The sequence below is a fragment of the Bradyrhizobium sp. Pha-3 genome (assembly GCF_042258325.1).
Lineage (GTDB): Bacteria > Pseudomonadota > Alphaproteobacteria > Rhizobiales > Xanthobacteraceae > Bradyrhizobium > Bradyrhizobium elkanii.
Genome location: NZ_CP170151.1, coordinates 5,432,942 through 5,488,169 on the forward strand (window position 1 = coordinate 5,432,942; position 55,228 = coordinate 5,488,169).

The following is a 55,228-nucleotide window of genomic DNA, read 5'->3' on the forward strand; positions in this document are numbered from 1 at the left end:
CATGGCGAATTCCACAAGGTGAAGGGCGGCGGGCTTGCCGGCGCGATCATGGTGTCGGGCATCTATGATCTGACGGCTTCGCCGGCCGGCGACGCCGAGCTCGCCTATTACGGCTCCGACCCCTCGCGCTATGCCGAACGCTCCTCGCTGCAAGGCCTGCTCGCGAGCCCGATCCCGTTCCTGATCACCGCGGCCGAGCTCGATCCGCCGCGCTTCGTCGAGCAGTTCGAGCTCATGAAGCAGGCCAGCTGCAAGCGGCCGAGCGGCTGCGCCCGCAGCTTCATGCTGCCGCAGCACAGCCATATGTCGGAGGTCTATGCGATCGACACGCCGGACACGCGGCTGACCAACGAGGTCCTGGAGTTCGTGAAAAGCGTCAAGTGACGCGCTAGAGCACTATGAAGTTATGGGCCGTCGCAGCGGGCGCTGCCAAAATATCGAAAACAACCCCATGCAAAGTAGCCGGCGCCGGCCGGCGTTCGATCAAGCAACTTGACACGTCGGGCAACTCAGAGATACATTTCTAATATTCCGAAGTTGCACAAGCGTCCCTCGCCCAAGGCCGTGCACATTTGCGGGCTTCTGCAGCTGACGCTCCCACGCTAGCGGGCGGGAAACGGGAACGCGCGTTATTCGCGGCCGCAGCCTCTCGTCGAGGACGCGGACTCATTAAACGCTGCCACAACCGGATTGACGCGAGTTGAGCAAATGCAAGGTAGTTGGCGGCGAGCCTGTCAATGGCTTGGCTGTCAGGCTCAACTGGTCGCAATTCACCGAAAGCGGACCTATTATGCTTACCTTGAGTTTTGTCGTTCATGACCCGAAGCGAACTTTTCGTCAACTCCAGCCTCGCTTGGTCAGAAGCGGACCGATCTCCGCCGCAAGCCAAATCACCACGATCACTATAACCAGAAGGAGGAAGCCACATCCGGCTCCAAATGACCGCTCGGGAGGCGGGGGCGGTACATAGTCCATGCTGGCATCTCCGTTGCAATTGCCAACGCGCGGCTTTCCAACGACGATGACGAGCGCATCAGAGTTCGTGCACGCTCAAGTAGCGCTCGCTTTGTTAATAGATCGCTACTGATGAACCCTATTTGCCTTCCGCTTTTTGGCCCTAAGCAGACCTAAGGCCGGCGCCGATTGAAGTCAGTTTTGACCCGAAGCGGGCCCTTATGGTTGCCAATCACCTAACTGCGTCCGACAGTTTCCAGCCCAAAAGAAACATTGGGTTGGTACGACGCCAATAAGCTCACATCATGCGCCTTAAACCCGGAAACCTCGTGACACATAAGAGCGGTTGCCCAATCATGTTGATTGATCGGGTATGGCCAGAGCACTTGTGGCTGATGAACCGTAGCGACTATCCGTGTGACTGCACATGGGTTGAGGACCGCGTTCCGAGAGCCGCGACTTTTCTAGCTACGCAACTGCGACCTGTGTATGCCGACGGTTCCCCGCGAAGCTACGATGAGGAAGGTCATGACTGACAGCGAGCAGAAGCTCCTGATCGCACTCGTCAAGATGGTAAGTCGGCATCTTACCAGGTATGGCGACCAGGTTGACAGCATGTCCGAAAGTGCGGGCGAGCGTGCTCTCGAAGTCCTCGCTGACTTCGGATTAATGGAGACTGTGAATGCTCGGTTTGACCGTTGGACCGACGAAGGACTACGGTTTCGGCGGGAGATGGCCGGAGTTCCCGATCAGGAAGCAGTGAGCCACGGCAACCGCTTGCAGCTGCGTGGCGTAGTTACGAGGAGCTTGGAAGAACTCGCTCCGCTTGCTGCGGAGGTTGCAACCAACACCGATCTATTAAAGCGATTTGAGGATGTCGCATTTGGGGACGATAGTCGCCGCACCCACGAGGTCGGAGAAGAGATTACCGCCTACGTTCGAACATTTTATCCGTCTTTGACAGACCATGAAGGCGTCTAGGTGCAACTGGTCCTCGCCGATATGATCGGCCGTCGCAAAGGAAAGTTCTAGAGCAAGGGCAGCTTCTGGCCCTTCTCGGAGGTCCGACAACGTCCGCTTTCGCGCCTTTCTTGGGGGACAAGCGGAGATCGATTCACGCGGTTAGTTTATAGGTACGCGGCCTAGCACTACTTTGGCAGATTGTTGGATTTCGGCTTTTTATTAGGATTCCCGAATCAATTTTTCAATGATTCATGGGTGGTCGGCTCTTGGAGGGCTGACCATGGCGGAATGGGAAGACGAACTCGAACGCTGGCTGATGCCGTTCTTGGACCGGTTGGGTCATAAGACGCGGCAGCGGATGTGTCCCCTGTACGTTGCGGGATTGATCGGTCCTGGCGATCGCAAGAGCATTCAGCCGATGGCAGAACGCCTCGCAACCGGCAACTACGATCAGCTGCACCATTTCATTGCCGATGGTGTCTGGGACGCGTCAGCGCTGGAATCTGAGTTGCTCAACCAGGCCGACCGGCTTGTCGGCGGCAACGATGCGGTGCTGGTTATTGATGACACCGCGATCCCGAAGAAGGGTGAACGTTCGGTTGGTGTTGCAGCTCAATATGCATCGGCTCTCGGCAAAACGGCAAATTGCCAAACGCTGGTGTCTTTGACGCTTGCGCGAGGTGAAGTGCCGGTGATGGTCGCGTTGCGTCTTTTTCTACCCGACAGTTGGACGAGCGACCTGTCTCGTCTAAAGCGCGCTCGCGTGCCGGTCGAACACCGAACGGCACGGTCCAAGCCGGAAATTGCTTTGGCCGAGATTGACCGCGCGATGGCAGCCAACGTGCGCTTTGGATGTGTGCTGGCGGATGCAGGATACGGGCTCAGCGCGCCGTTTCGACAAGGGCTAACGGCACGCGGGCTGGCCTGGGCCGTCGGCATCCCTCGGCATCTCAAGGTGTATCCGGTCAATGTGAAGCTCATTTGGCCGATTACCAAAGTCCGCGGGAAACCACGAAAGCACCACGTACCAGATATCTTATCGATTGCGGCAGAACACATGCTGGCCAGCGCCAAATGGAAAACCGTGAGTTGGCGCAGCGGGACGAAAGGTCGGCTGAAAGCCCGATTTGCTGCTCTCCGTGTCCGCACCGCCGACGGCCCTCCGCAGCGGATTTGGGACAAGGGTCAGCAGCATCTCCCAGGCGACGAGGCCTGGCTCATTGGCGAGCAACGAGCCTCGGGGGAGAAGAAATACTATCTCGCCAATCTCCCTGCGGCGACGGATCTGCGCACACTGGCCGCCACTATCAAGGCAAGATGGGTTTGTGAGCAGGCGCATCAGCAGTTGAAGGAGGAGCTTGGACTTGATCACTTCGAAGGGCGATCATGGCAGGGTCTTCATCGCCACGCCCTGATGACAATGATTGCCTACGCCTTCCTGCAACATCGCCGCCTCGCATACGCGGGGCGGAAAAAAAAGAATCAACGGGCCTCCGCCTCAGCCAACCATGCCCGCCGTGCGTCACGCCATCGTCGATCTCATCCTTCGGCCACCGTCTCAACGGTGTCCATACTGCCGAAAACAAATCCTTGAAAAACACCGGCGCAAACAGATTCTGCCAAAGTAGTGCTAGCTCCCGCCGCGCTCCTTGCGCAGCCGCGCCCAATAGTCCAGGCGCTTGCGGATCTCGCGCTCGAAGCCGCGATCGGGCGGATCGTAGAAGGTCTGGCGGCCCAGCGCTTCCGGGAAATAGTCCTGGCCGGAGAATGCGTCCGGCGTGTCGTGATCGTACTGATAGCCGGAGCCGTAGCCCTCCGACTTCATCAGCTTGGTCGGAGAATTCAGGATGTGTTTTGGCGGCAGCAGCGAGCCGCCCTGCTTTGCGGTCTGCATCGCGGCGCCAAACGCGGTGTAGACCGCGTTCGATTTCGGTGCGGTGGCGAGATAGACCACGGCCTGCGCGATCGCGAGCTCACCCTCCGGCGAGCCGAGGAAGTCGTAGGCATCCTTGGCGGCGTTGCAGACCGCCAGCGCCTGCGGATCGGCAAGGCCGATGTCCTCGACCGCCATGCGCACCACGCGCCGCGCCAGGAACAGCGGGTCCTCGCCGGCATCGAGCATACGTGCGAGATAATACAGTGCCGCATCCGGATCGGAGCCGCGCACCGACTTGTGCAGCGCCGAGATCAGATTGTAGTGACCGTCGGCCGACTTGTCGTAGATCGGGGCACGGCGTTGCAGGATGGCCTGCAACTGCTCGGCGTTGAACACCTCGCCCTTGCGGGCGGCGCGCCAGACCTCTTCGGCCAATGTCAGCGAGGCGCGGCCGTCACCATCGGCCATCCGCACCAGCACGGCGCGGGCTTCCGCATCGAGCGGCAGCTGCTTGCCCTCGATCTTCTCGGCATTGGCAAACAGCTTCTCGATCGCCGCCGTATCGAGCGAGTGAAACACCAGCACGCGGGCGCGCGACAAAAGCGCCGCATTGAGCTCGAAGGACGGATTCTCCGTGGTGGCGCCGACCAGAACCACCGTGCCGTCCTCCATCACGGGCAGGAAGGAATCCTGCTGCGCACGGTTGAAGCGATGCACCTCGTCGACGAACAGCAGCGTGCCCTTGCCGGTCTCGCGGCGGGCACGTGCGGCATCGAACACCTTCTTGAGATCGGCGACGCCGGAGAACACCGCGGAGATCTGCTCGAAATGCAGCTCGGTGGCATCGGCCAGAAGCCGCGCCACGGTGGTCTTGCCGGTGCCGGGCGGTCCCCAGAACACCAGCGAGCCCAGCGTGCGCGTCTCCAGCATCCGCGTCAGCGCGCCGTCGGGGCCGAGGATGTGATCCTGGCCGACGACATCGGCCAGCGTGCGCGGCCGCAGCCGATCCGGCAGCGGGTGCGGCGCGTCCTGCTCCATCCCCGCCGCAGCGAACAGGTTGCTGGCCCCCCGCGGTTGCTTAGCGCTCATCCTTGGAGCTCATCCCTGGGGCCTCATCCGCCGAGCGTCACGTTGATCTGCTGGCCGCCGCGCACCAGCGTGATGCGCCAGACCCGCGACCCGGTCTTCGAGGCCTTCTCGAGGTCGCTGGTCCGCGCAATCTTCTCGTTGTTGACCGCGAGGATGATGTCGCCCTTCTGGAAGCCGACATTGGCAGCGGTGCCGTCATCGGCGAGCTCGGTGACCACGACGCCTTCGGCGCCGGCGTCGAGATGCAGCTCATCGGCCAGCGCCGGCGAGATATTGGCGACCCTGGCGCCCTGGAACGGCGAGCGCGCGGTCAGCACGATCTCGTCGCGGTTGGTATCGGGCGCGGTCTCCAGCGGCACGGTGAGCTTCACCGGCTTGCCGGCGCGCTGCACCTCGATCTCCGCGTTGCCGCCGAGCGGACGGGTCGCGAAGCGGTAGTCGAACGCGTTGGGATCGTCGATCGGCGTGCCGTCGATCCCCACGATCAGGTCGGAGAGCTTGAGCCCGGCCTTCGCCGCCGGGCTGTTTGGCGCGACATTGGCGACCAGCGCGCCAGACGGCAGCTTCAGTCCCAGCGTCTCCGCGATCTCAGGCGTGACCGCCTGCAGCCGCGCGCCGAGCCATGGCCGCTTCACCGCCTTGCCGCCGCTCTTGGCGGAGGCCACTACCACCCGCACCATGTTGGCGGGAATCGCAAAGCCGATGCCCTGCGAGCCGCCGGAGCGGGAGAAGATCGCGGTGTTGATGCCGGCGAGCCGGCCGGTCATGTCGACCAGCGCGCCGCCCGAATTGCCGGGATTGATCGCCGCGTCGGTTTGAATGAAGAATTGATAATCCGTGATCCCGACTTGAGTGCGTGCCAGAGCCGAGATGATGCCGTGCGTCACGGTCTGGCCGACGCCGAACGGATTGCCGATCGCCAGCACGACGTCACCGACCAGCAGCTGGTCGGAATTGGCAAAGTCGAGCGTTGCGAATTTTTCCTTGTTGGTGTTCTTCAGCCGCAGCACCGCAAGGTCGGTGCGGCTGTCCTTCAGCACGATCTCCGCCTCGTATTCGCGCTTGTCGGCGAGCGAGACCTTCACCTGGTCGGCGCCCTCGATCACGTGATTGTTTGTGACCACAAGCCCGGAGCCGTCGACCATCACGCCGGAGCCGAGCGAGCGCTGCATCTGCTCGGGCTGCTGTCCCGGCACGCCGAAGAACCGGCGAAAAATCGGATCGTCCAGGAATGGATTGCGGTTCTGCACGGTCTTGGCGGCGTAGACATTGACCACCGCCGGCTGCACCCGCTGCACGATCGGCGCATAGGACAATTGCAGCTCGGCCTGCGAGGACGGCACGCGGCGCTCCTGGGCCGCGGCAGCGGAAAGATTCCCCATGAAGGCCAACGTGCAGAGAGCGGATACGGCAGCAAAACGGACGGGTCGGAGCATTCTCACCTCTCGTGGAAACGCCGGAATATAGGCGTGTTCGCCGGGCAATTGAAGGGCGCCGGGCCGGATAACTGGCCCCCCGCCGGACCGGTGCACAACCCGTGGCCACCGCGTTGAAGCGCGCCGCCAAGCTTCTATGATGGCTGTCATCTCACTGCGCCGCTCCGCTTGTTGCCTGCGGATCACAAGCGGAACTGCGATGCCCGGAAGCAGTGTCGTGCGTCAGTCACGATACGCTCCTAGGACCGTTCAGTGAGTGGGGACTTCAAACACAACAGGGGTGCACAATGGGTGCGACAAAAGTTGGTGCAATCGCCATCGGCCTGGCAGGGGCGCTCGCCGCCTCGCCGGCCTATTCACAATCGGCCGGAGGCGGCAGCGATGCGGAGATCGCGCTGCTGAAGCAGCAGCTGAAGATGCTCGAGCAGAAGCTCGACAGACTGCAGAAGCAGACCAACGCCAATACCGCAACCGCGGCCAGCGCAAACGCCAATGCGAAGGCGGCGGACGCCAGGGCCGCGCGGGTGGCGAGCGCCAACGCCGCGATCCCGGTGAAGGGCCCGGTCGCGCCGTCCGGCGTCGTGGTGACGATGCCGAACAACCGGCCGACGATCTGCACCGCGGACGAACAGAACTGCGTTGCGATCACGAGCCGCGTGCACTGGGATGTCGGCGGCTACGACTATCGTCCGAACACCGCAGGCACCTCGCCGCAGAAGCTCGACAGCGGTGAGAACGTCCGCCGCGCGCGCATCGGCATCGTCGGCAAATTCTTCGGCGACTGGAATTACTCGCTGATCTACGATTTCGGCGGCTCGTCCGACGGCTTCGGCGGCGCGGCGCCGGGATCGCTGCCCGGCGGCGGAACCTCGGGCATCGAGAACGCGTATCTGAGCTACACCGGCTTCAAGCCGTTCGGCGGCAAGATGGCGATCGAAGGCGGCATCATGGACGTGCCGTGGACACTCGACGAAGCGACCAGCTCCAACGACATCCTGTTCATGGAGCGCGCCTCGGTCGGCATCATCGCACAGAACATCGCCGCCGGTGACTTCCGTTCGGCCGCCGGCACCCGCTGGTGGAACGACCAGTTCTGGATCGGCGGCTATGTCACCGGACCGACGTCGGGCGCCATCCACTCCGCGTCCTCGGCCTCGCCGGCCGGCACATCCGAGCAGTATGGCGGGGTCATTCGCGTCGCCGGCAATCCGATCAGCGGCAAGAACTATTCGGTGCATATCGGCGCCGATGCGGAATGGCTGGTGCAGCCGCCGCGCAACCAGCTCACGCAGGCGCAGACGCTCACGCTCAGCGACCGGCCCGAGCTGCGCATCGATCCGACGACGCTGATCTCGACCGGTGCGATCGCCAACGTCTCCGGCGCGCAGGTCTACGGCGTCGAGGCGGCAGCGACCTATGGCCCGTTCATCGCGCAGGGCGAATATTACTGGTTCAATGTCGATCGCTCCGCGAACACCGGACTGCCGCCGTTCGGCGCGCCGAGCCTGAAGTTCGACGGCGGTTACGCGCAGGTCGGCTACGTGCTGACCGGCGAGAACCACGCCTACAATCCGGCGACGGCCTCCTACGGCGGTATCAAGCCGCATGATCCGTTCTCGCTCGCCGGCGGCGGCTGGGGCGCCTGGGAAATCGCCGGCCGCGTCAGCACAATGGACCTCAACGATCAGATCGCGCAGGCGGTCGGCATCGCGGGCGGACGGCAGACCGTCTACACCGCCGCGCTGAACTGGTACGTCAACAACAACGTCCGCTTCATGCTGAACTACCTGCACGGCGATATCGCCAAGCAGGCCTCGGCGACTTCGACTGCGGACGTCGGTTCGAAGTTCGACGCGGTCGCGCTGCGTACGCAGGTTGCGTTCTGAGCCGATCTGATCTGGCGTCGACAAGCAAACGGCCGGGGCATTGCTCCGGCCGTTTTTGTTGCTCTGGAATGCGTGAAATGATCGAGCCGTAGCGGCATCGAAACTGCGTTCCCTCTCCTGCTTGCGGGGGAGGGCTATCGCATTTCGTGGCGGTGTCCTCGTGGCCATCCTTCGAGACGCCCGCCTTCGGCGGGCTCCTCAGGATGAGGTCTTGTTTTGCGGCACAATAGTAGACCCTCATGGTGAGGAGCGCCGCTTGCGGCGCGTCTCGAACAACGAGGCCAAGCACTGCGCGGTCGCCAAGGGGCATATGCGATAGCCCTGCGCTTGCGGGGGAAAGGTTGGAGTGGCGGCTCTCTCCACGAGTCACATTGTGGAAAGAGCCCCCACCCGCATCGCATAAGATGCGATGCGACCTAAGAGCAAGCTCCGCTTGTCTCGACCCCGCAAGCGGGAGAGGTGCAGCGGAGTTTGCCGCACGACCAGTTCAACTGCACCTCAGCCCTAGGCCGCGCGCTTCGCCTTCTTCACAACGACCTCCGGCGCCGGCGCGCAGGACAGCCGCTCCTGATGGCCCTCGCCCCAGGCCTTCAAAATATCGATCACCGGGCGCAGGCTCTCGCCGAGTTCGGAAAGCGTGTATTCGACCCGCGGCGGCACTTCGGCATAGACCTTGCGGATCACGAGGCCATCGTCCTCGAGCGCGCGCAGCTGCTTGGTCAGCATGCGCTGGGTGATACCGGGCATCCGCTTCCGCAGCTCGCCGAACCGCTGGGTGCCGGCCTGCAAGTGGTACAGGATCACGCCCTTCCATTTGCCGTCGATCAGGTCCAGCGCCGCCTCGACCGCGCAGCCCGGCCGGCGCGCAAAATTCTGCCGTTTCATCGGATATTTCCCAACAGTATACAAACAGGGACTAGTTCCCTGTTTTTACAGTACTTGCCAAAAGGACGCCAGCGCGACAGGTAAGACGGCAGGCAATCGCCCACCACGGAGACCAGGCATGAAGGCCGTCGGATACCAAAAATCGCTGCCGATCGAGGCGGCGGATTCGCTCGTCGATTTCGAGATCGCCAAGCCCGAGCCGAAGGGGCGCGACGTCCGCGTCGCGGTGAAGGCCATCTCGGCCAATCCGGTCGACTACAAGGTGCGCAAGCGCGCGGCGCCGACCGACGGCGGCTACAAGATCCTCGGCTTCGACGCGGCCGGCGTGGTCGACGCGGTCGGGCCCGACGTCTCGCTCTTCAAGCCCGGCGACGATGTGTTCTACGCGGGCTCGATCCTGCGCCAGGGCACCAATTCGGAATTTCACCTGGTCGACGAGCGCATCGTCGGCAACAAGCCGGCGTCGCTGTCCTTCGCGCAGGCCGCCGCCCTGCCCCTGACCTCAATCACCGCGTGGGAACTGCTGTTCGACCGGCTCGGTGCGGTGCCGGGCAAGAGCCTCGATCCGCGCACGCTGCTGATCACCGGCGGCGCCGGCGGTGTCGGCTCGATCCTGATCCAGCTTGCGCGCCGACTCACCGGGCTGACCGTGGTCGCGACCGCAACGCGGCCGGAGTCGCAAAAGTGGTGCCGCGATCTCGGCGCCCATGCGGTGATCGACCATTCGCAGCCGATGAAGGAGCAGATCGAGAAGCTCAAGCTGCCGCCGGTCGGCCTCGTCGCCAGCCTCACCTTCACCGACCAGCACTACAAGTCGATCGCCGACTTCATCGCGCCGCAGGGCAAGTTCGGCCTGATCGACGATCCGCCGGAGTTCAACGTCGCCGCGTTCAAGGGCAAGGCGGTGTCGGTGCACTGGGAATCGATGTTCACGCGTTCCTCGTTCCAGACGCCTGACATGATCGCGCAGCATCATCTGCTCAACGATGTCGCCGACCTGATCGACAAGGGCGTGCTGCGCACCACGCTCGACCAGACCTTTGGTACCATCAACGCCGCGAACCTCAAGCGCGCCCACGCTTTGCTGGAAAGCGGCAAGTCGCGCGGCAAGATCGTGCTGGAAGGCTGGTAAGTCTCCTAACGTCTGCTTCCTCATGCCCGGGGGGCAATATCCCGGGCATGATATCCCCACAGGCCCGCCGCGGCTTTTGCCAAAGCCACGGCATCGCCTGTATGATTTCCGCAACGATCACCCCGTCCTCAATCTAACCGCGCAAGACGGCTGGAGCGGTGGTGACGCCCACGGGGATGGGAGGAAACCGATGAATTTGCTCACGGCCGATCCGTCGCGGATCGATCCGGAGTGGATGACGCGGGCGCTGCGCGAAGCCGGTGTGATCGACCAGGTCAGGGTCGTCGATCTCGCGTGCAAGCCGGTCGGCAATGGCCTCGTCGGCGACAGTTATCGATTTCACCTGACCTATGACGGCGATGAGCCAAACACGCCCGCGAGCGTGGTCGGCAAATTCCCGGCAGCGGATCCCGACAGCCGCCACTCCGGTTCCGCGCACACGCTTTACGTCCGCGAGGTCGCGTTCTATCGCGAGCTGGCGGCGACCGTCGCCATTCACACCCCGCGGCCGATTCTCGCCGAAATCGATCCGGCGACCGACGACTTCACCCTGATCCTGGAGGACCTGGCGCCGGCGCGCGCGGGTGATCAGCTCGCCGGATGCGTGATCGCGGACTGCCTGACGGCGATGCGTGAGGCCGCCGCGCTGCATGCACCACGCTGGAACGACCCGAGCCTCGATGCGGTGCAATGCTTCGCGGTGGCCGCAAGCCGGCGCAGAGACCTTCGCGCGGTGCTGCCCGGCATCATCGGTCACTACAAGGAGCGATATCGCGGCGTGATCGAGCCGGAATTCCTTGATCTGATCGACCGGCTTCCGGACGCGCTATTGTGCTACCAGTCCGATCGATCGGCGCCGCGAACCCTGCAGCACGCGGATTTCCGGCTCGACAACATGCTGTTCGACGTCCGCGGCAATACCCATCCGATGGCGACGCTGGACTGGCAGACGCTGACAGTGGGCCCAGGAATCGTCGACGTCGCTTATTTCCTCTCGGCCGGCATCGACCCGATCGAACGGCGGCTTCATGAAGCCGACCTTGTGCGGTTCTATCATTCGGAACTGATCCGGCGCGGCGTGCGGGACTATGACTGGGATCGTTGCTGGCGGGATTACCGGCGCTACACGCTGCATGGCATCATGATGGGCGTGGTCTCCGCCCTCAGCGTGCAGCGCTCCGAGCGCGGCGACGCGCTGTTCCTGAAAATGACCCGCGGCGCCTGCGCGCAAGCGCTGGACCACGACAGTTTTTCATACTGGCAGGACTAGGGCGTTTTCGAGCGAACCGTATAGCGGTTCGCGTGCGGAAAGCGCGTCAGGACAGCGAAAGGGATCGGCGTGCTCAACAAACTGGACGACTTCCCCATCCACCAGACGCCGGAGCCGATCGCGGTTCCTTCGACCAGCGACCGCAATGTCTATGACCGGACCTGGTTCAATGGCTACGCCGCCGACGGCGCGTATTATTTCGGCATCGGCATCGCGATCTACCCGCACCGCAAGATCCTCGATTGTGCCTTCAGCGTCGTGGAACGCGGCGGGCGGCAGCACTGCTTTTACGGTTCGCGGCGGGCCCCGCTCGAGCGCACCGAGATGCAGGTCGGTCCATTCAGGCTCGAGGTCATCGAGCCGATGCTGCGGACCCGCGTCGTGCTCGACGACAATGCGACGGGCCTCGCCTGCGACTTGACCTTCTCCGCGCGCACCGCCGCGATCCAGGAAGCGCGCCAGACGCTTTGGTCGGGCGGCCGCCGCGCGATGGATTCGACCCGGTTCGACCAGTTCGGCCGCTGGAGCGGCGTCATCAGCCACCCCGACGGCGGGATCAAGGTCGACGATCGCACCTGCTACGGCACCAAGGATCGCTCCTGGGGCGTGCGCAATGTCGGCGAACGCGACGTCGGAGGCGCGCCGATGCCGCCGCCGAGCGTGTTCTTCCTCTGGGCGCCGCTGGTCTGGGACGACCACATCTCGCACGCGATCTTCTTCGACGGGACGCAGGGCGAGGCGCTGGTCCGCGAGGGCATCACCGCGCCGCTCTACCGAAGCGAGGCCGAGATCCCCGGCGTGGTCGACGGTCTCGATCGCCGCATGGCGACCGCGCGGCATCGCGTCAAATACGTGCCGAACACCCGGCTCGCGCAGTCGGCCGAAATCGACCTCGTCGATATCGACGGCCACACCACGACCATCGCGCTCGACCCGATCCTCAAATTCCAGATGAAGGGCCTCGGCTACGGCCATCCGCAATGGGGCCAGGGCATGTGGAGGGGCGAGTTCGAGATCGGCGGCGAATCGTTCGATCCTGCCACGCTCGACCCGCTGGCCCGCGAAAATGTGCACGTGCAGCAGGTGGTCCGCGCCCGCCAGGGCGGCCAGACCGGAATTGGCGTGCTGGAGCAGATTTGCTTCGGCCCCTACCGTCCCGCAGGCTTCAGCGAATTCCTGGACGGCGCGAAGGGATAGCTAGAGCGTTTTCGAGCGAAGTGGATACCGGTTCGCGTGAAGAAAACGCGTCAAAACAAGAATCTAGAGCCCCGTTCCGATTCCATCGGAACGGGAAAAGCTCTAGATCGGCGGCACGCCCTCGACGAACAGAAGGCGTCGCTCCAGCGCGGTTGCGCGAAGCTTCAACGCTTCGGCGTATTCCGGTGACGCGTACCATTCACGCAGGCGCGCCATGGTCGGAAATTCGACGATGACGATCGCGTTCGGTGGTGGACCGCCCTCCACCACTTCAGCCGCGCCGCCGCGCACGACGTAGCGCCCGCCATATTGTGCGATGGTGTTCGCCGCAAGCGTCCGATAGGCCTCGAATGCCGCGGCGTCGCGCATCTCGACCTCGGAAATCACATAGGCCGGCATACGGCCTCATGCGATGGTGTTGACGATGCCGCCCTCGGCGCGCAGCGCGGCGCCGTTGGTCGCGGATGCCTGCTTGGAGCAGACATAGACCACGAGATTGGCGATCTCCTCGGTGCTGGCAAAGCGCTGCAGCAGCGAGGTCGGGCGGTGCTGCTTGACGAAGTTGGATGCCGCCTCCTCGACCGACTGGCCGTTCTGCTTGGCGAGATCCTTGACGAAGGTCTCGACGCCTTCGGACATCGTCGGTCCGGGCAGCACCGAGTTGACGGTGACGGCGGTGCCCTTGGTCAGCTCGGCGAGCCCGCGCGCGATCGCAAGCTGCGCGGTCTTGGTCATGCCGTAATGGATCATCTCCGTGGGGATGTTGAGGCCGGATTCCGAGGAGATGAAGACGATGCGACCCCAGTTGCGCTTCAGCATGCCCTGCATGTAGCCGCGCGACAACCGGACGCCCGACATCACGTTGACCTCGAAGAAGCGGCTCCAGTCCTCGTCGGGAATGTCGAAGAACGGCTTCGGCTCGAAGATGCCGGCGTTGTTGACGAGGATGTCGACCTCGGGCAGCGCCGCGAGCAGCGCCTTGCAGCCCGCCGCGGTCGAGACATCTGCGGCAATGCCGCGGACCTTTGCGCCGGGTACGGCCTTCCCGATCGCGGCAACCGCGGCATCGACCTTGCCCTGGCCGCGGCCATTGACCACGACCTCGGCGCCGGTTTCGGCCAGGCCCTTGGCGATGGCGTTGCCGATGCCCGCCGTGGAGCCGGTTACCAGCGCAGTCTTTCCGGAAAGGTCGATTTTCATCTGTCATCTCCATTGATGTCGATGAGATATCGGGCGCGGCACGATGCACCGCAATTGTGTCTCACCGATGCGTGACGAAATAGAACACACCTCGTCGTCCTGGCGAAAGCCAGGACCCATTACCACCGCAGGTGATTATGAGAAGGATTTGAGCCCCAGCGTCGCGCAACAATTTAGAGTTGGGGTAATGGGTCCTGGCTTTCGCCAGGACGACGGGGATGGAGCGCGGCCGTCAAATAAAAACGGCGCCCGAAGGCGCCGTCCTCAAAAATCTGGCTCGGTAAGCGAGGCTTACGCCGCCTCGGCTTCCTTGTCCTGCGTCGGACCGGAGTCCTGGCCCTTGGCGTCGACGTCGCGGTCGACGAACTCGATCACGGCCATCGCCGCGTTGTCGCCGTAGCGGAAGCCGGCCTTGATGATGCGGGTGTAGCCGCCCTGGCGGTCCTTGTAGCGGGTCGCCAGCGTGTCGAACAGCTTCTTGACCTGGTCGACGTCGCGCAGCTCCGAAATCGCCTGGCGGCGCAGGGCGAGGCCGCCCTTCTTGCCGAGGGTGACGAGCTTCTCGGCGATCGGCCGCAGCTCCTTGGCCTTCGGCAGCGTGGTGACGATCTGCTCGTGCTTGATCAGCGCGGCCGCCATGTTGGCGAACATCGCACGCCGGTGCTCGGCGGTGCGGTTGAGCTTCCGATGAACCTTGCCGTGACGCATTGACTTCTTCCTTCTTCAATTCTGCCGCGGTGGTTCAGCGACAAGTTTTGCAGGTGGGCATCCTGCGTTCGCCCGCAAAAGCGCAACGTCGCGCTTTTGCTACTTGGTTTGGGCATGATCCTCGCCGGAAAACCGCTGCGCACTTTTCCGGGATCGCGCCTCAAAAAATCGTGGCCGGAAGTTTTCCGGCCACGACGGTGAAAACGGATCAGTAGTGATCCTCGAAGCGCTTGGCGAGCTCGTCGATGTTCTCCGGCGGCCAGCCCGGCACTTCCATGCCGAGGTGCAGACCCATCTGGGCCAGCACTTCCTTGATCTCGTTCAGCGACTTGCGGCCGAAGTTCGGGGTGCGGAGCATTTCCGCTTCCGACTTCTGCACGAGGTCGCCGATGTAGACGATGTTGTCGTTCTTCAGGCAGTTTGCCGAACGCACCGACAGCTCGAGCTCGTCGACCTTCTTGAGGAACGCCGGGTTGAACGCGAGATCGGGGATGATCTCCTGCGTGACTTCCTTGCGCGGCTCTTCGAAGTTGACGAACACGTTGAGCTGATCCTGCAGGATGCGCGCGGCATAGGCCACCGCGTCCTCCGGCGTGATCGCGCCGTTGGTCTCGATCGTCATGGTCAGCTTGTCGTAGTCGAGGATCTGGCCCTCACGGGTGTTCTCGACCTTGTAGGAGACCTTGCGGACCGGCGAGAACAGGCTGTCGACCGGGATCAGGCCGATCGGAGCATCCTCGGGACGGTTGCGCTCGGCGGCGACATAGCCCTTGCCGGTCGTGACCGTGAACTCCATGCGGATCTCGGCGCCGTCGTCCAGCGTGCAGAGCTGCAGGTCGGGGTTGAGCACGGTGACATCGCCGACGGTCTGGATGTCGCCGGCGGTGACGGCGCCCGGGCCCTGCTTCTTCACGACCATGCGCTTCGGGCCTTCGCCCTGCATCTTGATCGAGATGTCCTTGATGTTGAGGACGATGTCGGTGACGTCTTCACGGACACCGGCGATCGAGGAGAACTCGTGCAGCACGCCGTCGATATGCACCGACTGCACCGCCGCGCCCTGCAGCGAGGACAACAGGATGCGGCGCAGCGCGTTACCGAGCGTCTGGCCGAAGCCACGCTCGAGCGGCTCGGCGACCACGGTGGCGAACCGGCTCGCGTCCGAGCCCGGCGTCACCTGCAGCTTGTTCGGTCGAATGAGTTCTTGCCAATTTTTCTGGATCGTCACTGTTTCACCCATTTGCCGGTCACAGGGCCAAATCGAATGGCCGAACCCGGCGTTGGAGATCGCGGATCAGTCCGCGCGGTCAATTCCAAAAACCATCGCAAGGCGGCCAGAGGCCGCCCGCGACTTACAGATCAAACACGCCGACGCTTGCGCGGACGGCAGCCATTGTGCGGGATGGTGGTCACGTCGCGGATCGAGGTGACGGTGAAGCCCGCAGCCTGCAGCGCGCGGAGCGCCGACTCACGGCCCGAACCCGGGCCGGCCACTTCAACCTCGAGCGTGCGCATGCCGTGTTCCTGCGCCTTCTTGGAGACGTCTTCGGCCGCGACCTGCGCGGCGTAGGGGGTCGACTTGCGCGAGCCCTTGAAGCCCATGGTGCCGGCCGACGACCAGGCGATGGTGTTGCCCTGCGCGTCGGTGATGGTGATGGTCGTGTTGTTGAACGACGAATTCACGTGCGCGATGCCGGAGGCGATGTTCTTGCGTTCGCGGCGGCGTACGCGGGTGGCTTCCTTGCCCATTTCAAACCTTTCCTGTGATCTCGACGCCGCCGTAGTGCCAGCGGCTACACCTCAAAACGCAAATGGCGAGTAGCGAATTTCAATTCGCTACTCCCCACCTGCAATTCGCAAAACTTACTTCTTCTTGCCGGCGATCGCCTTGGCCGGCCCCTTGCGCGTGCGCGCATTGGTGTGAGTGCGCTGGCCGCGCACCGGCAGACCGCGGCGATGACGCAGACCGCGGTAGCAGCCGAGGTCCATCAGCCGCTTGATGTTGATGCCGACCTCACGACGGAGGTCGCCCTCGACCAGATAGTCGCGGTCGATGACTTCGCGGATCTGCAGGACCTCCTGGTCGGTCAACTGGTTGACGCGACGGTCCAGCGGGATCTTGACCTTCTCCACGATGTCGGCCGCGTGCTTCTGGCCGATGCCATGGATGTACTGAAGCGCGATCAGGACACGCTTGTTGGTAGGAATGTTGACGCCGGCAATACGGGCCACGGACTTCTCTCCTGTCGCCGATCCATCACGGATACGGGCTTCTCGAGTTCTTGCTCTCTCGGGCTTGTGTCCACAAACGCGAACACGACGCCCTCCCCTCATGTCCTTCGGGGCCCGGCATCGTCATAAAACTATCCAACTTGGATGCGGGGCTTATTAAAGGATTCATGTCGGTTTCGTCAACCGCTCCTAGCGTTTAGCTCGCTTTTTCGTGAGCTTTTTTGCCGCCTTTTTGGCGGTCTTTGCTCCCTTGCGGGCTGTCGCGGCGTGGGCGGCCGTCTTTACCGCCTTCTTCGCGGCTTTCTTCACGGTTTTCTTGGCCGCTTTGGCCTTGGAGGGCGCCTTGGCATCCTTCCGGGCCGATTTGGCGGCCTTTTTGGCTGGTTTAGCTGCCTTCCTGGCCGGCTTCTTGCTGGCCTTCATGGCGGCCTTGGCGGCCTTTTTAGCCGCCTTCGGGGCGTGATCCTCGTGATCCTTCGGTTCCAGCGCGCCGAGCGCAGTCAGGATCCGGTTGATCTCGCGGGTGACGTGCTCGATGGTCATCATGCCATCGACCGTCAGGAGCTTCCGCCGCTCCGAATAATAGTGAATCAGCGGCTCCGTCAGGGAACGGTACTGCGCCAAGCGCTTGGTCAGCACCTCCGGCGTGTCGTCGAGGCGGACTTCCTCACCGCGCGCGCGGGTTTCCTCGGCACGCTTCTCAACGCGGGCGAGCAGCGCGCTCTCGTTGACGCGGAGCTCAACCACCGCATCGAGCTTGAGGTGCTTTTTCCGGAGCAGATCGTCGAGCGCCGCGGCCTGCGGCACGGTGCGCGGGAAGCCGTCGAGAATGAAGCCCTTCTTGGCATCGGGCTCCTCGATTCGGTCGGCGATGATTCCCACCACGACCTCGTCGGGAACCAGGCCGCCATTGGCCATGATCTCCTTGGCCTGCAAGCCGATCGGCGTGCCCGCGGCAACCGCAGCACGCAACATCTCACCGGTCGAGAGCTGGACGATGCCGTGCTTGTGCACCAGCCGCTGCGCCTGGGTTCCCTTGCCCGAGCCCGGCGGCCCCAAAAGGATCAATCTCATTTCTGTTTCGCCCCCCGGCTAGGTGGGCGACGTCCGCACACCTGTGTTTTGAATTCGAAGCCGAGCCGCGATCAGCGGCGGCGGCCTCCCCTGAGCTTCGACTTCCTGATCAGCCCTTCATACTGATGAGCGAGCAGATAGCCCTGCACCTGCGACACCGTATCCATCGTCACGCTGACGACGATCAACAGCGAGGTGCCGCCAAAGTAGAACGGGACCGATGCGTAGGAAATCAGAATTTCAGGAATCAGGCAGACGATCGCGAGATAGACCGCGCCGAGCACCGTGATGCGCGACAGCACATAGTCGATGTACTCGGCGGTGCGCTCGCCGGGCCGGATGCCGGGGATGAAGCCGCCGTGCTTCTTCAGATTGTCCGCGGTCTCGGTCGGGTTGAACACGATCGCGGTGTAGAAGAATGCGAAGAACACGATCAGTGCGAGATACATGAACAGGAACAGCGGCCGGCCATGGCTGAGCTGGGTCGTGATCCACTGGAACCATTCCGGCCCCTTGCCGGCGTTGAAGTTCGCGACCGTGGTCGGCAGCAACAGCAGCGACGAGGCAAAGATCGGCGGAATCACGCCCGAGGTGTTGAGCTTGAGCGGCAGATGCGAGGACTGGCCCTCGAACATCTTGTTGCCGACCTGACGCTTCGGATACTGGATCAAAAGCCGGCGCTGCGCGCGCTCCATGAACACGATGAAGGCGATCACGGCGACCGCCATGACGATGACGATCAGGATCAGGCCGGTCGACATCGCGCCCTGGCGGCCGAGCTCCAGCATGTTGGCGAGCGCCGACGGCAATTCGGCGACGATGCCGGCCAGGATGATCAACGAAATGCCGTTGCCGATGCCGCGCGAGGTGATCTGCTCGCCGAGCCACATCAGGAACATGGTGCCGCCGGTCAGCGTGATCGCGGTCGAGATCCGGAAGAACATGCCGGGGTCGCTGACGACATTGCCGGCGCCTTCGAGGCCGATCGCGATGCCATAGGACTGGAACAGCGCCAGGATCACCGTCAGATAGCGCGTGTACTGGTTCAGCGTCTTGCGGCCCGCCTCGCCTTCCTTCTTGAGCGCCTCGAGCTGCGGCGACACGGTCGTCAGAAGCTGCACGATGATCGATGCCGAGATGTACGGCATGATGTTCAGCGCGAAGATCGCCATGCGGTGGATGCCGCCGCCGGCGAACATGTTGAACATGCCGAGGATGCCGCCGGACTGGCTGCGGAACACCTGCTCCCAGATGTTGGGATCGATGCCGGGCAGCGGGATGTAGGTGCCGAGCCGATAAACAAGCAGCGCACCCAGGGTGAACCAGATGCGCTTCTTCAGCTCGTCGGCTTTCGCCAGCTGTCCGAAATTGAGGTTGGCGGCAAGTTGTTCGGCTGCTGAGACCATGGTTCGGCTTTCTCCCGGAGCCCACTTCGCCGGCGCCCCCAAGGGGATCAATTCCCTGGGCGCCGGCAGACACCGGACATTATCTGGTGCTCGGCCTCGATAAGTCCATCATTCGATCTGCGGATTGCCCGCGCGTCGCGGGCGATGACGCAGATGTTACGCCGCCTCGCCTTCTTCCTTGGCGGGGGCCAGGATCTTGACCGAGCCGCCGGCCTTCTCGACCGCGGCAATGGCCGACTTGGAAGCGCCGTGCACCTCGATGGTCAGCTTGGTCTTGATCTCGCCGCGGCCGAGCAGCCGCAGGCCGTCCTTGGCGCGGCGCAGCACGCCCGCCTTCACCAGCGATTCGACGTTCACCGTCGCGCTCGCATCGACCAGCTTGTTGTCGATCGCTTCCTGCAGACGGTCGAGATTGATCTCGGCGAAGTCGAGCCGGAAGATGTTGTTGAAGCCGCGCTTCGGCAGACGGCGATGCATCGGCATCTGGCCGCCTTCGAAACCCTTGATGCGGACGCCCGAACGCGCGGTCTGGCCCTTGCCGCCGCGGCCCGAGGTCTTGCCCTTGCCGGAACCGATGCCACGGCCGACACGCATGCGCTTCTTGCGCGAGCCGGCGTTGTCGGCGATATCGCTGAGCTTCATCGCCCTTCTCCTTATCTCTGCTTACTCGCCGACGACGCGGACGAGATGCTGAACCTTGCTGATCATGCCGCGAACTTCAGGGGTATCCTGCAGCTCGGCAACCCGGCCGATCTTGTTGAGCTTGAGGCCGATCAGCGTCGAACGCTGCGAGTGATGGCGGCGGATTGCGCTGCCGATCTGCTCGACCTTGATGGTCTTGCTGGCCTTGGCCATGACAGTAACTCCGAATAGCGCTTCGAGAAGCGCGCGTTGTTATTCCGCCACCACTTCGGCGTCGCCGCCGACGCGGCGCGACTGCAGGGTGGAGACCTTGATGTTGCGGCGTGCCGCCACCGAGCGCGGCGAATCCTGATGCTTCAGCGCGTCGAACGTCGCGCGAACCATGTTGTAGGGATTCGACGAGCCGATCGACTTCGCCACCACGTCCTGGATGCCGAGCGTCTCGAACACCGCGCGCATCGGGCCGCCGGCGATGATGCCGGTACCGGCCGGAGCGGCACGCAGGTAGACGCGGCCGGCGCCGTGACGGCCGGCGATGTCGTGATGCAGCGTGCGACCCTCGCGAAGCGCGACGCGCGTCAGGTTGCGCTTCGCCGATTCGGTCGCCTTGCGGATCGCTTCCGGCACTTCGCGCGCCTTGCCGTGGCCGAACCCGACCCGGCCCTTCTGGTCGCCGATCACGACCAGCGCCGCAAAGCCGAAGCGCTTGCCGCCCTTGACGACCTTCGCCACGCGATTGATGTGGACGAGCTTGTCGACGAACTCGCTGTCGCGCTCCTCGCGCTCCCTGCTCCGTTCGCGTCCGCCGCGTTCGCGTTCACCTGCCATGGTGTTTTCCAATCTCTAGGAGGCCTTGCGCCTCTTTCCTCGTCATCGTTCGTAAAGTTTAGAAGCTCAATCCGCCTTCGCGCGCCGCATCCGCGAGCGCCTTGACGCGCCCGTGATAGATGTAGGCGCCGCGATCGAACACGACTTCCTTGACACCCTTCTGCGCCGCGCGCTCGGCGAGCAGCTTGCCGACCGCCTTCGCCGCATCGATGTCGGCGCCGGTCTTGCCGGCGTCGCGCATGGTCTTCTCCAGCGACGAGGCGGAAGCGAGCGTCTCGCCCTTCTGGTCGTCGATGACCTGGGCGTAGATGTGCTTGGACGAGCGGAACACCGACAGCCGCGGACGGCCGCCTGCCGAGCGGCGAAGCGCAAGGCGCACGCGCTGCTTGCGCCGGGCATTCGTAACCTTGAGTGACATGACCGGCTCCGTTACTTCTTCTTGCCTTCCTTGCGGAAGATGAATTCGTTGGCGTACTTCACGCCCTTGCCCTTGTAGGGCTCCGGCGGACGGTAGGCGCGGATCTCGGCGGCGACCTGGCCGACGCGCTGCGGATCGTTGCCGGTGATCGTGATCTCGGTCGGCTTCGGCACCGCGATGGTGATGCCTTCCGGGATCGCGTACACCACGTCGTGGCTGTAGCCGAGCGCGAGCTGCAGGTTCTTGCCCTGCATCGCGGCGCGGTAGCCGACGCCGGTGATCTCGAGCTTCCTCTCGAAGCCCTTGGTGACGCCCTCGACGAGGTTGGCGACCTGCGCGCGCGCGGTGCCGTACATCGCCTGCGCGCGGTTGGTCTTGACCCGCGGAGCGACCTTGACCTGGCCGTTCTCGAACTTCACCTCGACGTCGTCATGCACGACGAACTGAAGCTGGCCCTTCGGCCCCTTCACCTTGACGGTCTGGCCCTCGACGGTCGCCGTCACACCCGACGGGATCGCCACCGGCCTTTTGCCGATACGTGACATCGTAAAATCCTTCCTCAGAACACCGTGAAGAGAACTTCGCCGCCCACGTTGGCGTCGCGCGCCTGGTGGTCAGCCATGATTCCCTTCGGCGTCGACAACACCGAAATGCCGAGACCGTTGTTCACGCGCGGCAGGTTCTTCACCGAGGCGTAAACGCGGCGGCCCGGCTTCGACACCCGCTCGATCTCGCGGATGACGGGCTCGCCGTCGAAATACTTCAGCTCGATTTCGAGCTCGCTGCGGCCCGAGGCATGCTCGACGCTGGCGTAGCCGCGGATGTACCCCTCGGACTTCAGCACCTCGAGCACGTTTGCGCGCATCTTCGAGCCGGGGCTCGAGACCTTGGACTTGGAGCGCATCTGCGCGTTGCGGATGCGGGTGATGAGATCGCTGATCGGATCGTGCGTAGACATTGTTCCGACCCTCCCTTACCAGCTCGACTTCACGAGGCCGGGAACCAGGCCCTTGGAGCCGAGTTCACGCAGCGCGATGCGCGAGAGCTTGTTCTTGCGATAGTTCGAGCGCGGACGCCCGGTCAGCTCGCAACGGTTGCGGATGCGCGTCGGCGACGAGTTGCGCGGCATCTCGGCGAGCTTCAGCGTCGCCGCGAAGCGCTCTTCCATCGGCTTGGTCTTGTCGGCGATGATCGCCTTCAGCTTCTCGCGGCGCGGGCCGGCGTTCTTCGCCATCCGCTTGCGCCGGTTGTTCTTCTCGACTGAACTCTTCTTTGCCATGCTTGGCTCCTGGGTATCCGCGTTTGAGTGCTTTGGCTCAGCTACTCACTGCCGGAACGGGAAATTGAAAGCGGTCAACAAGGCACGCGCCTCGTCGTCGGTCTTGGCGGTGGTGCAGACCGTGATGTCCATGCCACGCGCTTCCGAGACCTTGTCGAAGTCGATCTCGGGGAAAATGATGTGCTCCTTGATGCCGAGCGAATAGTTGCCGCGGCCGTCGAAGCTCTTCGGGTTCAGGCCGCGGAAGTCGCGGACGCGGGGCAGCGCCACGTTCACCAGGCGGTCGATGAACTCGTACATATGGGTCTTGCGCAGCGTGACCTTGCAGCCGATCGGCTGGTTCTCACGCAGCTTGAACGTCGCGATCGCGATACGCGAATAGGTCACGATCGCCTTCTGGCCGGCGATCTGGGTCAGCTCGGCGGCGGCGGTCTCGGCCTTCTTGCGGTCGTTGACGGAGTCGCCCACGCCCATGTTGAGCACGACCTTGTCGAGGCGCGGCACCTGCATCACGTTGGCATAACCGAACTTCTCGGTCATCATGCCGCGGATCTTCTTGTCATACTCCGCGCGCAGACGCGGCGTGTAAGCTGTATCAGCCATCGATCTCTGCTCCCGAGCTCTTGGCAACACGAACCTTCTTGCCATCGGCCTGAATCTTGAACCCGATGCGGGTCGGCTTTCCGTCCTTGCCGACATAGGCAATGTTGGAAAGGTCGATCGGCATCTCCTTGGAGATGATGCCGCCTTCCTGGGTCTGGGTCTGCTTCTGGTGACGCTTCACCATATTGATGCCGCGAACGAGAGCCTTGTTCTCGTCCGGACGCACCTCGAACACCTCCCCGGTGCGACCCTTGTCGCGCCCGGTGAGCACCATCACCTTGTCGCCCTTGCGGATCTTGGCAGCCATCACAGCACCTCCGGCGCGAGCGAAATGATCTTCATGTGGTTCTTGGCGCGCAGCTCGCGCGGCACCGGCCCGAAGATACGGGTGCCGACCGGCTCGGACTGATTGTTGATCAGCACGGCGGCGTTGCGGTCGAAGCGGATGACCGAACCGTCGGCGCGGCGGATGTCCTTGCGGACCCGGACCACGACGGCCTTCATCACGTCGCCCTTCTTCACCTTGCCACGCGGAATGGCTTCCTTGATCGACACAACGATAACGTCGCCCACGGTGGCATAGCGGCGCTTGGAACCTCCAAGAACCTTGATGCACATGACACGGCGTGCGCCTGAATTATCGGCCACGTCGAGGTTGGTCTGCATCTGAATCATTGATGCACCTCGTCCTCTTTCTGCGCTTTAGCGCGCTCAAAATTTTCCCTGAATTCCCTCGGCCAGGCCGAAGTAATCAGGCCGTTTTCTTGTGTTCGCCCCGGACCACGGTCCAGCGCTTCAGCTTCGAGATCGGCTTCGATTCCTCGATCCAGACCATGTCGCCCGGCTTGAACTGGTTGTTCTCGTCGTGCGCGTGGTAGTTCTTGGAACGGCGGATCGTCTTCTTGTAGATCGGGTGGGTGAAGCGGCGATCGACGCGCACCACGATGGTCTTGGCTTGCTTGTCGCTGACGACCACGCCCTGCAGAGTACGTTTCGGCATAGCTGGCCCCTTACTTCTTCTTCGCGCGCTGCTGGGCAGCGATGGTCTTAATACGAGCGATATCGCGGCGGGCTTCCCGCATCCGCGAGGTGTTCTCCAGCTGCCCGGTGGCGCGCTGGAAACGCAGGTTGAAGCGTTCCTTCTTCAGATTCAGGATCGCGTCTTCCCGCTGGTCGTCGCTCATCGCGCGAATGTCTTCAACTTTCATCTCGGCCATGGCGATTACTCCGCAATGCGCGCAACGAAGCGCGTCTTGATCGGCAGCTTGGCGGCGGCGAGCGACAGCGCTTCCTTCGCGGTCTGCACCGGCACGCCGTCGATCTCGAACATCACGCGGCCCGGCTTGATCCGGACCACCCACAATTCCGGGGCACCCTTGCCGGAGCCCATCCGGACTTCGGCGGGCTTCTTCGACACCGGCACGTCCGGGAACACGCGGATCCAGACGCGGCCGGCGCGCTTCATGTGACGGGTCAGCGCGCGGCGGGCGGCTTCGATCTGACGGGCGGTGACGCGCTCAGGCTCCATCGCCTTCAGGCCGAACTGGCCGAACGCCAACGTCGCGCCAGAGGTCGCAACGCCGTGGATACGGCCCTTATGCGCCTTCCGGAACTTCGTTTTCTTAGGTTGCATCATGGCTTTAAGCCCTCAAATTCCTGCTTTGCCTCAAGCGGCGTCGCGGCGCGAACGCGGCGTGCTGTCGCCTTCGGCCATCTTCTTGTCCTGGGCCATCGGATCGTGCTCGAGGATCTCGCCCTTGAAGATCCAGACCTTGACGCCGCAGGTGCCGAAGGTCGTGAACGCGGTGGCAACGCCGTAGTCGACGTCGGCGCGCAGCGTGTGCAACGGCACGCGACCTTCGCGGTACCACTCCATGCGCGCGATTTCGGCGCCGCCGAGACGGCCCGAGCAGTTGATGCGGATGCCACCGGCACCGAGACGCATCGCCGACTGCACGGCGCGCTTCATGGCGCGGCGGAACGCGACGCGGCGCTCGAGCTGCTGGGCGATCGATTCAGCGACCAGGGTCGCGTCGAGCTCCGGCTTGCGGATTTCGACGATGTTGATCACGACGTCCGACGAGGTGATGTCGGCAACCTTCTTGCGCAGCTTGTCGATGTCGGCGCCCTTCTTGCCGATCACGACGCCCGGACGGGCCGAGTGGATCGTCACGCGGCACTTCTTGTGCGGACGCTCGATCACGATGCGGGCCACGGCCGCCTGCTTGAGCTCCTTGTGCAGGATCTCGCGGATCTTGACGTCCTCGTGCAGCAGCTTGCCGTATTCCTGCTTGCCGGCGAACCAACGGGAGTCCCAGGTCCGGTTGATGCCGAGACGCAGCCCGATTGGATTGATCTTTTGACCCATCGTCTTCTCCTGCGCCCTTCTTAGGCGCTTGCCTCGGCCTCGACCTGACGAACCACGATGGTCAGGTGCGAGAACGGTTTGAACACACGGCCCGAACGGCCACGGCCGCGCGGAGCAAAACGCTTCATCACGATGCCGTTGCCGACATGCGCCTCGGCGACGACCAGATCGTCAACCTCGAGGTCATGGTTGTTCTCGGCGTTCGCGATCGCCGATTCCAGGCACTTCTTGACGTCGACCGCGATCCGCTTGCGCGAGAACTGCAGGTCGGCGAGCGCAGCGGACGCCTTGCGGCCGCGGATCAGCTGCGCCACCAGGTTGAGCTTCTGCGGGCTGACGCGCAGCATGCGGGCGACGGCCTTGGCCTCATTGTCCGCGAGGCTACGTTCGCGCTTTGGTTTGCTCATCGGTTAATCCTCAAGCCTTCTTGGCTTTCTTGTCGCCCGAATGGCCGTGGAAGGTCCGGGTCGGCGAGAACTCGCCGAACTTGTGACCCACCATTTCCTCGTTGATTGCCACCGGCACGTGCTTGTGGCCGTTATAGACACCGAACGTCAGGCCGACGAACTGCGGCAGGATGGTCGAGCGGCGGCTCCAGATCTTGATGACGTCGTGACGGCCGGACGAGCGCGCGGCATCTGCCTTCTTGAGCAGAGAACCCTCGACGAACGGGCCTTTCCAGACTGAACGAACCATGTCCGGCGTTCCTTACTTCTTCCGCTTGTGGCGGCTGAGGAGAATGAATTTGTTGGTCGACTTGTTGGTGCGGGTCTTCTTGCCCTTGGTCGGCTTGCCCCACGGAGTGACCGGGTGACGACCGCCCGAGGTACGACCTTCACCACCGCCGTGCGGGTGATCGATCGGGTTCATGACGACGCCGCGGTTGTGCGGACGCCAGCCGAGCCAGCGGGTACGACCGGCCTTGCCGATCGAGATGTTCATGTGATCCGGGTTCGAGACCGCGCCGATCGTGCCGCGGCAACGGCCGTGCACCAGACGCTGCTCGCCCGAGTTCAGGCGGATGATCACGTAGTCCTGGTCGCGGCCGACAATCTGGGCGTAGGTGCCGGCGGAGCGCGCCAGCTGGCCGCCCTTGCCGATCTTCAGCTCGATGTTGTGCACGATCGTGCCGACCGGCATGTTGCCGAGCGGCATGACGTTGCCCGGCTTGACGTCGACATAGTTGCCGGCGACGACGGTGTCGCCCGCCGCCAGACGCTGCGGCGCCAGGATGTAGGCCAGTTCACCGTCCTGATACTTGATCAGCGCGATGAAGGCGGTGCGGTTCGGATCATACTCGAGCCGTTCCACGACCGCCGGCACGTCCACCTTGTCGCGGCGGAAGTCGACGGTGCGGTAGGCCTTCTTGTGGCCGCCGCCGCGGAAACGCACGGTGATGCGACCGGTGTTGTTGCGACCGCCGTTGCTGAGCTTGCCCTCGGTCAGGGTCTTCACCGGCTTGCCCTTGTAGAGCGCCGAACGATCGACCATGACCAGCTGGCGCTGGCCCGGCGTCGTGGGATTGTAGGTTTTCAATGCCATCGTCGTTGCGCCTTATAGTCCGGTAGTCACGTCGATCCGGTGGCCCTCTTCAAGGGTCACGATCGCGCGCTTGGTGTCCGACTGCGAGCCGAGATTGCCGCGGAACACCTTGGTCTTGCCCTTGCGGACGAGGGTGTTGACGCTCTTCACCTTGACGTCGAACAGCTTCTCGACCGCTTCCTTGATCTGCGGCTTGGTCGCCTTGCCGGCGACCTTGAACATCACCTTGTTGTGCTCGGAGGCGAGCGTCGCCTTTTCCGTCACGACGGGAGAGATGATGACGTCGTAGTGGCGCGGATCGATGTTCTTCATTTGAAGCGCGCCTCCAGCGCATCAACCGCAGCCTTGGTCAGCACCAGCTTCTGGCGGCGGAGAATGTCGTAGACGTTGATGCCCTGGATCGGCAGCACGTCGATGTTCGGAATGTTGCGGGCCGCGGTCGCGAAACCGGCGTTCAGCTCGGCGCCGTCGATGATCAGCGCGTTGGTGAGCCCGAGGCCGGAGAAGTGACCGAGCAGCGCCTTGGTCTTGGCGGCCTCAAGCTGCGCATTGTCGATCACGATCAGCCCGCCGTCCTTGGCCTTGGCCGACAGCGCATGCTTCAGCGCGAGCGCGCGCACCTTCTTCGGCAGGTCGGTCGCGTGCGAGCGAACCACCGGACCGAACGCACGGCCACCGCCGCGGAACTGCGGCACGCGGGCCGAGCCGTGACGGGCGCCGCCGGTGCCCTTCTGCTTGTACATCTTCTTGCCGGTGCGCCAGATCTCGGCGCGACCTTTCGCCTTGTGGGTGCCAGCCTGGCGCTTGTTGAGCTGCCACTGCACGCAACGCTGGATGATATCCTTGCGCGGCTCGAGACCGAAGATCTCGTCCGACAGCTGGACCGAACCAGCTTCCTTGCCTTCAAGGGTGGTGACTTTCAGTTCCATCTCACACACCCTCCTTCTCGGCCACAGCCTCGGCAGCTTCGCCGCCGGCAACCTTGAACTTGCCGGGCTTCGGGGCTTCCTTCGGCAGCGGCTTCTTGACGGCGTCGCGCACCGAGATCCAGCCGCCCTTGGAGCCGGGAACGGCGCCTTCGACGAGGATCAGGCCGCGCTCGACGTCGGTCGAGACCACGCGCAGATTGAGCGTGGTGATACGGTCGACGCCCATGTGGCCAGGCATCTTCTTGTTCTTGAAGGTCTTGCCGGGATCCTGACGGCCACCGGTCGAACCGATCGAGCGGTGCGAGACCGACACACCGTGGGTGGCACGCAGACCGCCGAAATTCCAGCGCTTCATGCCGCCGGCAAAGCCCTTACCGATCGAGGTGCCGGTCACGTCGACAAACTGGCCGACCACGAAATGGTCCGCCTGGATTTCCGCGCCGACCGGGATCAGCGCGTCCTCGGACACGCGGAACTCGGCGACCTTGCGCTTCGGTTCGACCTTGGCGACCGCGAACTGACCGCGTTCGGCCTTGGGCATGTACACGGTCTTGCGGGCGCCCGAGCCGAGCTGAAGAGCGACATAGCCGTTCTTCTCGGTCGTGCGGTGGCCAAGCACCTGGCAGTTGCCCAACTTCAGCACGGTCACAGGGATATGCTCGCCGGTCTCCGTAAAGACCCGCGTCATCCCGACCTTTTGTGCGATCACTCCGGAGCGCATCGGCGTGCTTCCTGTCTTTCTGTCCGCAAGCGGCGGACGTAAAAATCCAAAACCTTAGAGCTTGATCTCGACGTCGACACCGGCGGCCAGGTCGAGCTTCATCAGCGCATCGACGGTCTGCGGGGTCGGGTCGACAATGTCGAGGAGGCGCTTGTGGGTGCGCATCTCGAATTGCTCGCGGCTCTTCTTGTCAACGTGCGGCGAACGGTTGACGGTGAACTTCTCGATGCGGGTCGGCAGCGGAATCGGTCCGCGAACCTGCGCACCGGTGCGCTTCGCCGTGTTCACGATCTCACGGGTCGACGTATCGAGGATTCGATGGTCGAACGCCTTGAGACGGATGCGAATATTTTGGCCGTTCATTGCCGTATTCTTTCTTTAGTGAGTGGCGAGTAGCGAATAGCGAATGGAGTGACCCACTCGCTACTCGCCATTCCCTATTCGCGTAGTTACTCGATGATCGCGGCGACGACGCCGGCGCCGACGGTGCGGCCGCCTTCGCGGATCGCGAAGCGCAGCTTCTCTTCCATCGCGATCGGCACGATCAGGTGCACTTCCATCGCGATGTTGTCGCCCGGCATCACCATCTCGGTGCCTTCCGGCAGGTGCACGACACCGGTCACGTCGGTGGTGCGGAAGTAGAACTGCGGACGGTAGTTGGTGAAGAACGGGGTGTGGCGACCGCCCTCTTCCTTGGTGAGGATGTAAGCCTCAGCCTTGAACTTGGTGTGCGGCTTGACCGAACCGGGCTTGCACAGCACCTGGCCACGCTCGACTTCCTCGCGCTTGGTGCCGCGGAGCAGCGCACCGATGTTGTCGCCGGCCTGGCCCTGATCGAGCAGCTTGCGGAACATTTCGACGCCGGTGACGATGGTCTTCTGGGTGTCGCGGATACCGACGATCTCGATTTCCTCGCCGACCTTGATCACGCCGCGCTCGACACGGCCGGTGACGACGGTGCCGCGGCCCGAGATCGAGAACACGTCTTCAACCGGCATCAGGAACGGCTGGTCGATCGGACGCTCCGGCTGCGGGATGTACTCGTCGACATTGCGCATCAGCTCGAGGATGGCGTCGTGGCCGAGCTTCTTGTCCTTGTCCTCGAGGGCGGCGAGCGCCGAGCCCTTGATGATCGGGATCTTGTCGCCCGGGAATTCGTACTTCGAGAGCAGCTCGCGGACTTCGAGCTCGACGAGCTCGAGCAGCTCCGGATCGTCGACCATGTCGCACTTGTTGAGGAACACGACGAGCGCGGGCACGCCGACCTGGCGGGCCAGCAGGATGTGCTCGCGGGTCTGCGGCATCGGGCCGTCAGCAGCCGACACGACCAGGATCGCGCCGTCCATCTGGGCAGCACCGGTGATCATGTTCTTCACGTAGTCGGCGTGGCCGGGGCAGTCGACGTGAGCATAGTGGCGGTTGGTCGTCTCGTACTCGACGTGAGCGGTCGAGATCGTGATGCCGCGCGCCTTCTCTTCCGGCGCCTTGTCGATCTGGTCGTAGGCGGTGAACGTCGCGCCGCCGGTTTCTGCGAGCACCTTGGTGATCGCTGCGGTCAGCGAGGTCTTGCCATGGTCGACGTGACCGATGGTGCCGATGTTGCAGTGGGGCTTGTTACGTTCGAATTTAGCTTTGGCCATTTGACTCTCCGTTCAATCGTTGACTGCCATCAACGACAATCAGGCAAACTTCTTCTGGACTTCAGCCGACACGTTCGCCGGAGCTTCGGCGTAGTGATCGAACTGCATGGTGAAGGTCGCGCGACCCTGGCTCATCGAGCGCAGGTTGTTCACGTAACCGAACATGTTCATGAGCGGCACCATCGCGTTGATGACGTTGGCGTTGCCGCGCATGTCTTGGCCCTGGATCTGGCCGCGCCGGGAATTCAGATCGCCGATGACCGAGCCGGTGTAGTCTTCCGGGGTCACCACCTCGACCTTCATGATCGGCTCGAGCAGAACGGACTTGCCCTTCGTCAACGCTTCGCGGAACGCGGCCCGCGATGCGATTTCGAACGCCAGTGCCGACGAGTCGACGTCGTGATACTTGCCGTCGACCAACTGCACCTTGACGTCCACGACCGGGAAGCCGGCAACGACACCGGAGCCCATCACGCTGTTGAGGCCCTTTTCGACGCCGGGGATGTATTCCTTCGGCACCGCACCGCCGACGATCTTCGATTCGAACTCATAGCCCTTGCCGGGCTCGTTCGGCTCGACGACAATCGACACTTCGGCGAACTGACCGGTACCGCCGGTCTGCTTCTTGTGCGTGTACTTGACCTCGGCCTTCTTGGTCACGCGCTCGCGGAACGCCACCTGCGGCGCGCCGATGTTGGCATCGACCTTGTAGGTGCGCTTGAGAATGTCGACCTTGATGTCGAGATGCAGTTCGCCCATGCCCTTGAGAATGGTCTGGCCGGACTCCTGATCGGTCGACACGCGGAAGGACGGATCTTCCGCGGCGAGCTTGGCAAGCGCGACGCCGAGCTTTTCCTGGTCGGCCTTCGACTTCGGCTCGATCGCGATCTCGATCACCGGCTCCGGGAACTCCATCTTCTCGAGGATCACCGGCTTGTCGGGATCGCACAGCGTGTCACCGGTGCGCGCTTCCTTCAGGCCAGCCAGCGCGACGATGTCGCCGGCATAGGCTTCCTTGATGTCTTCGCGGTTGTTCGCATGCATCAGCAGCATGCGGCCGATACGTTCCTTCTTCTCGCGGGTCGAGTTCACCACGCCGGTGCCCGACTGCAGGATGCCCGAGTAGATGCGGCAGAAGGTGATGGTGCCGACGAAGGGGTCGTCCATGATCTTGAACGCGAGCAGCGCCAGCGGCTCCTTGTCGTCCGCCTTGCGCACGACCTCGTTGCCGTCCTCGTCGGTGCCCTTGATTGCGGGCACGTCGATCGGCGACGGCAGATAGTCGACGACGGCGTCGAGCAGCGGCTGCACGCCCTTGTTCTTGAACGCGGAGCCGCACAGCACCGGATAGAACGCGCCGGTCAACACGGCCTTACGGATCAGGCGCTTCAGGGTCGCCTCGTCCGGCTCCTTGCCGTCGAGGAACGCAGCCAAAGCGTCGTCGTCGAGCTCGACGGCGGCTTCCACCATCTTCTCGCGATATTCCTTGGCCTGCTCGACCAGATCTTCCGGAATGTCGACATAGTCGAACTTGGCGCCGAGCGATTCATCGTTCCAGATGACGCCCTTCATCTTCACGAGGTCGACCAGACCCTTGAAGTTGTTCTCGGCACCGATCGGCAGCTGGATCGCGATCGGCTTGGCGCCGAGGCGGTCGACGATGTCGGACAGGCACTTGAAGAAGTCGGCGCCGGTCTTGTCCATCTTGTTGGCGAAGACGATGCGCGGAACCTTGTACTTGTCGCCCTGGCGCCAGACGGTCTCGGTCTGCGGCTCGACGCCCTGGTTGGAGTCGAGGACGCAAACGGCGCCGTCGAGCACGCGCAGCGAACGCTCGACCTCAATGGTGAAGTCGACGTGGCCGGGGGTGTCGATGATGTTCAGGCGCTTGCCGTTCCAGAACGCGGTGGTCGCAGCCGAGGTGATCGTGATGCCACGCTCCTGCTCCTGCTCCATCCAGTCCATCGTCGCAGCACCCTCGTGCACTTCGCCGATCTTGTGGCTCTTGCCGGTGTAATACAGGATGCGCTCGGTGGTCGTGGTCTTGCCGGCGTCGATATGCGCCATGATACCGAAGTTGCGGTAGTCCTCGATGGCATGTTGGCGGGGCATGAGACTGTTCCTTAAATTCCGTTGTTCGCCTTACCAGCGATAGTGCGAGAACGCGCGGTTGGCTTCCGCCATCCGGTGCACGTCTTCCCGCTTCTTGACGGCGTTGCCGCGGTTGTTCGAGGCGTCGAGCAGCTCAGCCGAGAGACGCTCCGTCATGGTCTTCTCGTTGCGCTCGCGGGCGGCCGAGATCAGCCAGCGGATGCCGAGCGCCTGACGGCGCACCGAACGGACTTCGACCGGAACCTGGTAGGTCGCGCCGCCGACGCGGCGGGAACGAACCTCGATGGTCGGCATCACGTTCTCGAGCGCCTGCTCGAACACGCCGAGCGGGTTCTGCTTGGTCTTGGCCTCGATCATGCCGAGCGCACCGTAGACGATGTTTTCGGCAACCGACTTCTTCCCGGCGTACATCACCGAGTTCATGAACTTCGTAATGATGATGTTCCCGAACTTCGGATCCGGAAGAACTTCACGCTTCTCGGCAGAATGGCGACGCGACATCTGATCGGTTCCCGCTTACTTCGGACGCTTCGCGCCGTACTTCGAACGACGCTGCTTACGGTTCTTGACGCCCTGGGTATCCAGCACGCCGCGGAGGATGTGGTAGCGCACACCGGGCAAGTCCTTGACGCGGCCGCCGCGGATCATGACCACCGAGTGCTCCTGCAGGTTATGGCCTTCACCCGGGATGTAGCCGATCACCTCGAAGCCGTTGGTCAGGCGCACCTTGGCGACCTTACGAAGCGCCGAGTTCGGCTTCTTCGGGGTCGTGGTGTAGACGCGCGTGCACACGCCGCGCTTCTGCGGCGACTGCTGCAGCGCCGGCACCTTCTTACGCGACTTCTGCACTTCACGCGGATTTGCGATCAGCTGGTTGATCGTCGGCATGCAGCCTTCACCCTTTAGTTCGCGCGAAAACCTTGAATGGCTCCGCAAATTTCTTCTCAGGACTAGCCGTCCCACACGGCCCGCTCGTGCACGGAACAAACAACCGCGCAAAGCGAAATCGCGCCAACCACTCATCGCTGAGCGGAAAGCGCATCGACGCCACAGAGGACCGCGATCCCGAACCGATCAGCGTTCGCCGTTCGGTCCGCCACCGAGGTCATGCATCCGAATTCACTCTCAAGAGGACGTGCTCAAGAGAACTAATATCGTCCTGGCATTGCCTAGCTATCATCGACAGCGTTTGAGCGGCATTCGTCGAGGTTGGTGCCCGTCCGGCTCCTCAAAAGGGACCTTCGGGTGTTCCGTTCCGACGCTGGCGTAGCTCACCGCCTGTCGTTAAGTGGGCGCCTTGTATAATCGAGAGATAGTGAAGTCAAGCAAAACGACAAGCAAAGAAACGCCTCTGGCACTTGCAGATTTCGCATTTCGCCGAGGTTCGGCGCAAGGCGAAATGTGACGGCCGACCGACCTCCCCGCACCTTCATCCGAATCTTGGGGCGCACGCGGAATCATATTATACCCGGGTAAAATATAGATAGAAAGAACTCTCCCCAAGTTGGTCTTGAAGGCAAACTTCCAAACTAAGCCTTTATTTGCCATTCGCAGCGCAAAAATCGGGGTCACGGCCACGGAAACTCTTATGCGGTATACCGACATCGCGATCATCGGCGGCGGTCTTGCGGGCTCGACCGCAGCCGCCATGCTCGGCCGTGCCGGGATACCGACGGTCCTGGTCGACCCCCACCAGGTCTATCCGTTCGATTTCCGTGTCGAAAAGATCGGCGGCGACCTCCAGCTCGAGCGATTCGCCAGGACCGGCCTTGCCGAGTCGGTGCTCCGCTCGGCGACGCTGGACGGCGAGAACTGGATCGCGCGATTCGGCCGGTTGCTCGACCGGCAGCCGAGCCGGCAATACGGCATCATGTACGACGCGCTGATCGCCGCGATTCGGAACGAAATCGCGGGGCCGGCGGAATTCATCTGCGACAAGGTGATCAATGTCGCGACCAGCTCCGAGCGGCAGCGGCTCCTACTTGCCAATGGCGAGGAGATCTCGGCGCGCCTCGTGGTGCTCGCCAACGGCCTGAATGTCGGGTTGCGCCGGATGCTCGGCATCGAGCGGCTGGTCACGAGCTTCTGCCACTCGATCTCGCTCGGGTTCGATTTCGTCCCCGTCGGCCGCCCCGCCTTCCCGTTCGCGGCCATGACCTATTTCTCGGAGCGGCCGAGCGACCGCATCCCCTACATCACGCTGTTTCCGGTCGGAGACCGGATGCGCGCCAACCTCTTCACCTATCGCAAGGCCGACGATCCCTGGCTGCGGGCGATGCGGCGCAATCCGGTCGAGACGCTGAACGCCGCGCTGCCGCGGCTGCGCCGGCTCGCCGGCGAGTTCGATATCGCGGGCGATATCAAGATCAGGCCCGCCGATATCTATGTCAGCACCGGCTATCGGCAGGCCGGCGTCGTGCTGGTCGGTGATGCCTTCGCCAGCACCTGCCCCGTCACCGGCACCGGCACCGACAAGGTGTTCACGGACGTCGCCCAGCTCTGCAACGTCCACATCCCGGCCTGGCTATCGACCGACGGCATGGGCGAGGACAAGATCGCCGCGTTCTACGACGATCCGGTCAAGACCGCCTGCGACGCCTGGTCGAACGCCAAGGCATTCAGCTTCCGCGAGGTGTCGGTCGGCAGCGGGCCCAGCTGGCAGGCCCAGCGCTGGGCGCGCTTTTTCGGCTATCTCGGCCGGGGCTGGCTGCGCCGGCTGCACAACCCCGCGGCGGCGGCGTCAACGACGCGGCCGGCCAACCACTTCCGGCAACGTCCGCAAGCCGCGGACCGGGCGTAAAGTAGAATCTAGCGTTCGGCCATCGCCCGCGACGCGGCGCGGGCCTCACGCCTCCTCATCCTCGTCTTCGTCCTCATCTTCATCATCGTCATCATCCGCGTCGTCGGCGTCCTCGTCGTGATTCAGATGTCCCTGGTCGTCCCACAGCTTGCGATAGACACCATTGCGGGTCAGCAGTTCCTCGTGTGAGCCGCGTTCGATCGCCCTGCCGCCGGAGATCACGATGATCTCGTCCATCTCGACCACCGAAGTCAGGCGGTGCGTCGACCAGATCATGGTGCGGCCCTCGGCGACCTTGAGCAGCGTGCGGTTGATCGCAGCCTCCGTGGTCTGGTCGAGCGCCGAAGTGGCCTCGTCGAGCAGCAGAACGGACGGGTTGCGGATGATCGCGCGCGCGATCGCGATGCGCTGGCGCTGGCCGCCCGACAGGGTATCGCCGCGCTCGCCGACCGGCGTGTCGTAGCGCTGCGGCAGGCTCATGATGTAGCGATGGATCTCGGCTTTCCGGGCGGCGTCCTCGACTTCCGCGTCGGTCGCGCCTTCCTTGCCGAGCCGGATGTTCTCGCGGATCGACATGTTGAACAGCATGTTCTCCTGGAACACGACCGCCATACTCGCCCGCAGCGACTCGCGCGTCACCCGGCGGATATCGACGCCGTCGATGGCGACGCGGCCCTCGTCCGGCACGTAGAGCCGCAGGATCAGGTTGATCAGCGTGCTCTTGCCAGAGCCGCTGGGGCCGACGATCGCAATGCTCTTGCCGGCATTGAGCTTGAGGCTGAGATTGTCGAGCACCGGCGTCTGCGCCCCCTCATACTGGAAGGTGACGCGATCGAAGGAGATGTCGTTGGTGATGCGCGGCAGATCCGGCGCGCCGGGACGGTCGGCGCCACGGGTCGGTTCGTCGAGCAGTTCCTGGATGTGCCGCACCGCCGCCGCCGACTGGATCGACACCGGGATGAAATGCATCAGATGGGCGATGTTGTACGACACCTCCCAGAACGCACTCTCGAAGGTCACGAAGGTGCCGACGGTGATCTGCCCCTTGGTGGCGAGATAGGCGCCGATCGCCAACACCACGAGGTGGAGCAGCAGCACCGCGATGGTGACGGTGCGCTCCACCATGGTCGACAGGAACATGGCTGACGCGGCCTTGGCCCGGACGTCGCGGTTGCGCATCGTGAACCAGCCGAGCGCCCTGCGCTGCAGATTGAACGCCTTCACCACCGCCTGGGCGGCAACGTTCTCCTGCACGGTTCCGAGCAGCGCGGCCTCGTTCTGCTTCTGCTCGTAATTGGCCTGCACCGCCTTCGGCGTCAGGATGCGCGGCCCGATCAGGGTGATCGGAAACACCAGCAAGGCGACCACGGCAAGCTGCCAGTTCAGGAACAGCATCAGGATGATGCCCGCGACCAGCTCGAGGCCCGGCAGCGCCGCGCTGTTGGCAAAGGTCTTGACCGAACCCTCGAACGCCGACAGATCGATCGAGAAGCGCGACAGGATCTCGCCGCGCTTGGTGCGCGCGAAATAGGCCGACGGCAGGTTCTGGACATGGTCGAACAGCCGCGTCCGCACGTCGGCGATGATGCCGGCGGCGAGCCGCGCATCCCAGCGCTCGTACCAGACCGCGATGATCGAGGTGACGATGCCGGCCACCGCGAGCACGCCGAGGATCTTGTAGAGGGCCCCGAAATCCTCTTCGCCGAGCGCGTCGTCGATCAGGAATTTCAGGCTGAGCGGCATGATGACGTTGAACAACGTCTCGACCAGCACGCCGAAGGCGACGCAGGCGAGCGGCTTCTTGTAGTTCGCCAGGATCGGCCTGACGAAGCCAAAGATCGTGGAGAGCGCGCCGGCGGCTTCCTTGGCGGTGAAGACGACGAGGTCCTCGTCATCATCGTCGTCATCGAGCTCGAACTCGTCGTCCGCGTCCCCATCCTCTTCGTCGTCAGCCGGCGCCGCGGCTGGCTTTGTGGAGGCCGCCGCCGCGGGCGGACCGGACGCGGGCTTCTTCTTCAGCTCGGGATCGTCGGTCGCCGCTCTCGTCGGATCGTCTGATGCAGGAGGTCTTGGCGCCATAAACCAACCGATGCTCCACGGCCGGCATGACCGCAAATCGAAACCGCAGCTGATAACACTGCGGCTGCAATTCTATGCGATCACGACGAATTCGGCAAAGCGTTTGGAACGGCCGACGCGCCGCCGCACGTTCGCGCGGATTCGCGAAGCACAGCATTGCCGCCGTTTGACAGCTCGTTGACACAAGGCCGGTCGCCTTGCGGCAAAAGCTTCCGGTCGGTGTCGCTAGTCGTCGAGGTCGGCTTCGACCTTGTCGAAGAAGGAATAGCGCAGGCTGTCGGAGTCGGCGTACCACTGCCCCGGCCCCTTGTTGGCGGCCAGCGTCAGCGTCCATAGCGCATCGGTGCAGTCGCGGCGGTGCATCGACAGGTCGAAGCCGTTGCCGAAGAACAATTCCGACCACTCCCACCAGGTGCCGAGCTTCTTCACCCCGCGCAGCAGGTCGTAGCGATCGATCACCGCCGGCGCCATGTCGGAGGTCACCGACGCGAACACGACGCCGGTCTTGACCACGCGGTTGAGCTCGCGCACCCCGCGCACGACCTGCTTCTCGCCGAGATGGCACAGCGAGGTCTCGAACACGAAATCGAACTCGTTGGCCTTGAACGGCATGTCGGCGATCGAGCCGAGCTTGTTGTACTTCTTGAGCGCCTTCGGCGTCTTGCCGTGGATGTAGCGGTTGTTCTCGATGCCCCAGGCATCGATGCCACGTTCGCGCAGGGCGCCGACCAGTTCGCCGCTGGCGGAGCCGGCGATCAGCAGCTTGTAGCCCTTCGCCCTGCCCCACACCGTCCTGATCAGGTCCGTCAGATAGGCCGGGTCGGTGAAGTTGCGCCAGACCTCGCCGTAGGGGCCGACGCGGCGATAATTGTCGAAATAGCTGCGGTCGATCTTGTCGGACAGCGCGCTCTCGTCCTGCGCGCGGGTACGGCGCAGCCGCATCATCTCGGTGAGGATGATGTCGGTCGCGGCATCGGAGGAATCGAGCAGTCCGTTCAGCGTCGAATCGAACAGATAGTCGCCGACCACCACTATGCCGGGGTGCTCCTTCGGCTCGGGCCGGTGGTTGGTCATGACGTCGCGCACCGGCAGGCCGCCCGGCAGCGCGTTGACCGACGACAGCCAGCGATGGATCTTGCCTTCCAGGAAATGCTCGCGCGCATCGCCGAACGAGGCCGGCAGCGACTTCAACGCCGCGTCGATCAGCTCCTGGTCGCTGAGATTGGCGAAGGCAAGCGCATCCGAGCCTGCGATCAGCCAGTTCAGCACGCCGTGCTTGCCGACATCGTGGCGCGCGCCCTCGTTGTAGACGCAGCAGCCGCCGAACGCTTCCGACATGAACCAGGCGCCCGGGATCTTCTCGCCCCAGAACGGTTCGTCGAACAGGATCGAGACCCGCAGATAATGCGCGGGCCGGTCGAAATAGGCGACGTGCTTGACCATCGACTTGCGCAGCTGCTCGCCGTCCCAGCGCATGGTCGCGAGCCAGGAGTGCGGCAGGCAGACCAGCACGAGATCGAAGTCGCGCGTCTCCGGCCCCTTGCCGTTCATCATGTTGAGCTGGTAGCGGCCATCAGCGGTCTTGCCGACCTTGAGCACACGATGGTTGAGCTGGATGTCGGCGCTGACTTCCGAGCGCAGACAATCGATCAGCTGCTCGTTGCCGTTCTGGATCGAATACAGGCCGATATAGCCGTCGACGTCCATCACGTAGTTCTTCAGCGCGTTGAGGCCGTTGGTGTTGTGGCTCTCGGTCGCGATGTCGGAACGTGCCATCACCTTGAAGAAGCGCTTGGCGGTCGCGTCCTCGACCTCCTCGTCGAGGATCTGCTCGGCGGTCTTGTAGGCCCACGGGTGTTCGTTGTCGTGGGCGCCGACGCCCTCGTAATATTCGATCGGCGACACCAGGTCGCTGCAGCGCTTGCGGAACGCCTCGATCGCCGACGCGGTCTTCGCCCCGTATTTGCGGCGCATGCCGGGAACGTCGGCGAGCAGCTCGCCGTCGAGTTGCACCTGCTCGGCATCCATCGGGATCGTCTGCAGGCCGAAATGCTGGATCAGCTCGCGCAGCGGGTCCGGCCCCGTCATCGAGTAATCATAGATCTCGGCGACGCCGGCCTCATACAGCGCAGGCGCAGTGTCGAATTTGCGCGTGACGATCTTGCCGCCGAGGCGGTTCGACGCCTCGAAGATGGTAACGCGGCAGAGGTCGCCGAGTTTGCGCTTCAAATACCAGGCGCTCATTAGCCCCCCGGGGCCGCCGCCTACGATAGCCAAGTCGAGCATATGGATTCCGTCGTCTCCGGCGCGAGCCAAACAGCCGGTCTAAGTCACCCTAGCAAAGGCACTTTTTTGCCTGAAGGAAAGATGAACAAACTGCGTCCCTGCACCGCAGCAAGCAAAGAAAGCAGCAAAAAGGCCGGCTAAACGCCGGCCTTCTCGCCATTACCGTAGTCTTGCGGATGCCTATTCCGCGGGCGGCAGCGCCAGCGGCTCCGCTTCCGGAGCCGTCGGCACGATCGCCGCCTGCTGCTTCTCGCGCTCGTCGAGAATCAGCTTGTCGCGCTTGACCGCGACTTCGCGGATCCGCGCCATCGAGGCGCCGGTGCCGGCCGGGATCAGGCGGCCGACAATGACGTTCTCCTTGAGGCCCTCGAGCGGGTCCACCTTGCCGTTGACGGCAGCTTCGGTGAGCACGCGCGTGGTCTCCTGGAACGAGGCCGCCGAGAAGAAGGAGCGGGTCTGCAGGCTCGCCTTGGTGATGCCGAGCAGAACCGGCGTACCCGTGGCGGGCTTCTTGCCCTCCTCCTTGGCCTTGGTGTTGAGCGCGTCGAACTCGATCTTGTCGACCTGCTCGCCCGAGATCATGTCGGTGTCGCCCTGATCGGTGACCTCGACCTTCTGCAGCATCTGACGGACAATCACCTCGATGTGCTTGTCGTTGATGAGCACGCCCTGCAACCGGTAGACCTCCTGGATTTCGTTGACCAGATAGGCAGCGAGTTCCTCGATGCCCTTGATCGCCAGGATGTCGTGCGGCGCCGGATTGCCTTCGACGATGAAATCGCCCTTTTCGACGATGTCGCCGTCCTGAAGGTGGATGTGCTTGCCCTTCGGGATCAGGTACTCGCGCGGCTCCTCGGTCTTGTCCATCGGCTCGATCGAGATGCGGCGCTTGTTCTTGTAGTCGCGGCCGAAGCGGATCGTTCCCGCGGTCTCCGCGATGATCGCCGCATCCTTCGGCTTGCGAGCCTCGAACAGTTCCGCCACCCGCGGCAGACCGCCGGTGATGTCACGCGTCTTGGCGCTCTCGGTGGAGATACGCGCCAGGATGTCGCCGGGCATCACCTTGCCGCCGACGTCGACCGACAGAATGGCGTCGACCGACAGCATGTAGCGGGCATCGCCGCCACGTGCGAGCTTCATCACCTTGCCGTCCTTGCCCTTGACCACGATGGCCGGGCGCAGATCCGAACCGCCGCGCGTCGTGCGCCAGTCGATGACCACGCGCTTGGCGATACCGGTCGATTCGTCGAGCGTTTCCGAGATCGACTGGCCTTCGACCAGATCCTCGAAACCGATCGTGCCCTCGACTTCGCTCAGCACCGGGCGGGTATAGGGATCCCACTCGGCGATGCGCTGGCCGCGCTTGACCATGTCGCCTTCGTCAACGTGCATCTTCGAACCGTACTGGATACGGTGGGTTGCACGCTCGGTGCCGTCGGCATCGACGATCGCAACGACCATGTTGCGCACCATCGCGACCAGGCTGCCTTCGCTGTTGCGGGCGATCGCCTTGTTCCTGATCACGATCTTGCCGTCGAAGTTCGATTCGACGAACGACTGCTCGTTGAGCTGCGCGGCGCCGCCGATGTGGAACGTGCGCATCGTCAGCTGCGTGCCGGGCTCACCGATCGACTGCGCCGCGATGACGCCGACGGCCTCACCGTGGTTGACCGGCGTGCCGCGAGCGAGATCGCGGCCGTAGCACTTGGCGCAGATGCCGTTGATCAGCTCGCAGGTCAGCGCCGAGCGGATCTTCACTTCCTGGATGCCGGCCTGCTGGATCGCGTCGACGTGGCTCTCCTCCATCAAGGTGTCACGCTTGATGATGACCTCGTTGGTGGCGGGATCGCGCACGTCATCGCAGGCCACGCGGCCCAGGATGCGCGAGCCGAGCGAGGCAACGACCGTGCCGGCGTCGACGATGGCGCGCATCTTGATGCCGAGCGTGGTGCCGCAATCGGTCTGCGTGATGATGCAGTCCTGCGCGACGTCGACCAGACGGCGGGTCAGGTAGCCCGAGTTCGCGGTCTTCAACGCGGTGTCCGCGAGGCCCTTGCGGGCGCCGTGGGTCGAGTTGAAGTACTCGAGCACCGACAGACCTTCCTTGAAGTTGGAAATGATCGGCGTCTCGATGATCTCACCCGACGGCTTGGCCATCAGGCCGCGCATGCCGGCGAGCTGGCGCATCTGCGCCGGCGAACCACGCGCACCGGAGTGCGCCATCATGTAGATCGAGTTGATGTCGGCATCGGCGCCCGCCGCCGTCTTCTTGGTGGACGAGATCTCCTTCATCATCGCCTTGGCGACTTCTTCACCGGCCTTCGACCAGGCGTCGACGACCTTGTTGTACTTCTCGCCATGGGTGATCAGGCCGTCATTGTACTGCTGCTCGAAATCCTTCGCCAGCGTACGGGTCTGATCGACGATCTTCCACTTCGACGCCGGCACGACCATGTCGTCCTTGCCGAACGAAATGCCCGCCTTGAAGGCGTTGTAGAAGCCGAGCGCCATGATGCGGTCGCAGAAGATCACCGTCTCCTTCTGACCGCAGTGACGGTAGACCTGATCGATCACGCCGGAGATCTCGCGCTTGGTCATCAGCTTGTTGATGATGTCGTACGAGATCTTCGGGTTCTTCGGCAGCAGGTTGCCGAGCATGACGCGGCCGGCGGTGGTTTCGATCCAGCGCTTGGACTGCTTGCCTTCCTCGTCGAGGCCTTCCCACCGGTACTTGATCTTGGTGTGGAGGTGGATGACCTTCGAATGCAGGGCGTGCTCGAGCTCGGCCATGTCGCCGAAGATCTTGCCCTCGCCGGGCAGGCCTTCGCGCATGATCGAGACGTAGTAGAGGCCCAGCACGATGTCCTGCGACGGCACGATGATCGGCTGGCCGTTCGCCGGATGCAGGATGTTGTTGGTCGACATCATCAGGACGCGCGCTTCCAGCTGCGCTTCGAGCGACAGCGGAACGTGCACGGCCATCTGGTCGCCGTCGAAGTCGGCGTTGAAGGCGGCGCAGACCAGCGGGTGCAGCTGGATCGCCTTGCCCTCGATCAGCACCGGCTCGAACGCCTGGATGCCGAGGCGATGCAGCGTCGGCGCGCGGTTGAGCAGCACCGGATGCTCGCGGATCACCTCATCGAGGATATCCCAGACCTCCGGACGCTCCTTCTCGACCAGCTTCTTGGCCTGCTTCACCGTGGTGGACAGACCCTTGGCGTCGAGCCGCGAGTAGATGAACGGCTTGAACAGCTCGAGCGCCATCTTCTTCGGCAGGCCGCACTGGTGCAGGCGCAGCTCGGGACCGACCACGATCACCGAGCGGCCGGAATAGTCGACGCGCTTGCCGAGCAGGTTCTGACGGAACCGGCCCTGCTTGCCCTTCAGCATGTCGGCGAGCGACTTCAGCGGACGCTTGTTGGCGCCGGTGATGACGCGGCCGCGGCGGCCGTTGTCGAACAGCGCGTCGACGGCCTCCTGCAGCATGCGCTTTTCATTGCGGATGATGATGTCCGGCGCACGCAGTTCCATCAGCCGCTTCAAGCGGTTGTTGCGGTTGATGACGCGGCGATACAGGTCGTTGAGGTCCGAGGTCGCGAACCGGCCGCCGTCGAGCGGCACAAGCGGACGCAGGTCCGGCGGAATCACCGGCACCACCGTCATGATCATCCATTCCGGCTTGTTGCCGGAGACACGGAAGGCCTCGACGATCTTCAGACGCTTGGCGAGCTTCTTGTGCTTGATGTCGGAGTCGGTCTCCGCCATGTCGGCGCGCAGCGTCGCCTCGAGCTTCTCGAGCTCGAGCCCCTTGAGCAGCTCGCGGATCGCCTCGGCGCCGATCATGGCGGTGAAGGAATCCTGGCCGTACTCGTCCTGCGCCTTCAGATACTCGTCTTCCGACAGCAGCTGACGGTCTTTCAGCGCGGTGAGACCCGGCTCGAGCACGACGTAGTATTCGAAGTAGAGGATCCGCTCGAGATCCTTCAGCGTCATGTCGAGCAACAGGCCGATGCGCGAGGGCAGCGACTTCAGGAACCAGATGTGGGCGACAGGCGCCGCCAGCTCGATATGGCCCATGCGCTCGCGCCGGACGCGCGACAGCGTCACCTCGACCGAGCACTTCTCGCAGATGATGCCCTTGTACTTCATCCGCTTGTACTTGCCGCACAGGCACTCGTAGTCCTTGATCGGCCCGAAGATGCGCGCGCAGAACAGGCCGTCACGCTCCGGCTTGAAGGTGCGGTAGTTGATGGTCTCCGGCTTCTTGATCTCGCCGTACGACCAGGACAGAATCTTCTCCGGAGACGCGATCGAAATCCGGATCTGGTCGAAGACCTGCGCCGGCGTCGTCGGATTGAAAAGATTCATAATCTCTTGATTCATGGTCTTCTCCTCGCGTGCCGATCGTCACCGGCAGCAAATTCGAAACTTCTATTCAGCGCGCGCCCCGCCCAACGTCCGAGCGGAGTGCGGAGGCCCGGCGCGTCTCGCGCCGGGCATGATCACAGCGTTACTCGGCCGCTTCCGACGTCGACGCCGGTCCCACCTTGGAATTGTGCAGGTCGACGTTGAGGCCGAGCGAGCGCATTTCCTTGACCAGCACGTTGAACGATTCCGGAATACCGGCCTCGAAGGTGTCGTCGCCGCGCACGATCGCCTCGTACACCTTGGTACGGCCGGCGACGTCGTCCGACTTCACGGTCAGCATCTCCTGCAGCGTGTAAGCGGCGCCGTAGGCTTCCAGCGCCCAGACCTCCATTTCGCCGAAGCGCTGGCCGCCGAACTGCGCCTTGCCGCCCAGCGGCTGCTGGGTGACGAGCGAGTATGGACCGATCGAACGCGCGTGGATCTTGTCGTCCACGAGATGATGCAGCTTGAGCATGTAGATGTAGCCCATCGTCACCTTGCGATCGAACTGGTCGCCGGTACGGCCGTCATAGACGGTCGACTGGCCGGAGGCGTCGAAGCCCGCGAGCTTCAGCATCTCCTCGATGTCGGCTTCCTTGGCGCCGTCGAACACCGGCGTTGCGATCGGCACGCCGTGGCTCAGATTGCGGCCGAGCTCGACCAACTCGTTGTCGTTCAGCGACTTGATGGTCTCGTCTTCGCCGTAGATCTTCTTCAGGGTCTCGCGCAACGGCTTGAGATCCTGCTTGTGATAATAGGCGTCGATGGTCTGGCCGATGCGCTTGCCGAGGCCGGCGCAGGCCCAACCGAGATGCGTCTCAAGGATCTGACCGACGTTCATGCGCGAAGGCACGCCGAGCGGATTGAGCACGATGTCGGCATGCGTTCCGTCCTCGAGGAACGGCATGTCCTCGATCGGCACGATCTTCGACACCACACCCTTGTTGCCGTGACGGCCGGCCATCTTGTCGCCGGGCTGGATCTTGCGCTTCACCGCGACGAAGACCTTGACCATCTTCATCACGCCGGGCGGCAGCTCGTCGCCACGCTGCAGCTTCTCGACCTTGTCGAGGAAGCGCTGCTCGAGGCCCTTCTTCGACTCGTCGTACTGCTTCCGCATGGCCTCGATCTCGGCCATCAGCTTGTCGTTCGGCGAGGCGAACAGCCACCACTGCGACTTCGGATACTCGTCGAGCACCGCGCGGGTGATCTTGGTATCCTTCTTGAAGCCCTTGGGGCCGGCGATGCCCTGGCGGTTCTCCAGCAGCTCGGCGAGGCGGCTGTAGACGTTGCGGTCCAGGATCGCCTGCTCGTCGTCGCGGTCCTTGGCCAGACGCTCGATCTCCTCGCGCTCGATCGCCAGCGCACGCTCGTCCTTGTCGACGCCGTGGCGGTTGAACACGCGGACTTCCACGATGGTGCCCTGCACGCCCGGAGGCACGCGCAGCGAGGTGTCGCGGACGTCGGAGGCCTTCTCGCCGAAGATGGCGCGCAGCAGCTTCTCTTCCGGCGTCATCGGGCTCTCGCCCTTCGGCGTGATCTTGCCGACCAGGATGTCGCCGGCGCGGACTTCCGCACCGATGTAGACGATACCGGCTTCGTCGAGGTTCTTCAGCGCTTCTTCCGAGACGTTCGGAATGTCGCGGGTGATTTCCTCCGGACCGAGCTTGGTATCGCGGGCCATCACCTCGAACTCCTCGATGTGAATCGAGGTGAAGACGTCGTCCTTCACGATCCGCTCGGAGAGCAGGATCGAGTCTTCGAAGTTGTAGCCGTTCCACGGCATGAACGCGACCAGCACGTTGCGGCCGAGCGCGAGCTCGCCGAGATCGGTCGACGGACCGTCGGCGATGATGTCGCCCTTCTTGACGATGTCGCCGACCTTCACCAGCGGACGCTGGTTGATGCAGGTCGACTGGTTCGAGCGCTGGTACTTCATCAGCCGGTAGATATCGACGCCCGACTTGGTCGGATCGAGATCCTCGGTGGCGCGGATCACGACGCGGGTGGCGTCGATCTGGTCGATCACGCCCGAGCGGCGCGCGGCGATCGCCGCGCCCGAGTCACGGGCGACCACGCCTTCCATGCCGGTGCCGACGAACGGCGCTTCGGCGCGAACCAGCGGCACCGCCTGGCGCTGCATGTTCGAGCCCATCAGCGCGCGGTTGGCGTCGTCGTTCTCGAGGAACGGGATCAGCGCCGCGGCGACCGAAACCAGCTGCTTCGGCGACACGTCCATGTAGTCGACCTTGTCCGGCGTCACCGGCAGCACTTCGCCGGCGTGACGGCAGACCACGAGGTCGTCGGTGAAGCGGCCCTTGGCATCGAGCGGCACGTTGGCTTGCGCGACGCGGTAGCGGCCCTCTTCCATCGCCGACAGATAGATCACCTCGTCGGTGACCCGGCCGTCCTTGATCTTGCGATAGGGCGTCTCGACGAAGCCGTACTTGTTGACGCGCGCGAACGTCGCCAGCGAGTTGATCAGGCCGATGTTCGGACCTTCCGGCGTTTCGATCGGGCAGATACGGCCGTAGTGCGTCGGATGCACGTCGCGGACTTCGAAGCCGGCGCGCTCGCGGGTCAGACCGCCCGGGCCAAGCGCCGACAGGCGCCGCTTGTGGGTGATTTCCGACAGCGGGTTGGTCTGGTCCATGAACTGCGACAGCTGCGAGGAACCGAAGAACTCGCGCACCGCGGCAGCCGCGGGCTTGGCGTTGATCAGGTCCTGCGGCATCACGGTGTCGATATCGACGCTCGACATGCGCTCCTTGATCGCGCGCTCCATGCGGAGCAGGCCGATCCGGTACTGGTTCTCCATGAGCTCGCCGACCGAGCGCACCCGGCGGTTGCCGAGGTGGTCGATGTCGTCGATCTCGCCCTTGCCGTCGCGCAGGTCGACCAGCGTCTTGATGACCGCCAGGATGTCTTCCTTGCGCAGCGTGCGATGGGTATCGGGCGCATCGAGCTCGAGGCGCATGTTCATCTTGACGCGGCCGACCGCGGAGAGGTCGTAGCGCTCGGCGTCGAAGAACAGCGACTGGAACATCGCCTGCGCCGAATCCAGCGTCGGCGGCTCGCCCGGACGCATCACGCGGTAGATGTCGAACAGCGCGTCCTCACGCGTCATGTTCTTGTCGGCCGACAGCGTGTTGCGGATGTAGGCGCCGACATTGACGTGGTCGATGTCGAGCAACGGCAGGTCCTTGTAGCCCTGCTCGTTCAGCACCTTGAGCGACTTCTCGGTGATCTCCTCGCCGGCTTCGGCGTAGATCTCACCGGTCTTCGGGTTGACGAGATCCTCGGCGAGATAGTTGCCGACGAGCTCCTCGTCCGACATGCGCAGCGCCTTCAGGCCCTTCTCCTGAAGCTGGCGCGCCTGGCGCACGGTCAGCTTCTTGCCGGCCTCGAGCACCACCTTGCCGGTGTCGGCGTCGATCAGGTCGTTGACGGTCGAATAGCCGCGGAAGCGGTTGGCATCGAACGGCACGCGCCATCCGTCCTTGGTCCGCTTGTACGTGATCTTCTTGTAGAAGGTCGACAGGATCTGCTCGCCGTCGAGACCGAGCGCGTACATCAGCGAGGTCACCGGCAGCTTGCGGCGGCGGTCGATGCGCGCGAACACGATGTCCTTGGCGTCGAACTCGATGTCGAGCCAGGAACCGCGATACGGAATCACGCGCGCGGCAAACAGCAGCTTGCCGGACGAATGGGTCTTGCCCTTGTCGTGGTCGAAGAACACGCCCGGCGAACGGTGCATCTGCGAGACGATGACGCGCTCGGTGCCGTTGACGACGAAGGTGCCGTTCATCGTCATGAGCGGGATGTCGCCCATGTAGACGTCCTGCTCCTTGATGTCCTTCACCGACTTGGCGCCGGTTTCCTCGTCGATATCGAACACGATGAGGCGCAGCGTCACCTTGAGCGGCGCAGCGAAGGTCATGCCGCGCTGGCGGCACTCGTCGACGTCATATTTCGGCTGCTCGAACTCGTAGCGGACGAATTCGAGCATCGAGGTGCCGGAGAAATCCGAGATCGGGAACACTGAACGGAACACCGCCTGCAGGCCCTCGTCGAGCCGACCGCCGGTCGGCTCGTCGACCATCAGGAACTGGTCGTAGGACGCCTTCTGAACCTCGATGAGGTTCGGCATCTCGGCGACTTCCTTGATGTGACCGAAAAACTTGCGTACGCGTTTGCGACCGGTGAATGTCTGCTGCGCCATCGTGGCCTCTCATTTTCGTCGCCTTTGTGGGGCGAACCTTCCGGGAGCGACTGCCATCGGCCCCGGGTTGAATTTCGAATCGTCTCGAAGGAACGAAGCGCAAAGTCAGGAATTAAATCCCCGCCCCGGCCCCGACCACCTCCAAAACGCAAAACAACGCGCGAGGCGCATCACTGCACCCGCTCGTCCAAACGCTCCGCTTTACGGACTGAAAAAGCCCGAAATCTGACTGTCTCCCAACGGCTTCCGCCGAGGACCCTGCCGTCCCCGCCACCTACCGTGTTTTTCCGCTGCCAACCCGATATGGGATGGCAATAAAGGAGATTCGAGGGTTAAGTCCACGGATCCCCACACTTTTTTGTGTCCGGCGCGCCACGCGACAACCTGTCGCACGCCGTTTGCATGGCCCGGGAGCGCCCAGAGGCGCTCCCGGATCGCGCATTACTTGAGGTCGACCTTGGCGCCAGCCTTCTCGAGCTGGGCCTTGATCTTGTCGGCTTCTTCCTTGTTCACGCCTTCCTTGACGGGCTTCGGAGCGCCTTCGACAAGGTCCTTGGCTTCCTTCAGGCCCAGGCCGGTGATGGCGCGGACTTCCTTGATGACTTCGATCTTCTTGTCGCCGGCTGAGGCCAGCACGACGGTGAAGTCGGTCTTCTCTTCAGCCGGAGCAGCGGCAGCGCCACCAGCAGCCGGGCCAGCAACCGCAACGGCGGCAGCGGCGGACACGCCCCACTTTTCTTCGAGGAGCTTGGCGAGTTCGGCCGCTTCGAGCACGGTGAGGCTCGAGAGGTCGTCGACGATTTTCTGCAGATCAGCCATTGTTCAGTTCCTTAAACGTTTGGTTCGAACCAGGTTTGAGATTAGCGAAGGGGTCAGGCCGCTTCGCTCTTTGAGGCATGAGCCTGAATGACGCGCGCGAGCTTGGCCGCGGGCGCGTTGGAGAGCTGAGCGAGCTTGGTCGCGGGTGCCACGAGGAGGCCCACGATCTTGCCGCGCAGTTCGTCGAGCGACGGCAGTGAGGCAAGTGCCTTCACGCTGTCGACATTCAGGACGGTTTTACCCATCGAACCGCCGAGGATGACGAACTTCTCGTTCGCCTTGGCGAATTCGACGGCAACCTTTGGCGCCGCAACCGGATCGTTCGAAGTAGCGATCACGGTCGGCCCCTTCAGCAGGGAGCCGATGGCAGCGACGTCAGTGCCATCAAGAGCAATTTTGGCGAGACGGTTCTTCGAGACCTTCACCGACGCGCCCGCCTGCTTCATCTGCATGCGCAGCTTCTGCATCTGGGCCACGGTGAGGCCGGAATAGTGAGCAACGATCGCAACCGACGTGGTCTTGAAGACCTCGTTAAGTTGTTCGACCGACTCTTTTTTTGCCGCTCGTTCCACAGCAAGCTCTTTCCGGTTGGCGGCCTTCCGCGAAGGCAGGACCGCCGGGTTGCACCCATCGTCCCGCCCTAAACCTGATCCGCAGGGTGCAAGACCCTTCGGACATGCCGGGCAAGACGACATCTAGAAGCCTGCCCTCCCAGAGCCTTGCGGCCATGGGCTGTCGAGGTTCGAACCAAACCAGCCTCCAAGCCGCGAACAGGCCGCGACGTGGAGCGCAAAATCCGGTCTTCACCCGTCTATGCAGGCTGTGCGATTAAGCCGTTGAAAACACAAAGTTCTCGCGGGCGCCTGCAGTCTTGGACAGGATCGAGGCACTTCAGCATGCTGAAGGCCCCTGCTCTCATTCCTCTGGAGGCGACGGGTCTCCTTCCTTTCGAGCATCCTTGCGGGCATGCGGAAAGGAATGATCTCCTATCATCTCAGGTTTTCGGAATGCGAGCACGGACATGCCAGCAAGTGCCAGCACGCCCGGAAGGCGCTATGTAGCCGGTCCTGCCCTGCTTGCCAAGAGCAAATTTCAGACCAGTTCGGCGATCTGCCCGGCCCAGCAAAAAATTTCTTCCCGGACGACGTCACGCCCCAATGCCCTCGCTCGTCTGGGCGCTGGAGGCTCGCATGAAGCGATGGATTGCAGGAATTCTCGCCCTATTCAACCTCGCCAATGGACTGGCGATGCTGTCAGCCGGTTCCATCTGGTGGTCGCTGGTGCCCGGCGCCGCCGATACCGGCCCGTTCAACCCTCATTTGGTCCAGGACGTCGGCATCGCCTTCATCGCGGCCGGGCTCGGCCTGGCGGCGCGAGCCTTCTGGCCGGCCTGGTGGCCGGCAGCGGTCGCGGGCGCGGCGTTCCTGGCCGGCCACGGCGCGCTGCATCTCGTGATGATCGCCGGCGGCCACGACCGCCATGCCGCATCCGATCTGGTGGCGGTCGTCCTGCCCGCGGCGCTCGCCCTCTATTCCGCCCTGCCAAATCAAGGAGACTGACATGCGTAGCTTCATCGCGCGCCGCATGCTGCGCGCCTATTCCAGGCGCTACGGCTACGACAGCACCTATCTCGAGATCATGCTCAAGGAATCGCCCGCCGCGTTCTTCAAATTCGCCGCCGCGATGAAGGCCGCCACCTACCGCGCCGTCGCGCCGGTTGAGGCCTTCTATGCCGCCAAGCTGACCGGCGCCCTGGCGGAAGATTGCGGTCCCTGTGCGCAACTGGTCGTCGACATGGCGATCGGAGCCGGAATGGCGGAGCAGCAGGTCACCGCCGTGCTCCGCCATGACGTTGCCGCCATGACCGCGGACACCGCGCTCGGTTTCCGCTTCGCGGAGGCGATCGTGCAACGCTCGGCCGACGACGATGCCTGCCGCGACGCGGTTCGCGCGCGCTGGGGCGAAAAAGGCGTGATCGACCTCGCTTTGGCCCTACAAATCGGCCGCATCTTCCCCATGATGAAGCTGGCGCTGGGATATGCCAGGGAGTGTCGCCGCGTGACCGTGGCCGGCCATCAGATCGATGTCATCAAGCAGGCGGCCTGAGCGCGACCCGCTGGGTCCGTATCGGGCGCGGCTGACCGGGCTCGCCTACCGCATGCTCGGCAGCCGCGGCGATGCCGACGACGTGGTGCAGGACGCCTGGCTGCGGTTCGCCGCGGCTGACGACGTTCGCAATCCCGAGGCGTTCCTGGTCACGGTGGTGACCCGGCTCTGTCTCGACCGGCTGAAGAGCGCCCGCGCCCAGCGCGAGGTCTATGTCGGCGCCTGGTTGCCCGAGCCGGTGTTCGACGAGGCGCTGTCGGCCGAGGCGGCAACCGAACTCGCCGACGATCTCTCCTTCGCGCTGATGCTGGCGCTCGACGCCCTGACGCCGCTCGAGCGTGCCGCGTTCCTGCTGCACGACGTGTTCGACCGGCCGTTTGCGGAAGTCGCCCGCACGCTCGAGCGCAGCGAGGCGGCCTGCCGGCAGCTCGCCGCGCGCGCCCGCCGATCGGTCCGCGACAACCGCCCTGTTCCCGCCGAGCCGCCCGAAGGCCACGCACGGCTGCTGACGGCATTCTGCAAGGCCGCGGCCAGCGGCGACGTCTCCGCCCTCGCCAACCTGCTGCGAGAGGATGCCATTGCGATCACCGACGGCGGCGGCCGCAAGCTGGCGGCACTGAAGCCGATCAAGGGCGCCGAGAAGATCGTCCGCTTCGTGATCGGCATCGCCGGCAAGAACGCCGGCAGCGAGGTTCGCGTCGAACCGATGATGGTCAATGGCAGCGCGGGCGCGCTGATCTTCCTCGATGGCGAGGTCGACCACACGCTGAGCATGGCGATCGACGGCGAGACGGGCCGGATCGCGGCGATCTACATCGTCCGCAACCCGGACAAGCTGCGCCACGCGCCGCGCCGGAACTGAAGCTCCGGTCAGGACGCCGTCGCCACCGGATAGGTGAGCGGCTTGCCGGCAAAGAACGCGTCGAGATTGGCCAGCACGCAATCCTGCATCGCCACGTGCGATTCCAGCGTGTGGCCGCCGAGATGCGGCGACAGCACCACGTTCGGCAGCGCGCTCAGCGCGTCGGGCGCATGCGGCTCCCTGGCGAACACGTCAAGGCCGGCACCGGCGATGACGCCGTCGGTCAGCGCTGCGACCAGCGCCGTCTCGTCGATGACCGAGCCGCGCGAGATGTTGACGACGAAGCCGTCGCTGCCGAGCCGGCGCAGGATGTCGGCATTGACCGCATGCTCGGTCTCGGCGCCGGCGCGGACAGCCACCATCAGCACGCTGCACCAATCGGCGAGTGCCTCCAGCGTCGGAAAATATTGATAGGGCACGTCGTGCTTCGAGCGGCTGAAATAGCCGACCTCGGTCTCGAAGGCGGCGACGCGGGCGGCGATCTTGCGGCCGATCTCGCCCATGCCGTAGACGCCGACCTTGCGGCCGCGCATGCCGGCCTGCGGCCGCATCATCGGCGACGGCTTTGCACCGGCCCAGTCACCGCTCCGCACATAATTGTCAGCCACCAGCAGCCGCCGCACCGACGCCAGCATCAAGGTGACCGCGGTGTCCGCGACCGACGCCGCATTGGCACCGGGGCTGTGACCGACCGCGATGCCGCGCTTCGCGGCGGCGGCGAGATCGACGCCGTCATAGCCGGTGCCGTAGCAGACGATCGCGCCGAGCTTCGGCAGCATGTCCATGGCCTCGGCGCCGAGCGCGGTGCCGCCCGCGGTGATCATGGCGCGGATCTCTGCGAGTTCGGCCGCCGGGAACGCCTCGTCCACCCGCTTGCCAGCCGCGTTGAGAAGCTCATAGCGCTCGCCGAAGCGGATCAGCTGAGCCTTGGGAAAGCGTGAATAAACCAGGACCTTATCGAGCATTGTTGTTCTTTCTTGCGAGAGGCTTCAGCTGGTTGTTCTGACGCGTTTTCTTCACGCGAACCGATACCCACTTCGCTCGAAAACGCTCCAGCAAAACAAAGGGCGGAACCGGTTGCCCGATCCCGCCCCTCTCTATCTCGTCACGGCCAAAGACCTCAGCCGAGGATCGTGCCCGGCTCGACCTTCACGCCCGGGCCCATGGTGGAGGAAACCGCCACGCGCTGGATGTAGGTACCCTTGGAGCCCGCCGGCTTCGCCTTGGAGACCGCGTCGGCCAGCGCCTTGACGTTCTCGACCAGCTTGTCCTCGGAGAACGAGGCCTTGCCGATGCCGGCCTGCACGATGCCGGCCTTCTCGACGCGGAACTCGACCGAGCCGCCCTTGGCGCCCTTCACGGCGTTGGCGACGTCCATGGTCACGGTGCCGATCTTCGGGTTCGGCATCATGCCGCGCGGACCGAGCACCTTACCGAGGCGGCCGACCAGCGGCATCATGTCGGGAGTGGCGATACAACGATCGAAATCGATCGCGCCGCCCTGCACCTTCTCGACCAGGTCTTCGGCACCGACGACGTCGGCACCGGCGGCCTTGGCTTCCTCAGCCTTGGCGCCACGCGCGAACACGCCGACGCGCAGCGTACGGCCGGTTCCGTTCGGCAGGTTGACGACGCCGCGGACCATCTGGTCGGCGTGGCGCGGGTCGACGCCGAGATTGATCGCGATCTCGATCGTCTCGTCGAACTTCGACTTGGCGCGCTCCTTGACCATCTTGATGGCGTCCGCGAGCGGGTAGAGCTTCTCGCGATCGACGCCCTCGCGGGCCTTCTTCAAACGCTTTCCGATTGACATGGCCCGTTACCCCGCAACTTCCAGACCCATCGAACGGGCAGAGCCCTCGACCATCTTCATGGCCGATTCGATGGTGTCGCAATTCAAGTCCTTCATCTTCTTCTCGGCGATCTCGCGCACCTGCGCCTTGGTCACCTTGCCGGCCTTGTCACGGCCCGGCGCCTTCGATCCGGACTGGATCTTGGCGGCTTGCTTGAGAAAGTAGGACATCGGAGGGGTCTTCATCTCGAAGGTGAAGGACCGGTCCGCATAGATGGTGATGATCACCGGGATCGGGGTGTTCTTCTCTTCCTTCTGGGTCTGCGCGTTGAACGCTTTGCAGAACTCCATGATGTTGAGACCGCGCTGACCAAGCGCGGGGCCGATCGGGGGCGAAGGATTCGCCGCACCGGCCGGGACCTGAAGCTTCAGGTATCCGGTCACTTTCTTTGCCATTTATCACTCCTGTTGTACCGGACAGGGCCGGCGGTTTCAGGTTCCGTGGTTCGGTCGAAGGGGCTGGCAACCACCTCCTCCCTCCCACGGCCTCTCGACTTGACGCGAGGCATATACCCCGCGCCGTCCGATCAGACCACCTTTTCGACCTGACCGAATTCCAGTTCCACGGGGGTCGCGCGGCCGAAGATCGACACCGCGACCTTCACGCGCGAGCGCGCCTCGTCGATTTCTTCCACCACGCCGGAGAACGAGGCGAACGGGCCGTCGGCCACGCGCACGTTCTCGCCGATTTCGAACGACACCGACGCCTTCGGACGCTCCACGCCCTCCTGCACCTGGTGCAGGATCCGCATCGCTTCCGCTTCCGAGATCGGCATCGGCTTGTTTTCCGCGCCGAGGAAGCCGGTCACCTTCGGGGTGTTCTTGATCAGATGGAACGCCTCGTCGGTCAGCTTCATCTTCACCAGCACATAGCCCGGGAAGAACTTGCGCTCGGCGTCGATCTTGCGGCCGCGGCGCACCTCGGTGACCTTCTCGGTCGGCACCAGCACCTGCTCGAACAGCTCTTCCAGCCCGCGCTGCTTGGCCTGCTCGCGGATCGATTCCGCGACCTTCTTCTCGAAATTCGAATAGGCGTGAACGATGTACCAGCGCTTGTCCATCAATTGAGTTCCCATGCTCATCAGTGGATGCCCAGTATCAGGGTGATGAGATAGCGGATGATCTGATCCGCGGCGAAGAAGAAGATCGAGGCCAGCGCCACCATCACGAACACCATGATGGTAGTGATGGTCGTCTCGCGGCGCGTCGGCCAAGTGACCTTGGCGGTCTCCGAGCGCACTTCCTGCAGGAATTTGAACGGGCTGAAAGCCATCGTGAGATCCGCGTCCGTTACCGGACGATTGCAACGTTTCAAGGAATCCGAACAGCCGACCTTGCGGACCCAGCCCTCGTTTGGAAGGTTGAGCCGATAAACGAGCTCGAATGTTCGGGGAATTAGGCCGCG

The 55,228-nt window shown here is 63.6% G+C and carries 58 protein-coding genes (1 of these 58 only partly in view); 11 read left to right on the forward strand and 47 right to left on the reverse strand.

Annotation, left to right across the window (positions count from 1 at the left end; all coding sequences use genetic code 11):
- The 3 genes from ACE10X_RS25700 to ACE10X_RS25710 all read left to right on the forward strand — a co-directional run.
- Positions 1–384 carry the end of an alpha/beta hydrolase gene (locus ACE10X_RS25700; RefSeq protein WP_244436069.1) on the forward strand. 525 nt of this gene lie to the left of the window's left edge, so the window shows 384 of its 909 coding nt (coding positions 526–909); its start codon lies off the left edge, out of view; the stop codon is at positions 382–384.
- A gap of 1,098 nt (positions 385–1,482) precedes the next feature.
- Complete coding sequence (locus ACE10X_RS25705) at positions 1,483–1,935, forward strand: hypothetical protein (RefSeq protein ID WP_157788184.1); 453 nt, start codon at positions 1,483–1,485, stop codon at positions 1,933–1,935.
- Between the two features lie 226 nt (positions 1,936–2,161).
- Complete coding sequence (locus ACE10X_RS25710; RefSeq protein WP_304556539.1) at positions 2,162–3,511, forward strand: IS701 family transposase; 1,350 nt, start codon at positions 2,162–2,164, stop codon at positions 3,509–3,511.
- A 36-nt stretch (positions 3,512–3,547) separates the two neighbouring features.
- On the opposite strand, the gene ACE10X_RS25715 is transcribed toward ACE10X_RS25710, so the two are convergent.
- Both ACE10X_RS25715 and ACE10X_RS25720 read right to left on the reverse strand, forming a co-directional pair.
- Positions 3,548–4,882 (reverse strand): replication-associated recombination protein A, encoded by a 1,335-nt coding sequence (locus ACE10X_RS25715; protein WP_375763037.1) that lies wholly within the window; start codon positions 4,880–4,882, stop codon positions 3,548–3,550.
- Between the two features lie 23 nt (positions 4,883–4,905).
- On the reverse strand, positions 4,906–6,264 hold the full coding sequence (locus tag ACE10X_RS25720; RefSeq protein ID WP_085970519.1) for a DegQ family serine endoprotease: 1,359 nt from the start codon (positions 6,262–6,264) through the stop codon (positions 4,906–4,908).
- Positions 6,265–6,605: 341 nt separating this feature from the next.
- Here ACE10X_RS25720 and ACE10X_RS25725 point away from each other — a divergent pair, with 341 nt between their 5' ends.
- Complete coding sequence (locus ACE10X_RS25725; protein WP_304557807.1) at positions 6,606–8,204, forward strand: OprO/OprP family phosphate-selective porin; 1,599 nt, start codon at positions 6,606–6,608, stop codon at positions 8,202–8,204.
- Positions 8,205–8,708: 504 nt separating this feature from the next.
- Here the strand turns inward: ACE10X_RS25725 and ACE10X_RS25730 are convergent.
- Positions 8,709–9,089 carry a helix-turn-helix domain-containing protein gene (locus ACE10X_RS25730; protein ID WP_038383095.1) on the reverse strand — a complete coding sequence of 127 codons (381 nt, stop codon included), beginning with the start codon at positions 9,087–9,089 and terminating at the stop codon, positions 8,709–8,711.
- A 118-nt stretch (positions 9,090–9,207) separates the two neighbouring features.
- Here ACE10X_RS25730 and ACE10X_RS25735 point away from each other — a divergent pair, with 118 nt between their 5' ends.
- From ACE10X_RS25735 to ACE10X_RS25745, 3 genes are all read left to right on the forward strand, one after another.
- Positions 9,208–10,221 carry a zinc-binding alcohol dehydrogenase family protein gene (locus ACE10X_RS25735; RefSeq protein ID WP_375763038.1) on the forward strand — a complete coding sequence of 338 codons (1,014 nt, stop codon included), beginning with the start codon at positions 9,208–9,210 and terminating at the stop codon, positions 10,219–10,221.
- Between the two features lie 190 nt (positions 10,222–10,411).
- Positions 10,412–11,491: a phosphotransferase gene (locus ACE10X_RS25740; protein ID WP_038383097.1), complete on the forward strand. Its 1,080-nt coding sequence runs from the start codon at positions 10,412–10,414 to the stop codon at positions 11,489–11,491.
- Positions 11,492–11,560: 69 nt separating this feature from the next.
- A complete protein-coding gene (locus ACE10X_RS25745) occupies positions 11,561–12,688 on the forward strand; it encodes a hypothetical protein (protein ID WP_375763039.1) in 1,128 nt (375 codons plus the stop codon).
- Between the two features lie 102 nt (positions 12,689–12,790).
- Here the strand turns inward: ACE10X_RS25745 and ACE10X_RS25750 are convergent, their stop codons facing one another.
- The 33 genes from ACE10X_RS25750 to rpsL all read right to left on the reverse strand — a co-directional run bounded on the left by ACE10X_RS25750 (position 12,791) and on the right by rpsL (position 33,278).
- Positions 12,791–13,087 carry a DUF1330 domain-containing protein gene (locus ACE10X_RS25750; RefSeq protein WP_038383099.1) on the reverse strand — a complete coding sequence of 99 codons (297 nt, stop codon included), beginning with the start codon at positions 13,085–13,087 and terminating at the stop codon, positions 12,791–12,793.
- 6 nt (positions 13,088–13,093) lie between these two features.
- Positions 13,094–13,888, reverse strand: a complete 795-nt coding sequence (locus tag ACE10X_RS25755; RefSeq protein ID WP_038383100.1) for an SDR family NAD(P)-dependent oxidoreductase — start codon at positions 13,886–13,888, stop codon at positions 13,094–13,096.
- Positions 13,889–14,179: 291 nt separating this feature from the next.
- The gene (rplQ, locus tag ACE10X_RS25760) at positions 14,180–14,596 is read right to left on the reverse strand and encodes a 50S ribosomal protein L17 (protein WP_038383101.1); all 417 of its coding nucleotides are present in this window, start codon (positions 14,594–14,596) and stop codon (positions 14,180–14,182) included.
- Positions 14,597–14,804: 208 nt separating this feature from the next.
- The gene (locus ACE10X_RS25765) at positions 14,805–15,836 is read right to left on the reverse strand and encodes a DNA-directed RNA polymerase subunit alpha (protein WP_035631062.1); all 1,032 of its coding nucleotides are present in this window, start codon (positions 15,834–15,836) and stop codon (positions 14,805–14,807) included.
- A gap of 119 nt (positions 15,837–15,955) precedes the next feature.
- Positions 15,956–16,345: a 30S ribosomal protein S11 gene (gene rpsK, locus ACE10X_RS25770; RefSeq protein ID WP_006021048.1), complete on the reverse strand. Its 390-nt coding sequence runs from the start codon at positions 16,343–16,345 to the stop codon at positions 15,956–15,958.
- Between the two features lie 114 nt (positions 16,346–16,459).
- Positions 16,460–16,828 carry a 30S ribosomal protein S13 gene (gene rpsM / locus ACE10X_RS25775; RefSeq protein WP_028339308.1) on the reverse strand — a complete coding sequence of 123 codons (369 nt, stop codon included), beginning with the start codon at positions 16,826–16,828 and terminating at the stop codon, positions 16,460–16,462.
- Positions 16,829–17,017: 189 nt separating this feature from the next.
- A complete protein-coding gene (locus ACE10X_RS25780) occupies positions 17,018–17,902 on the reverse strand; it encodes an adenylate kinase (protein WP_038383102.1) in 885 nt (294 codons plus the stop codon).
- Between the two features lie 71 nt (positions 17,903–17,973).
- Positions 17,974–19,308, reverse strand: coding sequence for a preprotein translocase subunit SecY (gene secY, locus ACE10X_RS25785; protein WP_016843764.1), 1,335 nt, complete (start codon positions 19,306–19,308; stop codon positions 17,974–17,976).
- A 156-nt stretch (positions 19,309–19,464) separates the two neighbouring features.
- Complete coding sequence (gene rplO / locus ACE10X_RS25790; RefSeq protein WP_028339310.1) at positions 19,465–19,950, reverse strand: 50S ribosomal protein L15; 486 nt, start codon at positions 19,948–19,950, stop codon at positions 19,465–19,467.
- A gap of 21 nt (positions 19,951–19,971) precedes the next feature.
- Positions 19,972–20,163, reverse strand: coding sequence for a 50S ribosomal protein L30 (gene rpmD, locus ACE10X_RS25795; protein ID WP_028335461.1), 192 nt, complete (start codon positions 20,161–20,163; stop codon positions 19,972–19,974).
- Positions 20,164–20,202: 39 nt separating this feature from the next.
- Entirely contained in the window at positions 20,203–20,778 is a 576-nt protein-coding gene (gene rpsE, locus ACE10X_RS25800) for a 30S ribosomal protein S5 (RefSeq protein ID WP_016843761.1), read from the reverse strand.
- 58 nt (positions 20,779–20,836) lie between these two features.
- Positions 20,837–21,196, reverse strand: coding sequence for a 50S ribosomal protein L18 (rplR, locus tag ACE10X_RS25805; RefSeq protein WP_016843760.1), 360 nt, complete (start codon positions 21,194–21,196; stop codon positions 20,837–20,839).
- A gap of 11 nt (positions 21,197–21,207) precedes the next feature.
- On the reverse strand, positions 21,208–21,741 hold the full coding sequence (gene rplF / locus ACE10X_RS25810) for a 50S ribosomal protein L6 (RefSeq protein WP_016843759.1): 534 nt from the start codon (positions 21,739–21,741) through the stop codon (positions 21,208–21,210).
- A 14-nt stretch (positions 21,742–21,755) separates the two neighbouring features.
- Complete coding sequence (rpsH, locus tag ACE10X_RS25815) at positions 21,756–22,154, reverse strand: 30S ribosomal protein S8 (RefSeq protein ID WP_018272133.1); 399 nt, start codon at positions 22,152–22,154, stop codon at positions 21,756–21,758.
- A gap of 15 nt (positions 22,155–22,169) precedes the next feature.
- Positions 22,170–22,475, reverse strand: a complete 306-nt coding sequence (gene rpsN / locus ACE10X_RS25820) for a 30S ribosomal protein S14 (protein WP_016843757.1) — start codon at positions 22,473–22,475, stop codon at positions 22,170–22,172.
- Between the two features lie 45 nt (positions 22,476–22,520).
- Entirely contained in the window at positions 22,521–23,078 is a 558-nt protein-coding gene (gene rplE / locus ACE10X_RS25825) for a 50S ribosomal protein L5 (protein ID WP_016843756.1), read from the reverse strand.
- A complete protein-coding gene (rplX, locus tag ACE10X_RS25830) occupies positions 23,071–23,385 on the reverse strand; it encodes a 50S ribosomal protein L24 (RefSeq protein WP_016843755.1) in 315 nt (104 codons plus the stop codon). Before rplX ends, rplE begins: the two co-directional genes overlap by 8 nt.
- The gene (gene rplN, locus ACE10X_RS25835) at positions 23,385–23,753 is read right to left on the reverse strand and encodes a 50S ribosomal protein L14 (protein WP_011473865.1); all 369 of its coding nucleotides are present in this window, start codon (positions 23,751–23,753) and stop codon (positions 23,385–23,387) included. The genes rplX and rplN overlap by 1 nt, the downstream gene beginning before the upstream one ends.
- Before the next feature lie 76 nt (positions 23,754–23,829).
- Positions 23,830–24,078: a 30S ribosomal protein S17 gene (rpsQ, locus tag ACE10X_RS25840; protein WP_016843754.1), complete on the reverse strand. Its 249-nt coding sequence runs from the start codon at positions 24,076–24,078 to the stop codon at positions 23,830–23,832.
- A gap of 10 nt (positions 24,079–24,088) precedes the next feature.
- On the reverse strand, positions 24,089–24,295 hold the full coding sequence (gene rpmC / locus ACE10X_RS25845) for a 50S ribosomal protein L29 (protein ID WP_016843753.1): 207 nt from the start codon (positions 24,293–24,295) through the stop codon (positions 24,089–24,091).
- A gap of 5 nt (positions 24,296–24,300) precedes the next feature.
- Positions 24,301–24,714: a 50S ribosomal protein L16 gene (rplP, locus tag ACE10X_RS25850; RefSeq protein WP_016843752.1), complete on the reverse strand. Its 414-nt coding sequence runs from the start codon at positions 24,712–24,714 to the stop codon at positions 24,301–24,303.
- A gap of 30 nt (positions 24,715–24,744) precedes the next feature.
- Complete coding sequence (gene rpsC / locus ACE10X_RS25855) at positions 24,745–25,446, reverse strand: 30S ribosomal protein S3 (protein ID WP_016843751.1); 702 nt, start codon at positions 25,444–25,446, stop codon at positions 24,745–24,747.
- 20 nt (positions 25,447–25,466) lie between these two features.
- The gene (gene rplV / locus ACE10X_RS25860) at positions 25,467–25,853 is read right to left on the reverse strand and encodes a 50S ribosomal protein L22 (protein WP_016843750.1); all 387 of its coding nucleotides are present in this window, start codon (positions 25,851–25,853) and stop codon (positions 25,467–25,469) included.
- A 10-nt stretch (positions 25,854–25,863) separates the two neighbouring features.
- On the reverse strand, positions 25,864–26,142 hold the full coding sequence (gene rpsS / locus ACE10X_RS25865) for a 30S ribosomal protein S19 (RefSeq protein WP_028335459.1): 279 nt from the start codon (positions 26,140–26,142) through the stop codon (positions 25,864–25,866).
- A gap of 12 nt (positions 26,143–26,154) precedes the next feature.
- Positions 26,155–26,988: a 50S ribosomal protein L2 gene (gene rplB, locus ACE10X_RS25870; RefSeq protein WP_038383103.1), complete on the reverse strand. Its 834-nt coding sequence runs from the start codon at positions 26,986–26,988 to the stop codon at positions 26,155–26,157.
- A 12-nt stretch (positions 26,989–27,000) separates the two neighbouring features.
- A complete protein-coding gene (locus ACE10X_RS25875; RefSeq protein WP_028339313.1) occupies positions 27,001–27,300 on the reverse strand; it encodes a 50S ribosomal protein L23 in 300 nt (99 codons plus the stop codon).
- Complete coding sequence (gene rplD, locus ACE10X_RS25880) at positions 27,297–27,917, reverse strand: 50S ribosomal protein L4 (RefSeq protein ID WP_038383104.1); 621 nt, start codon at positions 27,915–27,917, stop codon at positions 27,297–27,299. Before rplD ends, ACE10X_RS25875 begins: the two co-directional genes overlap by 4 nt.
- 1 nt (position 27,918) lies before the next feature.
- Positions 27,919–28,638, reverse strand: coding sequence for a 50S ribosomal protein L3 (gene rplC / locus ACE10X_RS25885; RefSeq protein WP_029081772.1), 720 nt, complete (start codon positions 28,636–28,638; stop codon positions 27,919–27,921).
- A 54-nt stretch (positions 28,639–28,692) separates the two neighbouring features.
- Complete coding sequence (gene rpsJ, locus ACE10X_RS25890) at positions 28,693–29,001, reverse strand: 30S ribosomal protein S10 (RefSeq protein WP_002712302.1); 309 nt, start codon at positions 28,999–29,001, stop codon at positions 28,693–28,695.
- Between the two features lie 86 nt (positions 29,002–29,087).
- On the reverse strand, positions 29,088–30,278 hold the full coding sequence (gene tuf, locus ACE10X_RS25895) for an elongation factor Tu (RefSeq protein WP_018272140.1): 1,191 nt from the start codon (positions 30,276–30,278) through the stop codon (positions 29,088–29,090).
- Between the two features lie 39 nt (positions 30,279–30,317).
- Positions 30,318–32,390, reverse strand: coding sequence for an elongation factor G (fusA, locus tag ACE10X_RS25900; RefSeq protein ID WP_016843742.1), 2,073 nt, complete (start codon positions 32,388–32,390; stop codon positions 30,318–30,320).
- Between the two features lie 30 nt (positions 32,391–32,420).
- Positions 32,421–32,891: a 30S ribosomal protein S7 gene (rpsG, locus tag ACE10X_RS25905; protein WP_016843741.1), complete on the reverse strand. Its 471-nt coding sequence runs from the start codon at positions 32,889–32,891 to the stop codon at positions 32,421–32,423.
- Between the two features lie 15 nt (positions 32,892–32,906).
- Entirely contained in the window at positions 32,907–33,278 is a 372-nt protein-coding gene (gene rpsL, locus ACE10X_RS25910) for a 30S ribosomal protein S12 (protein WP_006611834.1), read from the reverse strand.
- 700 nt (positions 33,279–33,978) lie between these two features.
- On the opposite strand from rpsL, the gene ACE10X_RS25915 reads away from it, so the two are divergent.
- Complete coding sequence (locus ACE10X_RS25915; RefSeq protein ID WP_038383105.1) at positions 33,979–35,190, forward strand: NAD(P)/FAD-dependent oxidoreductase; 1,212 nt, start codon at positions 33,979–33,981, stop codon at positions 35,188–35,190.
- Between the two features lie 45 nt (positions 35,191–35,235).
- Here the strand turns inward: ACE10X_RS25915 and ACE10X_RS25920 are convergent, their stop codons facing one another.
- The 6 genes from ACE10X_RS25920 to rplJ form a co-directional block, all read right to left on the reverse strand.
- A complete protein-coding gene (locus tag ACE10X_RS25920; protein ID WP_038383106.1) occupies positions 35,236–37,269 on the reverse strand; it encodes an ABC transporter ATP-binding protein in 2,034 nt (677 codons plus the stop codon).
- 225 nt (positions 37,270–37,494) lie between these two features.
- On the reverse strand, positions 37,495–39,555 hold the full coding sequence (locus ACE10X_RS25925) for an FAD-dependent oxidoreductase (protein ID WP_038383107.1): 2,061 nt from the start codon (positions 39,553–39,555) through the stop codon (positions 37,495–37,497).
- Between the two features lie 180 nt (positions 39,556–39,735).
- Positions 39,736–43,938, reverse strand: a complete 4,203-nt coding sequence (gene rpoC / locus ACE10X_RS25930; RefSeq protein WP_038383108.1) for a DNA-directed RNA polymerase subunit beta' — start codon at positions 43,936–43,938, stop codon at positions 39,736–39,738.
- A 127-nt stretch (positions 43,939–44,065) separates the two neighbouring features.
- Positions 44,066–48,184 (reverse strand): DNA-directed RNA polymerase subunit beta, encoded by a 4,119-nt coding sequence (rpoB, locus tag ACE10X_RS25935; RefSeq protein ID WP_038383109.1) that lies wholly within the window; start codon positions 48,182–48,184, stop codon positions 44,066–44,068.
- A gap of 441 nt (positions 48,185–48,625) precedes the next feature.
- Positions 48,626–49,003: a 50S ribosomal protein L7/L12 gene (gene rplL / locus ACE10X_RS25940; RefSeq protein WP_038383110.1), complete on the reverse strand. Its 378-nt coding sequence runs from the start codon at positions 49,001–49,003 to the stop codon at positions 48,626–48,628.
- 53 nt (positions 49,004–49,056) lie between these two features.
- Positions 49,057–49,575: a 50S ribosomal protein L10 gene (gene rplJ / locus ACE10X_RS25945; protein WP_038383111.1), complete on the reverse strand. Its 519-nt coding sequence runs from the start codon at positions 49,573–49,575 to the stop codon at positions 49,057–49,059.
- A 618-nt stretch (positions 49,576–50,193) separates the two neighbouring features.
- Between rplJ and ACE10X_RS25950 the strand changes: the two genes are divergently transcribed.
- From ACE10X_RS25950 to sigJ, 3 genes are read left to right on the forward strand one after another with little or no spacing between them, the layout of a single operon-like run.
- Positions 50,194–50,562, forward strand: coding sequence for a hypothetical protein (locus tag ACE10X_RS25950; protein ID WP_063709653.1), 369 nt, complete (start codon positions 50,194–50,196; stop codon positions 50,560–50,562).
- Position 50,563: 1 nt separating this feature from the next.
- Positions 50,564–51,109, forward strand: a complete 546-nt coding sequence (locus ACE10X_RS25955; protein ID WP_038383113.1) for a hypothetical protein — start codon at positions 50,564–50,566, stop codon at positions 51,107–51,109.
- On the forward strand, positions 51,087–51,971 hold the full coding sequence (sigJ, locus tag ACE10X_RS25960) for an RNA polymerase sigma factor SigJ (protein WP_038383114.1): 885 nt from the start codon (positions 51,087–51,089) through the stop codon (positions 51,969–51,971). Before ACE10X_RS25955 ends, sigJ begins: the two co-directional genes overlap by 23 nt.
- 8 nt (positions 51,972–51,979) lie before the next feature.
- Here sigJ and ACE10X_RS25965 read toward each other — a convergent pair whose 3' ends face one another.
- From ACE10X_RS25965 to secE, 5 genes are all read right to left on the reverse strand, one after another.
- Positions 51,980–52,936 (reverse strand): 2-hydroxyacid dehydrogenase, encoded by a 957-nt coding sequence (locus ACE10X_RS25965; RefSeq protein ID WP_038383115.1) that lies wholly within the window; start codon positions 52,934–52,936, stop codon positions 51,980–51,982.
- A 155-nt stretch (positions 52,937–53,091) separates the two neighbouring features.
- Positions 53,092–53,784, reverse strand: coding sequence for a 50S ribosomal protein L1 (gene rplA / locus ACE10X_RS25970; protein WP_038383116.1), 693 nt, complete (start codon positions 53,782–53,784; stop codon positions 53,092–53,094).
- Positions 53,785–53,790: 6 nt separating this feature from the next.
- Positions 53,791–54,219, reverse strand: a complete 429-nt coding sequence (gene rplK / locus ACE10X_RS25975; protein WP_011088164.1) for a 50S ribosomal protein L11 — start codon at positions 54,217–54,219, stop codon at positions 53,791–53,793.
- 131 nt (positions 54,220–54,350) lie between these two features.
- Positions 54,351–54,884, reverse strand: a complete 534-nt coding sequence (nusG, locus tag ACE10X_RS25980; RefSeq protein WP_016840553.1) for a transcription termination/antitermination protein NusG — start codon at positions 54,882–54,884, stop codon at positions 54,351–54,353.
- Positions 54,885–54,904: 20 nt separating this feature from the next.
- Entirely contained in the window at positions 54,905–55,096 is a 192-nt protein-coding gene (secE, locus tag ACE10X_RS25985; protein ID WP_016840554.1) for a preprotein translocase subunit SecE, read from the reverse strand.
- Between the last annotated feature and the right edge of the window lie 132 nt (positions 55,097–55,228).

Bases quoted from the DNA above. Each gene is read 5' to 3' on its own strand.
- rpsN (WP_016843757.1), bottom strand. From the start codon at position 22,475: ATGGCAAAGAAGAGTTCAGTCGAGAAGAACAACCGGCGCAAGCGGATG.
- ACE10X_RS25920 (WP_038383106.1), bottom strand. From the start codon at position 37,269: ATGGCGCCAAGACCTCCTGCATCAGACGATCCGACGAGAGCGGCGACC.
- rplX (WP_016843755.1), bottom strand. From the start codon at position 23,385: ATGGCTGCCAAGATCCGCAAGGGCGACAAGGTGATGGTGCTCACCGGG.
- rpsS (WP_028335459.1), bottom strand. From the start codon at position 26,142: ATGGTTCGTTCAGTCTGGAAAGGCCCGTTCGTCGAGGGTTCTCTGCTC.
- ACE10X_RS25720 (WP_085970519.1), bottom strand. From the start codon at position 6,264: ATGGGGAATCTTTCCGCTGCCGCGGCCCAGGAGCGCCGCGTGCCGTCC.
- ACE10X_RS25730 (WP_038383095.1), bottom strand. From the start codon at position 9,089: ATGAAACGGCAGAATTTTGCGCGCCGGCCGGGCTGCGCGGTCGAGGCG.
- ACE10X_RS25750 (WP_038383099.1), bottom strand. From the start codon at position 13,087: ATGCCGGCCTATGTGATTTCCGAGGTCGAGATGCGCGACGCCGCGGCA.
- rplA (WP_038383116.1), bottom strand. From the start codon at position 53,784: ATGTCAATCGGAAAGCGTTTGAAGAAGGCCCGCGAGGGCGTCGATCGC.
- ACE10X_RS25925 (WP_038383107.1), bottom strand. From the start codon at position 39,555: ATGCTCGACTTGGCTATCGTAGGCGGCGGCCCCGGGGGGCTAATGAGC.
- nusG (WP_016840553.1), bottom strand. From the start codon at position 54,884: ATGGACAAGCGCTGGTACATCGTTCACGCCTATTCGAATTTCGAGAAG.
- rplQ (WP_038383101.1), bottom strand. From the start codon at position 14,596: ATGCGTCACGGCAAGGTTCATCGGAAGCTCAACCGCACCGCCGAGCAC.
- rpsL (WP_006611834.1), bottom strand. From the start codon at position 33,278: ATGCCGACGATCAACCAGCTGATCGCAAATCCGCGTGAAGTGCAGAAG.
- fusA (WP_016843742.1), bottom strand. From the start codon at position 32,390: ATGCCCCGCCAACATGCCATCGAGGACTACCGCAACTTCGGTATCATG.
- rpoB (WP_038383109.1), bottom strand. From the start codon at position 48,184: ATGGCGCAGCAGACATTCACCGGTCGCAAACGCGTACGCAAGTTTTTC.
- rpsE (WP_016843761.1), bottom strand. From the start codon at position 20,778: ATGGCAGGTGAACGCGAACGCGGCGGACGCGAACGGAGCAGGGAGCGC.
- secY (WP_016843764.1), bottom strand. From the start codon at position 19,308: ATGGTCTCAGCAGCCGAACAACTTGCCGCCAACCTCAATTTCGGACAG.
- rplD (WP_038383104.1), bottom strand. From the start codon at position 27,917: ATGGAACTGAAAGTCACCACCCTTGAAGGCAAGGAAGCTGGTTCGGTC.
- ACE10X_RS25915 (WP_038383105.1), top strand. From the start codon at position 33,979: ATGCGGTATACCGACATCGCGATCATCGGCGGCGGTCTTGCGGGCTCG.
- tuf (WP_018272140.1), bottom strand. From the start codon at position 30,278: ATGGCCAAAGCTAAATTCGAACGTAACAAGCCCCACTGCAACATCGGC.
- sigJ (WP_038383114.1), top strand. From the start codon at position 51,087: ATGTCATCAAGCAGGCGGCCTGAGCGCGACCCGCTGGGTCCGTATCGG.
- rplK (WP_011088164.1), bottom strand. From the start codon at position 54,219: ATGGCAAAGAAAGTGACCGGATACCTGAAGCTTCAGGTCCCGGCCGGT.
- rplB (WP_038383103.1), bottom strand. From the start codon at position 26,988: ATGGCATTGAAAACCTACAATCCCACGACGCCGGGCCAGCGCCAGCTG.
- ACE10X_RS25780 (WP_038383102.1), bottom strand. From the start codon at position 17,902: ATGAGATTGATCCTTTTGGGGCCGCCGGGCTCGGGCAAGGGAACCCAG.
- rplL (WP_038383110.1), bottom strand. From the start codon at position 49,003: ATGGCTGATCTGCAGAAAATCGTCGACGACCTCTCGAGCCTCACCGTG.
- rplR (WP_016843760.1), bottom strand. From the start codon at position 21,196: ATGTCACTCAAGGTTACGAATGCCCGGCGCAAGCAGCGCGTGCGCCTT.
- rplV (WP_016843750.1), bottom strand. From the start codon at position 25,853: ATGAGCAAACCAAAGCGCGAACGTAGCCTCGCGGACAATGAGGCCAAG.
- ACE10X_RS25950 (WP_063709653.1), top strand. From the start codon at position 50,194: ATGAAGCGATGGATTGCAGGAATTCTCGCCCTATTCAACCTCGCCAAT.
- ACE10X_RS25765 (WP_035631062.1), bottom strand. From the start codon at position 15,836: ATGGGTGAAACAGTGACGATCCAGAAAAATTGGCAAGAACTCATTCGA.
- ACE10X_RS25955 (WP_038383113.1), top strand. From the start codon at position 50,564: ATGCGTAGCTTCATCGCGCGCCGCATGCTGCGCGCCTATTCCAGGCGC.
- rplE (WP_016843756.1), bottom strand. From the start codon at position 23,078: ATGGCTGATACAGCTTACACGCCGCGTCTGCGCGCGGAGTATGACAAG.
- rpsG (WP_016843741.1), bottom strand. From the start codon at position 32,891: ATGTCGCGTCGCCATTCTGCCGAGAAGCGTGAAGTTCTTCCGGATCCG.
- ACE10X_RS25740 (WP_038383097.1), top strand. From the start codon at position 10,412: ATGAATTTGCTCACGGCCGATCCGTCGCGGATCGATCCGGAGTGGATG.
- rpsH (WP_018272133.1), bottom strand. From the start codon at position 22,154: ATGTCTACGCACGATCCGATCAGCGATCTCATCACCCGCATCCGCAAC.
- rpmC (WP_016843753.1), bottom strand. From the start codon at position 24,295: ATGGCCGAGATGAAAGTTGAAGACATTCGCGCGATGAGCGACGACCAG.
- rplN (WP_011473865.1), bottom strand. From the start codon at position 23,753: ATGATTCAGATGCAGACCAACCTCGACGTGGCCGATAATTCAGGCGCA.
- rplP (WP_016843752.1), bottom strand. From the start codon at position 24,714: ATGATGCAACCTAAGAAAACGAAGTTCCGGAAGGCGCATAAGGGCCGT.
- ACE10X_RS25735 (WP_375763038.1), top strand. From the start codon at position 9,208: ATGAAGGCCGTCGGATACCAAAAATCGCTGCCGATCGAGGCGGCGGAT.
- ACE10X_RS25725 (WP_304557807.1), top strand. From the start codon at position 6,606: ATGGGTGCGACAAAAGTTGGTGCAATCGCCATCGGCCTGGCAGGGGCG.
- rpoC (WP_038383108.1), bottom strand. From the start codon at position 43,938: ATGAATCAAGAGATTATGAATCTTTTCAATCCGACGACGCCGGCGCAG.
- ACE10X_RS25710 (WP_304556539.1), top strand. From the start codon at position 2,162: ATGATTCATGGGTGGTCGGCTCTTGGAGGGCTGACCATGGCGGAATGG.
- rpsJ (WP_002712302.1), bottom strand. From the start codon at position 29,001: ATGAACGGCCAAAATATTCGCATCCGTCTCAAGGCGTTCGACCATCGA.
- rplC (WP_029081772.1), bottom strand. From the start codon at position 28,638: ATGCGCTCCGGAGTGATCGCACAAAAGGTCGGGATGACGCGGGTCTTT.
- ACE10X_RS25755 (WP_038383100.1), bottom strand. From the start codon at position 13,888: ATGAAAATCGACCTTTCCGGAAAGACTGCGCTGGTAACCGGCTCCACG.
- secE (WP_016840554.1), bottom strand. From the start codon at position 55,096: ATGGCTTTCAGCCCGTTCAAATTCCTGCAGGAAGTGCGCTCGGAGACC.
- rpsC (WP_016843751.1), bottom strand. From the start codon at position 25,446: ATGGGTCAAAAGATCAATCCAATCGGGCTGCGTCTCGGCATCAACCGG.
- rplO (WP_028339310.1), bottom strand. From the start codon at position 19,950: ATGAAGCTCAGCGATATCGCCGACAACGCCGGCTCGCGCAAGAAGCGC.
- ACE10X_RS25965 (WP_038383115.1), bottom strand. From the start codon at position 52,936: ATGCTCGATAAGGTCCTGGTTTATTCACGCTTTCCCAAGGCTCAGCTG.
- rpsK (WP_006021048.1), bottom strand. From the start codon at position 16,345: ATGGGCAAGGAAGCCACCCGCGTACGCCGCCGCGAACGCAAGAACATC.
- rplF (WP_016843759.1), bottom strand. From the start codon at position 21,741: ATGTCACGTATCGGCAAAAGGCCGGTGGCGATCCCGTCGGGTGTGACG.
- ACE10X_RS25715 (WP_375763037.1), bottom strand. From the start codon at position 4,882: ATGAGCGCTAAGCAACCGCGGGGGGCCAGCAACCTGTTCGCTGCGGCG.
- ACE10X_RS25705 (WP_157788184.1), top strand. From the start codon at position 1,483: ATGACTGACAGCGAGCAGAAGCTCCTGATCGCACTCGTCAAGATGGTA.
- rpmD (WP_028335461.1), bottom strand. From the start codon at position 20,163: ATGGCCAAGGCCAGCAAGACCATCAAGGTCGAGCAGATCGGCAGCGCA.
- rpsQ (WP_016843754.1), bottom strand. From the start codon at position 24,078: ATGCCGAAACGTACTCTGCAGGGCGTGGTCGTCAGCGACAAGCAAGCC.
- ACE10X_RS25875 (WP_028339313.1), bottom strand. From the start codon at position 27,300: ATGAAGAACATCGATCCGCGCCACTACGACGTCATCATCTCTCCCGTC.